This is a genomic window from Vibrio sp. 03-59-1, assembly GCF_013114135.1.
In the GTDB taxonomy this organism is placed as follows: domain Bacteria; phylum Pseudomonadota; class Gammaproteobacteria; order Enterobacterales; family Vibrionaceae; genus Vibrio; species Vibrio cortegadensis.
Map to the genome: position 1 here is coordinate 403699 of NZ_VTYA01000001.1, position 57671 is coordinate 461369.

Below are 57671 nucleotides of genomic sequence, written 5' to 3' on the forward strand. Positions count from 1 at the left end.
GCTGACGCACTTGGCAGTATCACCATTGATGAATCTGGCAACTGGGATTACACCGTCGACAATGCCAAAGTGCAGTATCTAGGAGAAGGTGAAACCAAATCCGAACTGTTCACCGTTGTATCTTTAGACGGTACCGAACACACCATTACCGTGACTATTACAGGCGTGAATGATGCCGCAGTCATCTCGGGAGTGGATACCGGCGCAGTGATTGAAGATGCCGCTAATCCAACGCTCAGTGATTCTGGCAAGCTAGAGATCACCGACGTCGATGGCGCTGACGAAGCCAAGTTTGATACCAATAGTGTGACAGCCGCTGCTGACGCTCTGGGTAGTGTCACTATTGATGAATCGGGCAACTGGGATTACACCGTCGACAATGCCAAAGTGCAGTATCTAGGAGAAGGTGAAACCAAATCCGAAGTGTTCACCGTAGAGTCGCTAGACGGCACTGAGCACACCATTACCGTTACCATCACCGGTGTGAATGATGCCGCTGTCATTACGGGTTTTGATACAGGTGCAGTGATTGAAGATGCCGCCAATCCAACGCTCAGTGATTCCGGTAAGTTGGAAATCACTGACGTCGATGGCGCTGACGAAGCGAAGTTTGATATTAGCAGTGTCACACCTGCCGCTGACGCACTTGGCAGTATCACCATTGATGAACTAGGTCATTGGGATTACACCGTAGACAATGCCAAAGTGCAGTATCTAGGAGAAGGTGAAACAAAACCCGAAGTGTTCACCGTCGAATCGTTGGACGGCACCGAACACACCATCACAGTGACCATTACTGGCGTGAATGATGATGCTCAATTCTCAAATATCAGTAGCCGAGATTTAGTTGAAACCGATGCCGTTTTATCAACATCGGGAGATTTAGATGTCGTTGATGTGGACGGTGATAATACAATTCAACCTATTGTTAATCAGGCTGGAAACTATGGCATCTTCAATATCAATAGTGCTGGAGTGTGGACCTTTGTCGCGAAGGAAACCTTCGATTATCTAAATGTTGATGACGCACCTTTGGTGGATATTTTCACCGTGAAATCAGCGGACGGAACCGAAACGAATATAACCGTAACCATCAGTGGAACCAATGATGCCCCTGTTGCGATGGCCGATGTTTCGTCACTTGGAGAAGATAGTCCGTCTGTTGTTGTGGATGTGCTTTCAAATGATACCGATGTAGATAACTCAAATCTCACCATTACTTCTGCAACCATTACTTTACTTGATGGCAGTGGTTCCGATCTAAAAGGTCGAGTTGAAATTATCGATAATAAGCTGACATTTTTCACCGATGGTCAGTTTGATTACCTCAACGATAACCAAACCGCTGACGTTCAAATTCAATATGTGATCAGTGATGGTAAAGGCGGAACGGATACTGAAACGTTAACGATTACAGTCAATGGCTCTAACGATGCGGCTGTGATCGACGGTGATTTGGTTAAAGTTTTACAAGAAACCGACGCTGCACTTTCGACTAGTGGCGATTTGACTAACCTTGATGTTGATAATGCCAATGAATTTAAGGCCCAAACCAATGCAGGGCAATACGGAACATTCAGTATCGATGCGTCTGGCCATTGGACTTTTGAAGCTCACAGCGCTTATGACAGCTTAAATACCACAAGCGCACCTCTTGTTAGTGAATTCACAGTGACTGCCGTGGATGGAACGACTCAAATTGTTAAGGTCACGATTGAAGGCACCAATGACGGTCCCGTGGCTTATGATTCAACAGAAAGCACAACAGAGAATCTAATATTATCATCTCAAGTAACTGATGCTTTTGATGTTGATGGCACGATCGCCAATTATCAATTGGTGTCTAGTGTTGGCAAAGGGCATTTAGACTTTAATGCGAATGGTAGTTTTGATTTTGATCCGCAGAATGCTTTTGATCACCTCAAAGTTGGTGTTCAAGAGACGGTCACCTTCACTTATACCGCCACCGACAATAGTGGTACCGCGAGTGAGATCCAAACCGTAACGATAACAGTTACAGGCCAGAATGATGCACCACATGCCGTTGTGGGTTCCCTTGCTGAAACCGTGCAAGAAGATAACATCTACTCGGCAACTGGCACTCTAATAGCACAAGATGTTGATGATGGCGCAACTCATGCGTGGCGCATGGTCGGTCTCACCGATAGTGAATTTGGAGAAATCTCGATTACAACCGCTGGTGTGTGGACCTATACCTTAGATAACGTTGCCGCTCAAAAATTAGCAGAAGGTGAGACGCGGACTGAAACCTTTGCGGTTGAGGTGGATGACGGTCTAGGCGGAACTCGCCAGGAAAATATTGTAATCAGCATCAAAGGAACCAATGATCTGCCCGAAATTTCAGGGCCAGATGCCGGTTCGGTTACCGAGGATATTGCAAGCGATAATCAAGCTTCAGGCCAGTTGATGGTTTCAGATGATGATGTGCTTGATGGACATACTTGGAACCTTGAAGGTAGCCCTGCCACTAATGCTTCCCCTGCTAGCTATCAAGGTTTGTATGGAACCATCACGCTCACGGCTTCCGGGCTTTGGGAATATACATTAGATGACACCAAAGTTGATTTCCTCGCGGCGAACGAGACTCGCAAAGAAACATTTGATGTGTTGGTTGATGACGGCCATTCCGGACAAGATTCTACTCAGATTGTAATTACAATTAACGGCACCAATGATGCCCCCAATATTTCGGGGGATACCAGTTTACTCATCAAAGAAGACCAAAATTCAGGATCGATTTCTGGTGATTTAAATACAGGTGATGTGGATCTTACCGATGATCATGTCTGGGGTTTAGCTGCAAACGAGGATGGTGCTGGTCGATATGGTACGTTTAGTATCGATCCTGATAGTGGTTCTTGGACTTATGTTATTGATAATGATAAAGCTCAAGAGCTACAGAAAAACAGAGTCTATAAAGAAAAATTCACCGTTCAAGTCGATGATGATAATGGTGGTATTGATACACAAGTTATCACCGTTAAAGTGAAAGGCACCAACGATGCGCCAGTGATTGATGGGGCGCATAACGATACAGGTCTAGTGATTGAGGATCGTGTTTTTACGGCTCAAGGCGATCTTGATGTCAGTGATGTCGATGTTTACCCCACTTCTGATAATCACCAGTGGAGAGTGGTTGGCGGTACTCAAGGTCTGTATGGCTCGATTTCCGTTGATAATAATGGCGTTTGGACTTACACCTTAGACCCTGCAAAATCGAACTTCATGGAAGAGGGAGTCACTTATCAAGAGCAAGCCTTTAGAATTAGAGTGACTGATGGTAGAGGCGGGCGAGATTTCCACGAAGTTAATGTCGAAGTTATTGGGCATAACGATAAACCTGACATTAATGGTGTCTCGAATGGGTTATTAACCGAAGATGTGACCACTCAAGCGACAGGCCAACTCCTATCAGGCGATCCTGATGAAAATGAAACCCACGTGTGGTCGATTGTGGGGGGGCAGGAAGGCACCTATGGCTCAATCTCTATCGACCAAAATGGGCAGTGGACTTATGATCTCGAAAGTACTCTGCTTCAAGGCACAAATACACAAGCTTTAGCGGAAGGCGAAAGGGTACAAGAAACGTTCACGATTCAAGTGATTGATAAACACAATCAAGTCGACACTCAGGAAGTGACTCTAGACATTGTGGGTACGAATGATCAACCTGTCATTTCAGGAACTTTCACCAATGCCGTGACAGAAGATGACTTCCCAGCGAATGATATTAATGCCGATATCACTACATCGGGCACATTGAATCATGGGGACGTTGATACAACCGATGATCACTCTTGGTCACTTAAAACGGGCAAAGGTCATTTTGGTTCGATTTCGATTGACGATGATGGTAAATGGACTTATGTACTGGATAATACTAACTCTTCGGTTCAAGAGCTTTTGTCGACCGAGTCGTTGACCGAAACGTTTTATGTCACGGTCAAAGATGACAGCGGCACCTCAAACAGTACCTCGAATCAAGAAACCATCACCGTTACGATTCATGGTTCGAACGATAAACCAACGCTAACGGGCACGACTTCTGGCAGTGTGATTGAAGATTCAGGTAGTAAAGAAGTGGCTTCAGGTCAGTTGGTAGTAAGCGACATTGATGTTAACGATACACATACGTGGAAAGTGTTATCGGAAGATATTAATGGCGTTGCTAATGGCACGTACGGAACGTTAGAAGTCGATTCAAATGGTCTGTGGACCTATCATTTAGATAGCGATCGATACGCGACGCGAGAGATCCCGCCTGGAATTAATGAAACCGATAGCTTCCAAGTTGAAGTAACCGATCTTGATGGCGCAAAGACCTTAATCACCGTTAACATTGATGTCGCGGGAACAAATACAACCCCTGATATTAATCTGGATGCGAGTTACAGCATTGTTGAAGACTCCATACCTAATCTGATTTCAGGGACGTTCGATTCAGGTGATCCTGACAGAGACGATGTGCTGGATTGGGAAATTATTGGTTCAACGGGGCAGTATGGCACCCTGATGCTTAACCCTAATGGTTCTTGGTCATACAGCTTAGATAACGGCAATAATGCAGTGAACCAATTAGACCAAGGTGATGTGGGTGAGCTGCATGATTCGATTCAAATCCGCGTGACTGATAAGTTTGGTGAAACCTCAGTTAAGACGGTCGTGATCGATATTGACGGGGCTAACGATGCGCCAAATATCAAGGGTGCGCTTAGTAAAACCATTAGTGAAGATGTCTCAACGATTAGCGGTCAACTCCAAGATGGCGACCCTGATGCTGACGATAATAACCATATATGGTCACCTTCGAGCTTGGTAGGTAGCCACGGAAACTTCATCATGTCTTCTACTGGTGCGTGGACGTACCTTTTAAATAAAGACACTGATGCGGTGCAAAACCTGAATCCTAATCAGCATCTTACCGAGACGTTTGACGTAACGGTTGAAGATGAGCACGGCGCGACTTCGACAAAAACCGTCACGGTGACCATCCAAGGCAGCAACGACTTACCTACGATTTCTGGCGATGTCAGCGATACCTTCACCGAAAACCAAACTCCGGATCACCTGTCAGGCAAACTTGATTTAGACGATATTGATAATTTAGATACTCCCCAATTTACACCTGTGCCAGAGAGTGCGCCTTATCAAGGGAATTACGGTACTTTCAGTATTGACGCTGATGGTCATTGGAAATTTACTCCAAATGCCGCGTTGATCGAATCGCTCGCGGAAGGTGATAGTAAAACCGAAACCTTTAATGTCGTCGCGACAGATGACTTCGGTGGTGTCGTCACACAAGACATAGAGATCACAATAAAGGGAACCAATGACATTCCGTTGATTAGCGGAGCCTCTTCTGGTTCTGTGGTTGAAGATAGTGCCGATCTTGCGGATAACTCGTTGCTACAAGCTTCGGGGCAATTGGTCTCTACGGACGTGGATAATAACAGTTCATTGGTCAGTTGGGCGATTGAGGATGCGAGTGCAGATGGCGGTGCAGATTTTGGTGTGGGTAAATTTGGTACGCTAACACTGGGTAATAATGGTGAGTGGCTGTATGTGCTGGATAATACCGATCCTGATACACAAGCACTGAACCCTGGAGACGTGGCAACAGAAACATTTTACGTATCAGGAACCGATAATGATGGCGGGAAATCGGCGAATCACACCATCACTATTGAGGTTCACGGTTGGGACAATGATAGTGGTTCCGGCTCTGGTGGTACACCGATTGAGATCTTGAAAGCAGAAGTGACTGAAGATGGCACACTAGTACAAACCGCATTGACTGATCCTGGTGGTTTGCCGTTGAACGTTGTAGGAACTGCTGAGCCTGTCGATGGTGGTTCATTTGGATCTTTAGTTAAAAATGCCACGTCAGGAGAGTGGGAGTATCAATTGGCCAACGATTCTGCCTTAGTTCAAGGGCTTAAAACGGGGCAAGTGATCAATGAAACTTGGCGCATTAATACGGGAAGTGGTTTTTACACTGTAAATATTGCGATTAATGGTACTGATGACAAACCTGAAATTACTTTTGCGACAGACACTCCAGCCACGCAAGATGACCTCGTTGTTGTCGGTGAAACCATAGAAGATATAACGACCAACATCAGTGGTGTGTTGGGTGTTGATGATCCTGACTTTGGTGATTCACATACTTGGAGCATTGAAACAAATGCTGTAGGCATCTATGGTTCGTTAACCTTGAATAGCGTGACGGGCGAGTGGGAATATCAGTTAGATAATGGTTCAGTTGTAAACGGATTGGATGCGGGGGAAGTTCAGTACGATAACTTCACCATAAAAGTCGTCGACTCTGATGGATTGATTGATACGAGAGAGATCCAAATTAAAGTGGTTGGTTCCGCTGAGGATATATCTTTAGGTGATGTCGAAATTCTACGGTTGAATGCTCAAGAAGATATTGATGATCAAGATGGTGCAGTCGATGGCGTTATTACACAAGATGGAACACTACAGCTCCCCGCAGATTCAGGTCTAGGGGTTAATCCGACATGGACACTGGTGGATGGTGCAGGTACATACGGTAACATAACTGTCGATGCGAATGGTCACTGGGTCTTCACTCTTGATAATAATAGTACTGCGGTTCAAGGGCTACAAGATGGTGATTCTGTACAAGATGTTTTCGCGGTTTACGTGGTGGATGAGAATGGAAAAACCGTGGTTGATGAGCATGGAGATCCGGAATTATTAGAGATTGTAGTTGATGTTACAGGGACTAATGATATCCCGAGCATTGGCGGTAAAATTACAGGCTCAGTTGATGCCGATAACAGTGGCTCGATTTCTGGTCAGTTAACCACGGGTGATGTGGATAATACCGATACACATACATGGATTGATAACAGTATTGCAGGCACTTATGGTTTGTTCTCGTTGGGGGCAAATGGTAAGTGGACCTATGATGTTGATGAAACTAACCCTACGGTTATTGCTCTTAACGGTAGAACGCCAGCAGACACATTAACTGAAACCTTCAACGTTCAGTTGACAGATCATGCTTCTAATCTGGGCGACCCATCGACATTTGATACGCAAGACATCATTGTCACGATCCACGGAACCAATGAAGCGCCAACCATCGCGGGGGTTGATAGTGCCGTTCTCAGTGAAGATAACGTTGTCAGTGTCACTCGCAACTTAACCGCGGATGATGTTGACTCCGGTGATACGGTTAAATTCGTACCAAAAACCATTGCTGATGGCACATCGCTAAAAGGGACTTATGGCGAGTTCACCATTGATGAAGATGGAGAGTGGAGCTATAGCATTTATAACTCAGCCGCTCATGTTCAAGCATTAGCCGAAGGTGAGTCGGCAAGTGAAACCTTTATAGTGACAGCAAAAGATGATTTGGGTGCATCAGTGACACGGACGGTAACCGTCAACATAGAAGGAAGTAATGATCTGCCCACACTTTCGGGTGATGATTCAGGGTCGGTTTCTGCGGTAGATGGTAGTACGGCGACGGGTAAGTTAGCGGCAAGTGATGTCGATGTGGGTGATACCACCACCTACCATGTCAAAACCGATGGCACACTCGGGGCTATCAGTATTGATGCTAATGGCCATTGGACCTATGAAATTGACGAAACGAACCCTGCGGTTATTCGCTTGGCTCAAGGAGAGTCAACGACAGATACAGTGCAGATCATAGCTAAAGATAACCACAGTGGTGAATCCGTTCCAATGGATATCGTTGTGACGATCAACGGTACTAATGACGTGCCAGATATCGTCGCGATTGCCACACAGCAAATGAGTGAAGATACCTTAACCTCGCTGTCTGGAGTCTTCGATAGTGGCGATCCAGATTTAACCGACACTCACAATTGGCAAGTGGTTAGCGGAGATTCTCGCGGCACGTTAGTGGTCAATTCAACAACAGGGGCGTGGGATTTCGATTTCAATAATACACTTGATGAGTTCCAAGAGCTCGCTGTTGGCGAATCAATCACCCTTCAATATATGGTAAAAGTCACCGATGAACATGGTTTATCTGACACTCAACTTGTCGAGTTTGAGGTCAACGGAACCAATGATTTACCTTCAGTGGAACTTGCAAATAGCGAGGTGAGTGGACGAGTTGAAGAAGAAGGCGTATCTGTAGATAGTGGCTCTTTAGTAATCTTAGATAAAGATACTACTGATGTGCATTCGTTTAAATTTGACGATAATTCACAAGACAAAGAGGGAAGTTACGGAGACCTGCATATTGATCGTGTGACGGGTGATTGGACTTATACTATAGATCCAGCGAAAGCCAACTTGTTAGTCGATGAAACGGTTCAGGATACGTTTACCATCCATGTTGATGATGGAAACGGTGGAATGACTTCACAGGTGGTGACTGTGGATGTCGTAGGAACCAATGATAAGCCAACTATCGCAGATACAAGCGTGACTTTAGGCAGTGTTACTGAAGAGGTTCAGACGCTGGCTACAGGCTCTATCCTTGGTCAAGATCCTGAAAATCAAGATGTCAGTTACGCATTCACATCTGGGCAATCCAGTTATGGTTTTTTTGCTATCAACAGCAGTACAGGTGTTTGGACTTACACACTCGATGCGGTGCTCTCTCAAGCGCTGTCTACTACCCCTATTACCGAAACGTTTACAGTCAATGTGATCGATGAAGGTGGGGCAAGTACACCACAGATTGTTAGCGTTACATTAGTTGGTGATAACGATAAACCCGTGATCGCAGGTTCAAGCTCAGGAGATGTGCAAGAGGATTATATCGAACAAATCTCAGGGCAGGTGACGGCAACGGATATTGATTCTGCCCCAACAGATTTGAGCTGGTCTTTAACTTCCAGTGCGACCGGTACCTATGGTTCTCTCTCTTTCAATACCGCGACAGGTGATTGGATATATGACATCACCGCGGGCAGCACTGTTAATATTGCGCAAGGAGACACTAAGCAAGATACTTTCACTGTCGAGATATCAGATGGTGTGAATAGTGTTGAGCAGGTGATAACGATTAATGTGTTGGGTAATCATATTCAGCAAGGTGTTGTCGGTGACGATATTTTAACGGGGTCTACAAATAATGAGTTGCTTTGGGGAGGGCCGCAAGATGGAAGTGATGCTGGTCAAGCCGATACCTTTAAATGGTTAAGTAGCTCTATGGGCAGTGTGGCTTTACCTGGCAATGATATCGTCAAAGACTTCGACATCAATATTGATACGATTGATTTGCATGACGTTGTGAATATTGATGATGTTTGGAGTTCCGCTGAGCTTGCGGAGAGAATTGAGATCACAGAGGTGGATAACGAAGCTCTGATTACGATTAACAATGAACTCGGTGAGCCATTACAGACGATTACTTTGCAGGGCGTTGATCTAGACTCGTTATATGGTGAAGACGCGAGTTTGCTATCGGGTGCCGAGAGAGTGAGTAAATTGGTTGAATCTAACCAGTTGAACTTATCCGATACGAAAGGGCATGAAGGTGATGATGAACTTCATGGCACTATCGCTAATGATATTCTGTCAGGTGGTGCAGGGCATGATAGCTTTGTCTTTGATGAGCAGCATTCAGGAACCATTGCTATGCCATCTGTTGACACCGTGAGTGATTTCTCTATTGACCATGACGTTGTCGATATCTCTGATTTATTGCCGCCATCACCATCGGTTGATGACCTACTCTCACGTATTGAAATTACGGTAAATGATGATATTTCCTTGCTTGATGATGAGGTGAGCACCGTCATTTCAGTATTAGATAATCAGGGTGGGCAGACTGATATTGTGCTGGATGGAGTCGGTTGGGAGCAATTGAATCCTAATAACGTTCCGGATATCGCAGACATTTCCTCTGCTGACTTGTTGAGTATTATGCAAGATGATCTGCATATTCTGAAGGTGGATGGGTAAGTTATAAGATGTAACTGAATCACTCAGCAAGACGTATGGATTATGCTGAGTGATGACGCTTATTGTGCTGAGCTTTTTGTAGGTAGCCTTTTTGTCGGAAACTTTAGTAAGCCTTGATTCCAAATTTGCGCAATGCTGGTGGAAGTACCGTATCTAGGTTTGGAATATCTTCAGCGAAGAGTTCAATCAAATTGAAGTCGTGTTTTTGGTATATAGCCAAAGTCGCGGCTTTTTTTTGTGCGCGAGCACCACTACTGCCTGTACTTGTTTCTGAGCCCCAGTACTGCAAATAGACTTTTCCAGCAGGAATATAAAAATCACTGATGACATCTTCATTGATTGGAAGTTGTCTCTCATAGGCATGAACAACACCAGCCATATACAGCCAGTTATCAATAATTAGCTCGTCGGTAGAGCGAACATAGTGCCCATCAAGAGTACGGTGCTTGGCTTCAAACTTCTGTCTAAAACTGGATATTGATTTATCCGTCGCGTGAGTCTCAGCATCTTGTCCAAGGAACTCAATAACAGACTGCTTTAGTCGCTTATTACGTAAAATGGAATCGTGCCATAAAGCAAATAGGCTTTCAGATGCTTTATCTTCTCTTTGCTCCCCACCCACTCGAAATCCGGAACTTGTGATTTCCCAACCTTGATCTGTTTTTTTAATCCAGCCTAATTCACTTAAAAGTTGGTTAATTTTTTTTGCATTGAGTTTAAATCGCTCCCCAAGTTGGGTGGCACTTTGAAGTTGACCAGTAGTGGCGTCCATATCAATGAGGAGGTTGCTAGGCCAGATGATAAAAGGCCCAAATTTGGGGTGATCAAGAAACTCTCCGCCGAACTTTTCGCCTTGTTCAGTAAGGATCCACTTATCTTCTACTCGTACAATATAGCCTGCTTTTTTTAAGTCAGAAAATAGTTGCTTGGGTTCGATATCTCGCAGTCTAGCAAGCGCAGAAGTTGAGATTTTTTCAGACATATAGAGACTCCAAGGTTAAGACGTCTTTATCATATCAGCATTCCGCAATCATGAGTATTTTGGACATAGAGGCCAAAGCTTATTGGAACCTACGCTATTCATAAACAAAACGACTCAAAATCAAAGCTAAAGTTTTTAAACCCTAGACCCTAAAACTTAGAATCTAGGATCAACAGCCCATAGGCTAAGCTTTTTGAGCGGAAGAAGTCGCTAAGTCATGGGCGAAAACAGGAGGCAATTTATGTGTTTTTGCATAGTACATGGCGACATCTGCATCGTGTAAAATATCGCTAATCGCGACGCCATTAGAGGCATGATAGTGGCTAATGCCCACACTAGCAGAGAGGGAGAGTAGGTGTCCTTTATGGTGGATCACGCCCTCAATAGATTTTACTAATGAGTTTGCGATCTCTTGAAGGCGTTCTTCTGAGTGAAGCTTGGTGAGACAAACGATGAACTCATCACCACCTAATCGGTAGACGGAACCTAATGACGCAACATCGGCCGCTAAACGCAAGGCGATCGTTTTTAGAAGAGCATCTCCCGCGAGGTGACCATAAGTATCATTGATGGCTTTAAAACCATTTAAATCAAGCATCATAAGTGTAAAGCTATCGTGGAACCCATCTTCTACTTGCTCAACAAATGCGTTAAAGCTAACTCGATTTGGAACCCCAGTAAGAGCATCTGTCTTTAGTTGTAATTCTGCCAGTTGCTTTGCTTCGATAAGCTCACTAATGTCTAGAGCTGAGCACTCAATTTCATCTTGAATTCGTTCAGAGTGGTTTACCTGAAAGTACTTCGTAGAGTTGGCAATAGTCAGTGAATACTCGAATCCATTATTGTTTTCACGTAGCATAAGTAAGCGGATGAATTGAGCCAGCAGCATGCCATCATCTGCATTATTGATGGCTTTAATACTCCCAAATATCTGCATGAATTTACGATTCGCCCTGACTATTTTCCCCGTCTTAACGCTGATAACAAATAGACACACTTGAGTTAAATTGTAGGTTCTTGAGTAGCGTTCCTCACTCCGTCTTAGTTGTTTCATAGAGCCCAATAGACGAATACGCATGGTTTCTAAAGATGAAAAAAGAGCATCAATCTCGACAAAGCGGTTGTGCTTCGGAGGCGGGGTTTCAAATTCGCCATTGGCAACCAATAAGGTGAAATTTTGCACATCGCTGAATGGTTTTTTCAATGTAGCGAGTATTTGACGGCTAAAAAGGTAAGAGATCGAGGCAACCAGTAAAATGAATAGCACTACTTTAGGTAGCATGGAGTAATAAATAGCGTTACTAAATGCGTCGTTATCTTTGTAGATCACTAAGCTCCCTAAGCTATTGCCTTTCACGCCATATACAGGGTAAGAGAACTCAATTAGATCAGTTGCTTGAGTGGTATCATTGACGACTTCTGCTAGTGTCATCGCATAAATTTCAGACTCTAATCTTACGGATGTGATGTAATCGAGGCGCGAAAGGTCGTTAACCACTAACTCTGCTAGAGGGAGATCGAAGCGGCTTAGTGATTTCTGAGCATTAATGAGCTGTTGAGAAAGGACTTTTTCGTATAAGTTTCTCTGCTCATTTTGTTCAGAAATTAATGTTTTTGTTACCCCAAACCCTCCGATAACCAGCATCGGAACTAAGGTTAGTATGGTATATAAAATAATAATGTAGGAAGAGAGTTTCTTCATTTTTATATCTGACATAGGGTTGAAATTTCACGCGTAACTGAATTGTTTTTGCCTTTCAGTTTTACGAGAACATCATTGATCTGCTCTTTTTCATCATCGGATAAATTGGAATTATTCTGGTTGATGATAATGTTAATAATGCCTTGTTTTATCCCAAAACGTTTCTCATTACTGTTCCATATATCATTTTTTAGTAACATTAGAGCCGCAAAAATAGCACGGTCAGCTCGCTTCTCTAATGAGGCTACAACCGTGTTTGGATACTTACTACTGTAGTCATAGTCGATTCCGAAACTGAATCCACCTTCTGTATTTTTCATGGTCTCCATGACGGCTTGGCTAGCAAAGCCTGCGACAGGAAATATAACGTCAACATCATTGCTGGTCATCGTTTCTGCCAGTCGTTTCGCCGTTGCAGAGTCATCCCACGAAAACGCGCCTGTATTAATGTAATCAGTAGAAAGCGTGGCTGTTGGGTTGGCTTTTTTTAGCCCTAATTCATACCCACAGCGGAAATTTTCAATGACAGGAATATCTAACCCGCCGATAAACCCAACTTTGTTTGTTGTCGTTTTTAGCCCTGCAGCGTACCCAATCACATAGGCACCTTCTGCATGGTTAAAGGTAAGGCCCAATATGTTAGGGACATCGAACGCGACATCTAGAGAGATGAATCGAGTCGATGGGTAGTTGTTGGCCACCTGATCAAAGTGTTCGAGTGAATTAGCATCTTGAACAATGATAGGGCTGTAGCCTTGCTCTGCATTTTTTCTTAACTCACTGAGGTAGGCTTCGTTATCACGTTCAAGCCGTTTACGAGTCACGGGAATTAAAGAGACCTCCTCAAAGCGAGTGATGCCCCGATCAATCATGTGTAGATAAGTTCCTTCATCTAACTTTCCCTGAAATAAGACTAAGGGTTTTAACTCGTCATGAGCAGCAAGAGCGTGGGAGGTGAGTAGTGCTGCGATAAGCCCTAATATTTTTTTAGCCACTGAATTGTCTCAATTATTATTTTATTATGTATGACGCATAGGTGTTAAGTTTTATATATATTATGTTGGCCAGCACTTTGCTTTGGATTGACCATAATTTGAACACCTAAATGACGCAATTGCTGATTATAACGGTATTAAAATAAACAAAATGCCAACTGGATTATAGTTTTAGATATTTGTTAAAAGCAATTGAGTGCGTATTGGAAAGTATACGACTTGTACTTGTCAATATTACAAATGTAACGAAATGCAACCATTTGATTTATGAGGGAATATACGGTTAAGCGAGGATTTTCTATTATTCAGTTAATTAAAGCTAGTAAGCGATACTTAAACTCTAAATGGCATATTAAGAAGGGGAAAACGCAAGCACTCATGTTCAGGCTAGAGCACCTGCGTTTTAATTGTTGTTATTCAGTTGCTGCTGTTTAGCCGATGACGATCTGTCCTAGAACATAGCCTAAGCAGCAGGCACCAATGACGCCGATTAAACCGACAGACATGAAGGAGTGGTTGAAGTACCACTTGCCAATTTTAGTGGTTCCTGAGCTATCAAAGTTCACGGTTGCAATGTCTGATGGGTAGTTCGGAATAAAGAAGTAACCATATACTGCAGGCATCAAGCCGATCAGTAAAGCTGGGTCAAGTCCTAACCCTAAGCCGACAGGAAGCATCATCCGAGCCGTCGCTGCTTGTGAGTTAACCACAACTGATACAATGAATAGCGCTAAAGCGAAGGTCCAAGGGTAGTTCGTTACCATTTCAACAATACCGGATCTAAATTGTGGCATTGCATATTTGAAGTAGGTGTCGGACATCCATGCGATACCGAAGATAGCGATAGCCGCAACCATTCCTGATTTGAACACCACGCCGTTAGGTACGTCTCTAGGATCGGTTTTTGTGGCGAGAAGAATTACACCACCAAACGCGAGCATCATCATTTGAATGATAACCGACATTTTAATGGGTTTATCACCCTCAACGATGGTGCGGATCTCTGGAACCATGGCAATGAAGACAATGGCAGCAATCGCCGCTAAGAAGATTAATACTGAATTACGAGCAGAGGTTGGTAGCTCTTCATCTAAAGATGTCGCGGTAGTATTAAGGATTTTTTCGCGCCAAATAGGATCTTCCAAACGTGCTTGATACTCTTCATCATCGTCTAATTCTTTACCGCGTTTTAGGCTATAAAGAGACATTAATAGCGTACCAAATAACGTTGCTGGAACGGTAACCAGCAAGATAGAAAGCAGCGTGATATCAGCTTGGATATCTGTCAATTGCGCGAGGTAATAGACAACAGCAGCAGAGATTGGCGAAGCAGTAATGGCAATTTGGGATGCAACAGAAGAGGCTGCCATTGGTCGTTCAGGTCGAATACCATTTTTCAATGCGACATCGCCAATAATTGGCATGATTGAGTAAACCGCATGACCAGTGCCCAGAAGGAAAGTCATTGAATAGGTAACAAATGGAGCAATTAATGTCACGCGCTTCGGATTTTTTCTTAGTAATTTTTCAGCGACTTGAAGCATGTACTTCAATCCACCTGCGGCTTCAAGAATTGAAGCACAAGTGACAACCGCTAAAATGATAAGCATCACAGTCACTGGCGGAGACGTTGGTGGCATTTTGAAAACAAAAACCTCAACGACAAGCCCGATTCCTGACACGACTCCAAGTCCGATACCGCCGTAGCGAGAACCGATATAGAGCATTAAGAGCAAAAATAGAAACTCTAAATACAGCATAGATATATCCCTTTAATTAGTATTGTTGGATATATTTTCCGCTCAAATGGGTTTAATTTATGAAATGCAGCTCACACAATAATAACGAGTAAAAATGGAATATTAATACTTAAGGGTTAGTCACGCTATAGCTGATAAAAGTAAATAAATAACGGAAATTCTGTAGGTAAAACGTTATGTTAATTGTCCTCCTGAGTTAATTTATTATTCTTTTTATTAATATGCATATTGAGGATATAAGAAGACCCCGCAACAACGCTGTTATTGCGGGGCCCAATGATTGTGAAATCCTCTTCGGTGATGACGTTGGGCTAAATCAATGTCATCACCGGTTTAAACAAAGAGTCTATTAATGGAAGAAATCAACTTGCTGTTTTAGTGAACTCGCCTCATGCTGAAGCTGCTGAGCGCTAGCGGATGTTTTCTCACTGACACTACGACTTTGAGTGTTAAGGTCATTAATCTCGGTCGCACTGGTTGCCACTTCTTGTGATACTTGCGCTTGCTGTTCAGATGTTGCGGCAATGGTATCCGCTTGAGAGGCGATTGAGCGGACTTGTTCTGCGATTGACTCTAGCGCGCCGCCTGCTTGTTGTGCTTTGTTCAATACATGGTTTGCATTGTCTTGACTCTGTGTCATTAACTTCACTGCATTGCTTGTCGAGCTTTTTAGCTGATCAATAATCGTCACCACATCTTTAACCGATGTTTGTGTGCGATGTGCAAGTGTGCGAACTTCATCAGCAACAACCGCAAACCCACGGCCTTGTTCACCCGCACGAGCCGCTTCGATAGCCGCATTAAGAGCGAGTAAATTGGTTTGTTCTGCTATTTCATCAATCATTCTTGTGACCGATTGAATGCTTTCACTATCTTTATTAACCGTTTCAATTGCTTCAGCAGACTGGTCTAGCTGGTCATTCAACTGCGCGACATCAATGCAGACGCTTTCCACAACTTCAAGCCCTGCTTGGCTATCTGTGTCTGCTTGGCGTACATTCTCTGCAATCGCTTCAACCTGTTCAGCAACGGATTGTGCAGACGTTGCCATCTCTTCGATTGCTGCGACGACTTGTTCAACCTGCTGCTGTTGCGCATCTGCTTGAGTTAAGCTTTGATTAGCATTACCAGCAACATCATTAGATTGAGCGCTTACGCTATCACTGGTGGTTCGGATTTGAGCAACCAATTCATCGAGCTGGCTCGCCATGGATGAAACCCCATTGTTGAGGTTTACGATCTCATTCGATGAATTCTCACTGCCCATTGGGATTTTGATGCTGACTTCGCCTTTACCAAGCTTGGTCATATAACCACTAAGCAAAGTCAATGGACTTAGTGTTCGATTCAAAAAGATGGTCAATACAACAAATGTTGCAGCGCCAACGAGTACAGAAATGAGCGCGATTAATTTTAGTAATTCATCGCTGCCTTTTGTTACTTCTTTAATAAATGTGCCACCTAACAGTTTCCAGTTCCAGCCAGGAACTTCGGTGAACACTAAGTATTTTTCACCGACCGTTCCATTGTATTCATATGGATATGTAATGGTTCCTGAAGCTTGTTCGAAGATTTGTAAGTAAGGTTTGTTACCTGCGTAATCTGTTGTCTCAGTGATCGGCGGATCGTTTTCATCGTTTTTAGGGTGGAGTAGGTAGCGGCCTTGACGTCCTTGAGCATTATCGACAAGAATGGTGTAGCCCGTATCTCCCCAATGTACTGAGTTTAGAGATTTAAACAGCTCTTGCGTCGCTTCTTCTACAGGTAAACCAATGAATGAGATCCCCATAGATCGACCGTCAGAGGTCAAAATTGGTGAGTAATAAGTGATGTAATTTGTGCCAAACAGTTTTACTTGTGAAAAGTAAGGTTGGCCACTTTTCAGTTTTTGATAACCAGGATGGTTGGTTCCAAGGGTCGTCCCGACGACTCGGTTACCTGCTGGGTTCTTTAAAGATGTAGATACGCGAACCCAATCATTTCCGGATGGAACAAAGAGTGTTGCGACTGCGCCAGTATCACGGGTGAAGCTGTCAACAAGCTTAGTATCGTTGATCAAGCTTTCACCATATTGAGTGACGTTAAAAATTTCTTTCCCTTGAAAATCAACGGTGTAATCTTCTAAGTAGACACCTGCTAGATAGCCATTTCGAAAAGTGGACTCTAAAGTTTTTGCGCTATGCAGGTAGGCATCGAATTGACCTGAAATTGTTTTAGCCATCGCTTCCACTTTAGACTGATGTTCAGTCAATGTGGTTTCGAGTAGCGTTTTTGATGCAGTTCGATATGCTAATGTTGCGATTGAAGTGAACGCAATGAGTAAGCACAGGCTAATGACCAGTTTGAGTTGAAACCCAACACTTCGGTTTTTGTAACTATTTATCATTTTTGGCCCTTGTTTAGGTGACATACATATCAATATTAGATGAATGATTTCATTGTTCAGTTTTACCGCATACTACAAAATTATCAATAGTGGATATTGATATACATTAAGCTTTTATTTCTATTGTGAATATGACCTAAGATGGGAGGCAAAACTTTCAGCAAATCTATTCTTGTTTAAAAACAAGGCAATATGTCAGTATGAGAATGTAAGGTTAATGTATTTTATATATTGATTTAATAACTCATCCGTCTGACATAGAGAGTTTCTAATGGTTTATTTTTAGTAGATAATCGACTTTATTTTGTATCCACTGCTCCGGAATTAGACAGTATAAAATGAGTGCACATGCCATAGAGCCAACAAGATCGATTGGCCTATGCATTCCTAACCAAAGCCGGCTGTACGCAACACCAATCCCCCAAGTAAGAATGATGCTAAATAACATATAACGCTTATGTTGAATAAGAATCCCTCCAAAAAACAGAATACAGACCGATACAAAAATCGTGTGTCCGGAAGGGAATGAGTAATCCATTTCCCCGAGCCAATGACTGGTTCTCCAAGGGCTCACCGTGTTTGAGACCGATTCAATGACTGCATTTTTACTCTCAACGTCTAATTGATAAAACGTTTCCGCACTCTTTACCGCATCGATATGTTGCAGAAAGTTGGCATAAGGTCTTGGAACTGCGGTGACCTGTTTAAGTAAGGTTTTTGCCCCAAAACTCAGCACCAACAAAATGCCAAGTTGTGCACCAAGCTTAAGCATCGTGGACTTAGGAAGCTTTAGATAGATTGGTATGAGGCATAGTGCGATGGTAGAAAATAGGAAACCGTGGCTCCCTGCGGAATCAGTCAACCACTGAAGTAGAGATCCAGTGGAATCGCTAACTGTTGAGGAGAGGTCGATGCTCGGAATAATGAATACCATCGCAATGACCAACAACATGTACATGGCGAGTGCGATACAACCGGAGCGTTTGGTTTGAAAGAAATGAGTCACAGTAATTCATTGTTTAAAAAATTTGCATAATCATACGTGACTGGATGTGGAAAAAGCATCAACGCTGTGTCAGTTTTAGTTGAAGGGAAGATGAGTCTCAGTTGAACAAGACTCATCGTTGATTGATTATAAGGTTAGGTTTTGCTCTGTTTCGGCATCAAACACATGGCAGAAGGCGGAATCAAAATTGAATCTTATCTCGTTGCCAATATAAGAGGTGGTGATATGTTGATCGTTAACCCTTGCGACAATTTCATTATCGCCAATGCGGAAGTGAAGATATTTCTCATTCCCTAGATTCTCTACTACAGTGAGCTTTCCTGGATGGACATTAATGAATTCGTCGTCTTGCGCTAGGCTAATATGCTCAGGTCGAATCCCCAGACAAACCGGTTTATCAATATAGTGGGTCAGCTTTTCTTGCTTGTCGGTCGGGATCATAATTCGAGCACCATCAACTAGCTCAACATAGATATTATCCCCTTCCTTTCTCAGTACAGTATTGACCAAATTCATCGATGGCGAGCCTATAAAGCCCGCCACAAATTTATTTGCTGGGTAGTTGTATAGGTTCGCTGGAGTATCAACTTGCATGATTTTACCTTGGTTCAGTACACAGATCCGATCGCCCAGCGTTAGCGCTTCGGTTTGATCGTGTGTGACATACACCATGGTGGCAGGGTTACCTTCTTCTTTTAGTGATTGATGAAGCTGAGCGATTTTTACACGCATGGATACACGTAGTTTGGCATCTAAATTTGATAACGGTTCATCAAATAGAAATACGTCAGGTTTGCGTACGATAGCTCGGCCTACAGCAACGCGCTGTCTTTGTCCGCCAGACATTTCCTTTGGTTTACGGTCGAGTAAATCCGTTATTTCAAGTTTTTCTGCCGCTTCTTCAACACGTTGCTTGATCTCTTCTTTGGATTTTTTCTGCATTTTTAACCCAAAAGCCATATTGTCAAAAACGGTTTTATGGGGATACAACGCGTAGTTTTGAAACACCATGGCAATGCCGCGATCCTTTGGAGGAAGATCGTTAACCACCTTGTCTCCAATTTGGATTTCACCACCAGAAATGCTTTCTAACCCAGCGATCATTCGTAAAGTGGTGGATTTTGCACAGCCTGATGGCCCAACAAAAACCATGAATTCACCCTCTTGTATGTCGAGATCGATACCGTGTACGGCTTTAAAACCATTGTCATACTCTTTTTCTACTTTACGCAGGCTAACTGTTGCCATTTGATACTCCGTATACGGGTTAAAACTGAAGATTTAAATTGTTGTCCATTCAGATAATGACTCGTGTGGGACAGTCATTATTTGGATGAACAACTGCGCTTCGAGAAAGCAGTGAAGCGCAGGTTGAGATTAGTTACATTTTTTGATCAGTGCTCTTACTGGTTTTTTCTCTTCGGTCACTTCGATACTCCACAGGTATTTGCCATCTTCTGGAATATTGACCACTGTGTTTTTAGCAAAGCCACCGCGTTTGAGTTCTTTTACGTAGCCAGCCGTCATTGCTTTGCCATCTGCCGTAAATTGAGGATTCCAGCTCATGGTGGCAAACTGAAGGCTAACGTTACCCGCAGTTTCTTCGCTGACGACTTGATAGATTCCGTTGCCTTTGTATTGCATTTGGCGATTATCCATATGCATCCACTGCCCATCAGGGAAAGTACCAACAACAAATAGAGAAGGGCGAATTGGGCCACGTTCTTCTACTGTTGGGAGGTTACAGTCGGCAAAAGGCCCTGTGGCTAAAGCTTGCTTTGGTGCGGCTGGTTCTGATGTACTCGCACAACCCATTAATGCAGTAGACAAGATAGCGGCAAGCAGAATTTTGTGTTTCATCGTTAATTTCCTTATTGTTCTTTGACTAATATTTATATAGTGATATTGGAGTGTGTTTCTAGATCGAAAATATGACTGAAATAAGTATCAAAATTGAATCTGAAATATTCACCAATATTTTTACTGGTGACCATCCGTCCTCGAACTTTCGAAGTGATGAGGCTGTTGGCTAATTCAAAGCTAATATGCTGAACATTATCTTTGCAGTGAAGCTCTGTTATTTTTCCTTGGATGGTATTAAGTTGCTCGTTGTGTTTTGCAAGCGTAATGAAGTCGGGGCGAATACCAAATTCAACGGGTTGATCAATATACATTTTAAGCTTGTCTTGTTGATGCTCAGGAATATGCAACCAAGATTGATTTCCAAGTTCTACATATATCTTGCTATTACAAGCTCGGATGGTAGCTTCAATGATATTGATGGGTTCGTCCATGTGATTCTTCACTACTTATAAAATGGCTAAAAATTAAAGATCTTGGCGAAAAAGCTTCTCTCTTTTCCGATCTCTTTTGGTTGTTGATTCGATTTTGAACTTTTGGTTAATTTATTGAGAGCGGCTAAGTTCTTGTAATAGGCTCTTGCGTCTTTCGCGGGATAACCAAATAAGTCACTATTTGCTGGGAACGAGTGGCTGACGCCTGATTTTGCTTTGATCACAGAATTCTTGCCGATGGTTAAATGCCCAGCGGTTCCTGCTTGGCCATGAACGATGACGTTATCTTCTAGAGTTGTATGTCCAGCAAATCCTGTTTGAGACACCAGTAAGCAGTGTTTTCCTATGTGGCAGTCGTGGCCGATCTGAACCAAGTTATCAATTTTGGTGCCTTGTCCGATAATAGTATCCCCAAGGGTTCCTCTATCGATGGTGTTATTGCAGCCAATCTCGACATCACTTTCAATAATGACTCTGCCAACACTTTCGACACGTTCGTAACGGCTTTTTTTGCCTGTCATATATTCGAAGCTGTAATTGCCGATTGAGTTATTGGAATCGATGGTGACATTATCTCCTATAACGGTCCCTTCCTTGATGACGGTATTGGCATGAATTGCGACGTTGTGACCAATGGTGACGCCATTCATTATTTTTACGCCCGGCATGAAGTGACAGCCCTGACCTATTTGGCAATATTTACCAATGTAAACATCAGGGTTTTCAGATGTGTTACCTTGATCAAATAGCTTATATTTACTGGCTTTGTAATATCGCATTAAGTGGTTTAGTTTTTCAGCATCCACCGAGTCGATGACAATTTTTGTTTTAGCAGGGCAAGACAAAATACTTGATGGCCCAATAATCACATCAGCCGAGGTTTCAGATATTGCCTTGAGATCTTTCTTCGAGAAAACAATCGCGAGACCACCTTGTTCATCACTGTGAACGGGACGTATGCGATTAATTTCCATCGATTCGTCGCCTTCAATGTTACCGCCAACGATTTGAGCTATCTCTGAAACGTTTATCATAATATTTTGTCTGCCATTGTCTGATAGTTAGAAACGGTATAGAGCTTGTAAGAATAGAGTGTTCTGTTCAACTACTTTTTCATCGCCAGCGTACTGATCCATATTTGATGTCTCGGTATCTTTCGCCCACTCGTATTCCGCTTTAACTAACCAGTCGTCACCTACAGCTTGCTCATAACCAATGGTTGCTTTACGGATGTCTTTGAAATAGTCATCATTGCTATTGATACCATTGGTTTCATTTTCACCGATGCGAGCGCGTACATACATGGTGCCTGCGTCATCAAAGCTGTATTGAACGATTGGTTCGAAGTATTTCTCTGTAAAATCACTGACTTTAGAGCCATTGGCATCGTTCTCTTTGATTTGGTAGAAGAACTCAACGCCTAGCTCCCAATTATCGAATCGTTTATATGGCTTGAACAACAAGCTATAGCCTTCTTCTTTTACGGTTCCCCACGCACTTTTATCTTCATCGTTATACAGATACTCAAGGTTGGAGTAGAAGCCAGCGTTATATTCATTGCTCCAATAAGTTAAGTAAGGTCGAAAGCTATGCTCTGTTTTCGTTTTTCTTAATCCTGATGTACCAGCCGTGCTGTATAGCTGACTTCTTGTGTACTCAATATCGTAGACGGCACCTGTCGCCCAACCCCCGCCAATATTGAAGCCTTTATCAAGAGATAAGAGATGTTTATATCCATCTTCAGTCTCACTGTATCCCGTTTGCTCTTTTTTACGGTCTTCTAGTTTGAACGCGTATAGAGCCGATAAATTCCATTTCGCATTTCTGTAGAACAGGCTTACCACTTCGTGGGTTCTTGTTTGCTCTGTTGATTTGACTCCGCCCCATTTGGCCCAGTCAGTTGTGTTTTTGTATTCATACTCAATTGATGATCCAACGTGCCCACCAAATTGCATAGCGTCATCAAAAAAAGTGTCTTGAGGGGCAAATCCTCGATCATCTGAAGCGAATGCGGTGGTACTAAGGACAAGCGTATTTGCGATTAGTACGGACAGTAGTGTTTTTTTCACAGTATTTCCTTATCAATCCAGCGGTATATTTTTATTGAATAGTTCAATGCAATGAATATTTAGTAGTTCACGTTGAACGCCTAATTATTGTTCTGCATTTAATTTCTTTTTTCTCCCTGGATTTATAACAAATGAGAGATTGGTCACTTTTAGTAGTGGTAATTGTTGATCTTCATCACAAATGCTCGCTTGTTAGCCAATATTCAATAGAGTTTTAGTGGCAGAGACACGATAAACCCATATGCTCTCTGCTGTCTCATTGAATATAGGAAGACAGATTGTTATGGCTTTTAGTTGATCGTTATCACAAATATGCTTGTTGTTTATTCAATTTGTGTTGACTTATTTCTGTTCAAATCTAACCTAGTCGTATCTTATGGACTACTACAATGTTTCACGGAGTAGATATGAAAAAAAATATCCTAACAACCGCTTTGATGACTTCCGCTTTGATCGCAGGATCTGTCACCGCCGAAGAAATTAAGCCAGAAAGCGATGCTGAACTATTAATTTGGACGGATCGTACAACAGTTGAATACATGGAGTTTGCAGCGGAGTCATTTAATGAGAGCTTTGGTTATGATATTGATTTCTCATTCCGTGGATTAGCTCCAATTGATTCGGCCTCTCGCCTTATTCAAGATGGAGGTTCGGCGCGCGTTGCGGATGTGGCTGAAATTGAACATGACCTTCTAGGGCGCTTGGTGGTTGCGGGTGGCGCAATGGAGAACTTGGTGTCGGCTGAGCGTATTAATTCTACTTTTATGCAAAATGCAATCAGTGCTTCTAAAGCTGAAGGGGTCGATTATGGCTTTCCGGTCAGTTTTGCGACAACCGCGTTGTTCTATAACAAAGATCTGCTTCCAAAGGCTCCTGAATCGTTTGAAGAGTTGATTGAATTTTCAAAACAGTTCAACAACAAGAAAGAACATAAGTACGCTTTGCTGTGGGATATTCAAAACTATTATGAAACGCGAATGTTCGTGACGCTATATGGTGCTTATGAATTCGGTAACAATGGTACGGATGCGAAAGATATCGGCATCAATTCAGAGAAAGCGCAGCAAGGTTTGGCTGCAATGAAGCAACTTCAAACGGCAAATAATTCGAATCCAATTGATATGCGCAACCCTCAAGTTCGACGTGGGCTGTTTAGCGAAGGTAAAGTGGCGGCAATTATTGATGGACCTTGGGCAATTCAGGGTTACCAAAACTCCGGTGTTAATTTTGGGGTGGTGCCAATGCCGAAGTTAAATGGCTTGCAACCGAGAACATTCTCGACAGTGCGTCTAGCGGTTGTCTCCTCATACACCGAATACCCAAGAGCGGCTCAGTTGTTTGCCGATTATCTATCATCTGAAAAAATGCTTAAAAAGCGTTACGAAATGACGGAATCTATCCCGCCTATCCAGTCGGTAATGGAAGATATTATTGTCGATGCAGATGAAGCTACGTATGCCATTATTACTCAAGGGTTCTATTCAGATGCAATGCCGTCTGTACCTGAAATGGGCTTTATTTGGTCTCCAATGGCAAGTGCAATTACTGATTTTTGGATGAACGATAAAACGCCAAAACAGGTGCTAGATAAAGCAATGAATATCATTAAAGAGCAGATTGAATTGCAGGAATAGAAGGTCATTTATGTTGTTAACAGAGACTAAGCCGGCATCGAAGGTGCCCGCTTCTATCCTTATCATGGGGAGTTCTCAATTACGGAAAGGGCATTGGGTTAAAGGAGGGGTGTTTTTAGCAATGCAAGTCATGACATTGCTGATGTTACCTGATCTTATTCTCGCTCTGAAAGGGTTGATATCTCTTGGTGATGTGGCACAAGTTCGCAAAGGGTTTAAAGTATTTCAAGGTGACAACTCCATCTACCTATTAGTGGAGGGGGTTATCGCTCTATTGTTTAGTTTTCTTATTACTTGTTTGTATATTTCAAACGTGAAAGACGCGCAACAATGTGGGCAATGTCGTTTGTCGGTAATGGGGCAGTTGAAAGATATTTACGATAAAAAGTTTGCTTTTATCATGTTATCGCCTGCTTTTATCGCTTGTATCACCTTTATTATTTTGCCAATTTTGATCACGGTACTGGTGTCATTTACTAACTATTCAGCACCGAATCATATCCCTCCCCGTAACTTAGTGGATTGGGTTGGTTTTAAAAATTTCTTCTCTCTATTTGAGTTGAAAATTTGGTCAAGCACCTTTTTCGGTGTGGCGTCATGGACGGTGATCTGGGCATTCTGTGCCACGATATGTACCTGTGGTTTTGGTTTTCTTCTTGCCCTTGCGCTAGAGAATAAAAAGATTAAAGCGAAGAAAGCGTGGCGATTTATTTTCATTCTTCCTTATGCGATCCCTGCGTTTGTCACTCTATTAATGTTCCGTTTACTGCTGAATGGTATCGGGCCAGTTAACGCGACTTTAAATACGTGGGGCTTTGATTCGGTCGCCTTTTTATCTGACCCTATCATGGCTAAGTTCACAGTCATTGCGATCAGTGTATGGGTTGGAGCGCCTTACTTCATGCTGTTGATTGCGGGTGCGCTAACTAATATCCCAGCCGATCTTTATGAAGCAAGCGAAGTCGATGGAGCGAGTAAGCTTCAGCAGTTTTGGGAAATTACGCTACCTATGGTTCTTCACCAAGTTGCCCCATCTCTAGTGATGACCTTTGCACATAATTTCAATAACTTTGGCGCAATATTCTTGCTGACCGAAGGTGGGCCGATTAATCCTGAATACCGTTTTGCAGGCCATACGGACATTCTTATCACTTGGATCTACAAACTGACGTTGGATTTCCAGCAATATCAAATCGCTTCGGTAATCTCTATTGTCATTTTCTTGTTCTTATCTGGTATTGCGATCTGGCAATTTAGTCGAATGAAATCGTTTAAAGATGATGTAGGAATGTAAGATGGAAAAGTTAATTGGAAAGCTAGGAACCGCGATTGTTTACCTATTCCTGACGTTAAATGCATTGCTTGTGCTTGCCCCTGTTATTTGGACGGTTTTAGCGTCATTTAAGCCCGGTAATAACTTATTTAGCTCAAGTTTTACGGATATAGGTTTCACGCTTGATCACTATCGTGCGCTTTTTACCGATACTCCATATTTAGATTGGTATCTGAATACCTTTATGCTGGCCACGGCAAACATGTTGATTTCACTTGTCGTAGTGACGATTTCAGCCTTTGTATTTTCTCGTTACCGCTTCAAAGGTAAACGCAACGTCATGATGAGCATTTTAGTACTGCAAATGTTTCCTGCGTTCTTATCAATGACCGCAATCTATATTTTGTTGTCGAAATTGAACTTTATCGATACCTACGCAGGTTTATTGTTTGTCTATGTCACGGGCTCACTGCCATTTATGGTGTGGCTGGTGAAAGGGTACTTCGATGCGATTCCAACCTCATTGGATGAAGCGGCGAAAATCGATGGTGCAGGGCACATGACCATCTTCATAGAGATAATATTACCTTTGGCAAAACCTATCTTAGTTTTTGTGGGATTAGTGTCGTTCACAGGTCCTTGGATGGACTTCATTCTGCCGACTCTCATACTACGTAGCGAAGAAAAAATGACTCTCGCTATTGGTATCTTCAGTTGGATCTCTTCTAACTCGGCTGAGAACTTTACGCTCTTTGCAGCAGGTTCACTGTTAGTTGCCGTTCCAATTACGTTGCTGTTTGTTGCAACGCAGAAACACATCACCACCGGCCTCGTCAGCGGTGCAGTAAAAGAATAAAAATCAGGAATACACACATGATTACAAAAAGCTCGCTAACACACTCGGCAAAGAGTGCGGACAGTTACGCCTATGATAATGAAACGCTTCACTTAAGATTACGCAGTGCAAAAGGCGAAATTGAACGTGTGGCGCTATGGATAGGTGACCCTTATCACTGGGCTGAAGGTGGACTCGATGGTGGTAATCTCGGCGGAAGTGATGCTCATGGCTGGGTAGGTGGAAATGAAGTTCCTATGATCCATGAAGGAGAGACGGAACACCATGACCATTGGTTCGCCGAATTTAAGCCGCCGAAACGTCGTAGTCGCTATGGATTTATTCTGTATGGCAAAGACGGAGAAAAAATTCTATTTGGTGAAAAACGTTGTGCAGATCTGTCGGATCCGAATGAAGCCGAAGCCGAGTTAAGTAACTTAAGTAATTTTTATTGCTTCCCTTATATCAATCCACGTGATGTTTTGAAAACACCGAGTTGGGTTCCTGACACTATTTGGTATCAGATATTTCCTGAACGCTTTGCTAATGGTCGACCTGAAATTTCACCAGCAGAAGTACAGCCATGGGGAACTCGGCCTGTGTCTACTAACTTCATGGGAGGCGATCTTTGGGGAGTCATTGAGAAGTTAGACTACTTACAAGATCTTGGGATCAATGGTTTGTACCTTTGCCCTATCTTTACAGCCAACGCTAACCATAAATACGACACGGTCGATTACTATAACGTTGACCCGCATTTTGGCGGTAATGAAGCCTTTAAAGCATTAGTTAAAGAGGCGCATGCGCGTGGAATGAAAATCATGCTCGATGCAGTATTCAACCATATTGGTGATAAGTCACCGTTGTGGCTCGATGTGGTAGAAAAAGGTGCAGATTCTAAATACGCCGATTGGTTTTGGATCAATAAGTTCCCGGTTTATCCCGATACACCAAAAGATGAATGGGATTTTTGGAACTTTAACTACGAGACTTTTGGTAACGTACTTGAGATGCCAAAACTCAATACAGAAAATGAAGAGTGCCGAGCATACCTTCTTGATGTTGCGCGTTACTGGGTGGAAGAGTTTGATATCGATGGTTGGCGTTTAGATGTGGCCAACGAAGTGGATCACTCTTTCTGGCGCGATTTCCGCACCGTAGTAAAAGGCATTAAGCCAGATTGCTACATCTTAGGTGAGATTTGGCATGAGGGAATGCCGTGGCTACGAGGCGATCAGTATGACTCGCTGATGAACTACCCATTAACTCAAGCAATCACAGACTATTTTGCATTGGCAGCATTTGATAAAGAGAGCTTCATGCACGCGGTAAGCACTTCATATTTGGCTTACCCTCATAACGTCAATGAAGCGATGTTTAATTTGCTCGATAGCCACGATACTACTCGTATTCTGACTCTATGCGGTAATGACAAACGCAAAGCGAAACTCGCATATCTATTTATGTTCACGCAAGTGGGTGCTCCTTGTATCTATTATGGTGGCGAAATAGGCATGGACGGCGGGCGAGGCATGGGAAGTGAAGATAACCGCAAATGCATGATTTGGGATGAATCTGAGCAAGACCATGACTTTAAAAACTTTATCAAAGAACTGGTTGCACTAAGGCAGTCGCATCCTGAGTTTAATCAGCCACAAATCGAGTGGTTAACGGTAAATGATGACGAATGTATTGCGTATCAACGTGGAAAAGTGACGTTTGTACTCAATAATTCGGCTGCTCAAAAGAGCGTTCAAGTTAATGGCGACGACATTGAGTTAAATGCTTATGGGTATCGTATTCTCAATGAAGTAAAGATGGGTCAGAAGTAACGGATGTCGAACTCGTTGGTGTTAGGAATATCCATAGATAATCAATGGATCCGTACAGTGGTGGCCACAACGTCTTGGCAAGATGAAGTATATCGAACCTCGCAGAAGACGCCTCAAACGTTACCTGAGTTGCTTCAAGCGGTTGAAGTCTTAGTCAGGAATATTGAGTGGGGCTATGGGCGACCTAACGCCATCGGCTTAAGTGTGTCCGACGAGTTCTACCAGAGAGATGGCAACAACGTTCTTATATCGGACACTATTGCGAATGATGTAAATCAGAAGACAGGTATTGAATGTAATGTGATTCAATCTGCTTACGCGGCTCTGCTAGTTAAGCGGCAAATGATGCCGACAACGTCAAATGAAAGCGTGCTCAGTACGGTGATTGATGCTCATTGCAGTATCGTATTAGTTGATGATGAACATGCGGCACGGAAAAACCGACTTTTCGAATGGGCGCATAGCCGTTTACCGGAATATCACTGGCTTATTGATGGGCTATCTCCCGTTTGTCATTGTGGAAAAGAAGCCTGCTTAGATCAGTTTCTTACGGTGCAAGGTATTGAAAGGCAGTATCATCAAGTTGTGTTGAAAGATTGTACGCTTGCAGAAATATACCAGCTGGTTGAAGCAAGTGATCACCATGCAACTCGTATATATCGTGCTTTTGTTGACCAATTGGCACGAGCACTGATTGCTCCTATCCAATCGCTCATGCCTGCAACTTTGCAGTTATTTGGGGCGGCCAGCCGCTATCGCTTTTTAGGGGAAGATCTGAAAGTGGCGCTCTCTCGTTATTGCGAGCCTAGTATCATCCCAGAAATCAAACACGATATAGATAATACATCTTTGTCTGATGAGTTTGTTTTTGCGCTAGGCGCCACGTTATTGCCTTGCCTAATACGATCTGGAGCATTGAGTTAGAACGTCACCTTACCGATTCTTAATATATTTAAAAAAAATCACATTAATCATTTACGCTCATAGTTTTAGGAGTGGTAGTCTTAGAGAGAAGATGTTTTGAATAGTTTTAGAGGACAACCCGTGTCAGAGCTAGTAACCAAATTAATGGATTTTGGTTTTACCAAAACAGATGCCCTTGTTTATATTAATTTGCTGAAAAACGGCCGAGCAAGTGGTTATAAAATTGCCAAAGAGATCTCTTTGTCTCGTTCTTCCGTGTACTCCTCAATCGATAATCTGTACAAGAATGGCTACATTTTTATGTCGGAAGGGGAGACAAAAGAGTATGAAGCGAAGTCTCCAGAGTTGATTTTCAGTCAGATCGAAAAGAAGACCGTTGAGAATATCAATGTGCTTAAAACTGAACTGTCGAAAATGATGCTCCAAGAAGAGAAAGAGTTTGTCTATAACGTGTCTGGATTTGAAAATCTAATCCAGAAGGCGAAAGAGATGATCAATCAAGCGCACCTTGAGATTTATCTGAATACTGATTTTCATCTCTCATTGTTTGAGAAAGAGTTGTGCGATGCTGTTGAGCGTGGCGTGCGAATCATTGTTTTTTCGTTCAACCGCATTCAAGCGCCTCATGAAAAAATCGAGCTATATTCTCGTTCTCAGAATGATGAATTAGAGTACCCTTCACATCGTTTCATGTGTGTCGTGGATATGAAGCTAGCGATAATGTTCTCTCATCGTGAAGAGACATTGGGTTTATACGCCAATAATCGTTTGATGGTAAAAATGATCGCTGAGCACATTCACAGTGATATCTACCTCATGGCTTATGAAGGGCTAGAACCAGAGAAACGAGTGCGTGTGAATACGATTCATGAGCAACAAAACTCAATGGCACTGGCGGATACAGACAAGCCTAGCGCTTAATCTCATAAAATAAATAGAATAAATAGAATAAAAAAAGCTGATATTTTCATATCAGCTTTTTTTGTGTGCCATTTAAAAATGAGGTTTACACGATGGTTTGTCTAAGCACCTTCGCCAGTCGCTTGACCGCTTCCACTAACTCTTGTGGGTTGGCATTGGTAAAATTAAGTCTAACGGCAGCCGGTGTATTCTCTGGTTGTGGATAGAATACAGGGCTAGGAACGACAGCAACACCATTAGCAAGTAAGGTTTTAGCCAATTCAAACGTGTCGCAATCTGGCAGGGATAACCATACGAACATGCCGCCATCGACTGGTTTCAGTACACAAATTGTCGGTAACTGTTGTTGTAATTCAGAGAACAGAACTTCGTAGCGCTGCTTGTACAATGCCTGGATCTTTGCCATATGCTGTTCAAAGTCAGGGTGTTTGAGCAGTCCTAATAATAGGGCTTGCATCGGAACACTAGAGTGTAAATCGGCCCCCTGTTTTACCTTGATCAGCGGCTCTAAATAGCTTTTTTTGCCCGTTACCGCGCCAATTCTTAGCCCTGGAGAGGCAATCTTAGAAAATGAACGCAACACAATGGAGTGTTGTGGGCAGAACTCTGACACCATAGGCAGAGCATCGTTGATAAATCTCAACTCTCTGTAAGGGGCATCTTCAATAAAGGCTACGTTATATTGAATGCATAATTCAGCAACCTGTTTACGGACTTCGAGTGACCAACAAACGCCTGTCGGGTTATGAAAATCAGGTACAGCGTAGAACATCTTAGGTGCTTGTTGGATAAAGCACTGCTTAAGTTCTTCGATATTCGGCCCAAATTCCGTTTGAGATACGGTTACGATATTGGCTTGAACTAACCCAAAAACTTGCATCGCCCCCAAGTAGCTCGGCGCTTCCATTACCACTGTATCATTGGGATCAACATACGCACGAGCAATCAAATCTAGCCCCTGCTGAGAGCCTGTACAAATCATTGGCATATGGCTGTCAGGAAGTTGATATACATCGGTCAGGTGTTCTAATAAGGGGGCATAACCTGCAGTTGATCCATACTGGAACACTTCAGGCATATCGGACAGTTGCTCAAGCGTTTCTCGCATTAAGTCAATGGGGAACGTTTTCTCATCAGGAAGACCACCTGCAAGAGAGATGACATTTTTGTCAGAAGCGGCGGCGAGTATTTCTCGAATATAAGATGACTGTATCTGTTGCAGTGATTGTGCGATTTCCATGTGCGTTCCTGTCTTTTTGCTTTTATTTATTGTTTTATTCTTCTCTCATTGATACTACAGAGCATTGCGAGTTTCGGTTTGTCCGTTTATGCTTATAAATATGTCCATTTATGCTATTTGAGATCATGAGCCAACAACATACATCCCGAATTAATGATGTTCTGTTCTATATTCATCAAGATATAAGCCAAGAACTGGCAGCAAAAGAGCTTGCGGATGTGGCGGCGTACTCTGAGCAGCATTTTCACCGTATTTTTAAACAGGTGGTGGGAGAGTCGATCCATCAATACATTCGACGCACTCGAATGGAATATGCCGCTAATCAGTTGATGTTCGACACCAAATCAACGGTTTTAGATATTGCGAATAATTGTGGGTTCAACTCTCTTTCTTCTTTTAGTCGAGCATTTAAATCGACATTTCATATGTCACCAGGCGAGTGGCGAAAGCATGATTTACAAGTGTCAGATAAACCCTATTTGAAAGATGTTGAAGTAGCAGAGGGCTACCGACGAGTGGCAAATAGAGCGTTGCCTCAACCGAAAATCATAGAAGCAGAGGATCGCCTCGCTGCGTATGTGAGACATGAAGGTTATAACCGCTCAATTCGTAATGCTTGGTTAGTGCTTAAGGCGTGGGCGAGTTCGGAGAATCGAGACTTTTCGGAGCAATTTGGGCTGCATCACTCAAACCCTGCTTGGGTCGATTTAGATAAGTGTCGCTATGTCGCTTGTATCTCGATTGATAAGCCATTGAAATACAGAGGAGTGGTTAATCAAATGGTGATCCCGGGAGGGTTGCACGCGGTATTCCGATTACATGGTATATATGGTGAATTGCTTCCGCAGATAAGTACCGTTTTAGAGCAATGGCTACCCGCTTCTGGGTTTAAATTGAGGTCAACACCTGCATTTGTTCACTATCATAAAAACCATTTTTTGAATGAAAATGAAGAGTTTGAATTAGATTTTTATTTACCTATCAGCTTCTATTAAATGACAATATATCCATATTTACATTGTAAATTTCTTGTCTTTCACATAACGATGGCGAAGCGCTTGTGAGACTTTTGACGCGGGTGGCTTATTTAAATGATCGCAGATTATCCACCCTGCTTTAGCGACATCGAGTGAGTTAACCCCCGTTTCGATGCCTAAACCATCACAAAGGTAAAGTACATCTTCAGTCGCGACATTACCGCTGGCTCCAACGGCATATGGGCAGCCCCCTAAACCCGCGACACTGCTATCAATGACGGAAACGCCCATGGTTAGAGCTTGATATATATTGGTGAGAGCTTGCCCCCAAGTATCGTGAAAGTGCACTGCTATTTGGTTGAGTGGCACCTGCTTGTGTACGGCTTCTAACATAGTTGCAATACGCAGTGGCGTTCCTGTTCCTATGGTGTCACCAAGAGATATTTCATAACAGCCTAATTCAAGTAGTTCTCGGGCGACAGTCGCGACTTGTTGTGGAGGTGTTGTTCCATCGTATGGGCAATCTGCGACACAAGATAAATAGCCTCTTACAGGAATATTGAGTTTTCGAGCTTCATCCACCAGAGGAAGAAAACGCTGGATGCTTTCAGAAATAGAGCAGTTGATATTGTGTTGGCAAAAAAGCTCGGATGCTGATGTGAAAATGGCGACTTGGTTCGCGCCAGATTGAATCGCTTGTTCAAAACCTTGTAGGTTCGGGGTGAGTGCAGAATAGGTAACATTGGGCTGGCGAAAAATTTTGTCCATCACTAAGGCTGAATCTGCCATTTGAGGCACCCATTTCGGAGAGACGAAAGAACCAGATTCAATGTGCCTCAGCCCGGTTAGAGAGAGTTGGTTAATCAGATCGATTTTTGCTTCGGTACTGACAGAGACTTCATTCTGCAAGCCATCACGAGGGCCCATTTCGGCGATTAACACTGCTGTAGGAAGAGTCACGCTTATCTCCTATGACTTTTTCGGTTGAGCACTCCATGAAGGAGCTCGTTTTTCGAAAAATGCATTTAAACCTTCTTGCCCCTGTTCTGAAACACGAATGTCGGCGATTAACTGACTGGTATGCTCAATCAAACCTGAATCAATAGGCTGTGTGGCGCAGCGCTGGCAAAGTGCTTTAGCTTGCTGCAATGCGGCAGGGCTATTAGCTAAGAAATATTGGGTAAATTGTTTGATCTTTTGCTCAGTATTTCGGCGGTTACAGGCAAGTTTATGTACTAATCCAATGTGCTGTGCTGTTTTGGCATTGATGCTTTCAGCGGTCAGCATATAACGTCTCGCCAAGCGGGTTCCAATTGCACGGCAGAGATAGGGAGCAATGGTTGCTGGAATGAGGCCGAGTTTGACTTCGCTTAAACAGAATTGAGAATCATCTTGAGCGATGGCAATGTCACAGCAACAAATCAGGCCAAGCGCCCCACCAAAGGCAGAACCTTGTATAACCGCAATCGTTGGGTGAGGAAAATTGTCGAGCGCGGACATAAGATGCGCCAGTTGGGTGGCATCTTGCTTATTTTCAGCCGCGGTTTTTTTTGCCATTGACCGCATCCAGTTGAGATCGGCACCCGCAGAGAAATGTTTTCCATTGGCTCTAAGCAGTAAAACTCGCACTGAAGGGTGAGTGGCAAGCTCATGCAATTTGGCGAGTAAATGGTCGATCAGCCGATCATCAAACGCATTGTGTTTATCGACACGGTTTAGCGTTAATGTGGCGACTCCACACGCATCAATATCACACAGTAAATCGCTAAATGGGGGCGGTTGGTTACTCGTCATCCATAACACCTCTTCTTCATCTTTGAATGTTTCTTGTAGTGATTCTTATGTCATTATTCTCATGTCATCTGGCTACTTTCAATTTTCAGATGGGCAGGGCTACATCCGGAAAATGCCAAACTGACTCTCAACAATCGGTGCACGTAGTGATGCCGCCAAAGCTTGCCCGACGATGTCACGGGTATCTTTCGGGTCAATAATGCCATCGTCCCACAACCTTGCGCTGGCAAAGTATGGGTGGCCCTGAGCCTCATACTGATCGATGATCGGTTGTTTGAATTCCTCCTCTTGTTCGGCTGACCATTCTTGATTGGTTCGCTGCTTAATATCACGTTGTACTTGTGCCATTACCCCTGCGGCTTGTTCGCCTCCCATAACGGAAATTCGGGCATTAGGCCACATCCACATCATGGTTGGATCATAGGCTCGGCCACACATTCCATAGTTTCCTGCACCATAAGAACCGCCAATAATAACGGTAAATTTGGGCACATCAGCGCACGCTACGGCCATAACAAGCTTAGCGCCATCTTTGGCTATCCCCTCGGCTTCGTATTTTTTCCCTACCATAAAACCAGTAATGTTTTGCAGAAACAGCAGTGGGATTTTTCGTTTGGCACAAAGCTCAATAAAGTGCGCCCCTTTTTGAGCAGATTGGGAAAATAGAATGCCGTTATTGGCGACGATGCCGATTGGATGACCGTGTAAATGGGCGAATCCGCAGACCAAGGTTTGTCCATATAACGCTTTAAATTCATCAAAGTCAGAATCATCGACAATACGAGCGATCACTTCTCTTACATCAAATAGGTGACGCAAATCTGCATTGACGATGCCATACAGATCCGTAGCGTCGTAACGAGGAGGCAGGATAGGGTTGGGGTTAGCAATAGGCCAAGTGTTGGATGCTTGATTGGTGCTGGATATTGCTTGTCGGGCAAGGTTAAGTGCGTGCTGCTCATCTTGAGCGTAATAATCCGCTACCCCCGATTTTTTGCAGTGAACATCCGCGCCTCCCAGCTCTTCAGCGGTCACTATTTCGCCTGTCGCAGCTTGAACAAGAGGTGGGCCTGCTAGGAAAATAGTTCCCTGTTTTTTGACAATAATCGAGACATCAGCCATGGCAGGAACATAAGCGCCCCCAGCGGTACATAATCCAAGTACCACCGCAATTTGTGGAACTCCTTTGGCTGACATGCGTGCTTGATTGAAGAAAATACGGCCAAAATGCTCTTTATCGGGAAAGACATCCGCTTGTTGCGGTAAATTTGCCCCACCAGAGTCCACGAGATAAACACAGGGGAGATGGCAACGCTGAGCAATCTCTTGAGATCGAAGGTGTTTTTTGACGCTTAATGGGTAATAGGTTCCACCTTTAACGGATGGATCATTGGCGATCACCATGCATTTGATTCCGTCAATTTCGCCTATTCCAGCCACGAGACCAGCGCACGGAATCGGCTGTTCATAAACTCGCCATGCGGCAAATTGACCGATCTCTAGAAAAGGCGTCTCGGGGTCTAATAAGGTGGCAATGCGCTCTCGTACAGGAAGTTTTCCTTTTTGACGCTGACGCTCTAACGCCGCCTCACCTCCGCCTTGTTTGATGATTTCAAGGTTAGAGTTAAGGTTATCAAGCAGCCGAAGCATCACTCGCTTGTTAGTGAGAAAAAGCGGATCCTTTGGTTTGGCTTTAGTTTTAATGATGGCCATGGATCTTTCCTTTCAATGAGTCACTTATTTGGAGTTAAGTGACGGTTTGTTGAGAGCTTATCAACGGGATTCTTCAAACAGTTCGCGTCCAATCAACATGCGTCTTATTTCAGATGTACCAGCGCCAATCTCGTATAGCTTGGCATCTCGAAGTAGCCGCCCTGCAGGAAATTCGTTGATATACCCATTGCCGCCAAGCAGTTGAATGGCGTCTAGCGCGAGTTTTGTGGCAAGTTCAGCAGCGTATAAAATCACGCCTGCAGAATCTTTACGTGTGGTTTCACCGCGATCACACGCAGAAGCGACCGCATAAATATAAGCGCGCGCTGCATTCATTTGGGTATACATATCGGCCACTTTGGCTTGAACCAACTGGAACTCTCCAATTGAGCGTCCGAACTGTTTTCGGTCATGGACATAGGGGATCACTAAATCAAGGCATGCCTGCATTATCCCCAGTGGACCTGCGGCCAGCACCACACGCTCGTAATCTAAGCCACTCATTAACACTTCCACACCGTGGTTGAGTTGGCCTAAGATATTCTCTTTTGGGACTTGGCAGTTTTCGAAGACTAATTCACAAGTGTTTGAGCCTCGCATTCCAAGCTTGTCGAGTTTTTGTGCGTGGCTGAACCCGACAAAGTCGCGCTCAATGACAAATGCACTGATGCCATGAGAGGTTTCATTGGGATCGGTTTTGGCATAAACCACTATGATATCGGCATCGGGGCCATTGGTGATCCACATTTTAGAACCATTGAGAAGATAGTGATTACCTACTAACTCCGCTTTGAGTTGCATGCTAACCACGTCAGATCCTGCGTTTGCTTCACTCATCGCGAGTGCGCCAATGTGGCTACCATCAATCAGTTTTGGCAAATACTTTTCACGTTGCTGTTGCGTCCCATTGCGAAAGATCTGATTGACGCAAAGGTTGGAGTGAGCGCCATAACTTAGCGCAACAGAAGCGGAGGCTCGGCTGATCTCTTCCATAGTGATGACATGAGCAAGGTATCCCATATTTGCCCCGCCATACTCTTCACCGATCGTCACACCAAGTAACCCCATGTCACCAAACAGTGCCCAGAGATGGTTTGGAAATTGGTTGTCTCTATCTATTTCAGCGGCAATCGGCGCGATGTGCTGAGTCGCGAAACCATTTACTTGTTCTCGAAGCATATCGAGAGTGTCGCCAAGGCCAAAGTTAAGTGAGCGGTAGTCGCTATTCATACTATCTCCTAAACTCTCGATTATCTCCAAACTTCAGAGCCTCTCCAGAATGTTATTGACCAATGAAAGCACGGTGATTATGTTGCTGAATCATGGTCTGCATGGTCTTGTTGGCTTGGGGCATTGAGTGCTTGTTGACAGCGTGCTCGGGCGGTATTGAGTTCATGCATCACGACATTGATATCGTTCAGTTGACATTGTAACGCCTGTTGTTTCTCGTCAATAAGGAGCAACATTTTCTTTAACTGAGTGTCACTCTGATTGGTATCGTAGAGCTCAAATAGTTCTCTGATTTCTGCTAACGATAATCCCAAACGTTTCCCACGAAGTATCAACTTCATGCGGACTTTATCGCGATGCCGGTAGATTCGAATACCACTTTGGCGAATGGGGTGAATTAGGCCCATGTCTTCATAAAATCGGATGCTTCGAGTCGTGATATTAAACTCATTCGCCAGTTCGCTAATTTTGAAACTTTCCATTTAATGGTCGCCTCCAACTACGTCATGCCGAGAAAAACCGTTAACTGACCTTCGACTGCCCCCTAAAAGGTGGGTGCGCCCCTAAGTGTGTTGAAATTTTGTTTCTTGACGTTTACGTAAATGTTAGTGCTATGCTTACGTAAACGTCAAGCAAGGGCAGTGCAAAAAGTAACCGCTTTTTTTTGAGGCTAGCTCTGAAGGCGTTATGCAGAAAACATTGATCAGAACTCAATCGATGGGGACAGATAAATGGAAAAGTCGATATGGATTGTCGCCGCAAAACGCACACCCCAAGGCAGCTTTCAAGGTATGTTGAAGGCATATTCTGCGCCAAAATTAGGCTCGTTTGCCATCCGTTCGACGCTTGAGTCGATTCCTATCTCTGTTGATTCAATTGATGAAGTATTCATGGGCTGTGTTCTACCTGCTGGATGTGGGCAAGCCCCTGCACGACAAGCCGCTCTCGGAGCGCAATTGCCTTATTCTGTCGGTTGTACCACCATCAACAAAGTTTGTGGCTCTGGTATGAAGTCGGTTGCGCTGGCCTATAATTTGATTTTATCAGGCTCCATTCAATGTGCGATTGCTGGTGGTATGGAAAGCATGACCAACGCCCCTTATCTGCTTAAAGAAGCTCGAAGTGGTATGCGTTTAGGGCACAAAAGTACGGATGACCATCTATTTTTAGATGGCTTGCAAGATGCCTACGACGGAGAGCTGATGGGCGTCTATGCACAGCATACTGCTGATAAATTGCATTTTACGCGCGAGCAGATGGATCGGTGGGCGACCATGTCGGTGACCCGAGCGTTAGAGGCGCAGCAACAGCAGTTATTTGCTGATGAAATCGCACCAATTAAGGAGACATCAACGGCAAAGACGTCTACCAACACAGCACAAAAACCGTCACAGAAAATTATCGATTTTGATGAGCACCCAACGGAAATTAGTCTCGATAAAATCCCCCGTTTACGTCCCGCCTTTTCCACGATTGGTTCGGTGACAGCCGCTAATTCCAGTGCCATTTCGGATGGAGCCGCAGCGTTAATTGTTATGGATTCTAATTTGGCAAGGCAGCAAGGGTTAACATCATTGGCGGTGATTAAAGGCCATGCTACTCATGCTCGAAAACCTTCTGAATTTACCCTTGCACCTGTGTATGCCATGGAGCAACTGCTCTCTCAGCTAGATTGGTCTGTGGATGAAGTGGATTTATGGGAAATTAACGAAGCTTTTGCCGTAGTCACTCAAATTGCCGTTCAACATTTTGGTCTAGATACCAACAAGGTCAATATCAAAGGTGGAGCATGTGCGCTTGGACACCCTATTGGTGCAAGTGGGGCTCGTATTTTGGTGACTTTAGTCCATAGCTTAAGGCAGTTAAAAAAGCTTCAATCTTCGGTTTCAAATCAACCTCACGATAGAGTGATGCGGGGTATTGCTTCCTTGTGTATTGGCGGTGGAGAAGCGATTGCTGTGGGGATTGAAGTCTAGGACGAGACATAGGAAGCGAGGTTGCGAATAAACCGAGAAGGAGCGATGTATGGATTTTGAACTCAATCAAGATCAACAACTGTTTTCTGGTACCGCTCATCAATTTGCGATGGATAAATTGAGTCCAATGGCGGCTGAATGGGATGAAAAACACCACTTTCCTAAAGATGTCTTGAAAGAGGCAGGGGAGCTAGGATTTTTGAGCCTTTACACGCCGGAAGAGAGTGGTGGACTAGGTTTGAGCAGGCTCGATTCGTCGATTATTTTTGAGCAGTTGGCGATGGGGTGCACCTCAACCACCGCGTTCATGACGATTCACAATATGGTGACATGGATGATCGCGAGCTTCGCAACTTCAGACGTGAAAGATGAGTTCTGTCCTCAACTGATCTCGGGAGATTGGCTAGGATCGTACTGCTTAACTGAGCCAAATGCAGGATCGGATGCTGCGTCATTGGTCACCAGAGCCCAAAAAGTGGATGGGCAGTACATCATCAATGGCGGCAAGAGCTTTATTTCGGGGGCTGGTGAAACTGACGTTTTAGTGGTGATGGCTCGTACAGAAGCTGATGACAGTAAAACGGAAAATCAGGCTTGCAAGGGGGCAAAGGGTATTTCTGCTTTTGTGGTTCCGGCGAATGCCGCAGGGATCAGTTACGGGCGAAAAGAACCCAAAATGGGGTGGAATAGCCAACCAACACGCTCGGTTACTTTTGAAAATGTGTCTATTCCTGCATGTCACTTACTGGGAGAAGAAGGGCTGGGTTTTACATTCGCGATGAAAGGTCTTGATGGTGGGCGAATTAACATCGCGACCTGTTCTATAGGTACGGCGCAGCAAGCGTTGAATCAAGCGACTCAGTACATGAAAGAGCGTAAGCAGTTCGGCAGAAGTTTGGATCAATTCCAAGGGCTGCAATTTAAGCTCGCGGATATGGCGACAGAGTTAGTGGCTGCAAGGCAGTTAGTCCGATATGCGGCCAGTAAATTGGATCGTCAAGATCCTGAAGCAACGGCTTACTGTGCGATGGCTAAACGATTTGCCACCGACGTCGGATTTAGAGTGTGTGATCAAGCGCTACAACTGTATGGCGGCTATGGTTACATCAAAGAGTATCCACTTGAACGTTACTTCAGAGATGTTCGAGTGCATCAGATATTAGAAGGTACGAACGAAATCATGCGTTTAATTATCGCAAGACGACTGTTAGCTGATGGGGCTGAAATTCTGTAAATAAAGGAGGCGATATGACAGGTAAGGTCAGCTTTACTGAATGGCAATGTGACGATGAAAAGCACAGCGTTGGGATTGCGACTCTGGAAAATGAAACTTCTCTGAATGCATTAACTTTCGATATGTTAGTGCAGTTAAAAGATCAGTTAGATCTGTGGAAATACGATCCCAAAATTGTCTGCATTTTATTACAGGGGGCGGGTGAGAAAGCTTTTTGTGCTGGAGGGGATGTCCGCACAATGCATAACGTGATGCGTGATGAATCTAAAGCAGATGCACAAGCATTTTGTATTCAATATTTTACGGTTGAGTATCAATGTGATTATCTGATCCATACCTATCCCAAACCTATTGTCGTGTGGGGGGAAGGCATAGTGATGGGTGGTGGAATGGGGCTATTTATGGGAGGGAGCCACAAAGTAGTGACGCCTAAATCCCGTTTAGCCATGCCAGAAATAAACATCGGTTTGTATCCTGATGTGGGTGGAACCTGGTTTCTAAATCGATTAGAACCGGGTATTGGTTTGTTTCTAGGTCTTACCGGAGCGTTAGTGAATGCAACGGATGCGGTGGATATTCATCTTGCGGATCATTTGCTTCTTCCTGAGACTAAAGATCACCTGCTTGCACAGTTACAAGCCACTTCTTGGCAAGAACATAACGATCATCATTCCATCCTCACGACGTTGCTTAACTCGCTAGCCAAGCAGGCCATAGACCACAAGCCAGAAAATCAATTGATGCACTATTTTTCTGAGATCCAGCAAGCCTGCGATTCAACAGATTTAGAGACGATTCGACGCAACATATTAGCGATCTCCCCCGATTCGGAATCGACACATAAGTGGCTCGATTCTGCCAAACACGCCTTGAAAGGAGGCAGCCCTATCACCGCGCACATCTGTTTTCGACAAATGACTCAACACCATCATTTATCCTTAGCCGATTGCTTTCGACTGGAACTCGGCTTGTCCGCTCATTGCGGGATTTTAGGCGAATTTCAAGAGGGTGTTCGAGCGCGGTTAATTGATAAAAGTGGTGAACCTCAATGGTTATTTAGCAGCATTGGTGATGTGGATACTGATCTGATCGAGGCACTATTCACTTCGTTGTGGAGCAAAGAACAGCACCCACTCGCGCAATTAGGCCATTGAGTTTACCTCGCCGTAGCAACCATTATTGCTATTACTAAAGCGGTATCGGTAAGGAGATTTATCTATGAACTTGAAACAGAGTGTCGTTGCCATTACGGGGGCAGGACAAGGGTTGGGGCAGACGATGGCGATAACCTTAGCGCAATCTGGAGCTGAACTTGCCCTACTTGATATCAATGAGCAAGCGTTACAAGAGACACAACAGCAGTGTTTGGCGCTTGGCGTCACTTCTCGTACCTATGCTGTTGATGTGACTAGTGAGCCTCAAGTCGAAGCGGTGTTCAATCGAATTGTTGAGGACTTCGGACAACTTGATGGCTTGATCAATAATGCAGGAGTGCTGAGAGATGGCTTGTTAGTCAAGGTGAAAGAAGGCGAAATACATAAGATGTCTTTGGAGCAGTTTAATGCGGTGATCAACGTCAATTTGGTCGGTACATTCCTGTGTGGGAGAGAGGCCGCCGCCAAAATGATCGAAACGAAACGTAAGGGTGTCATTATCAATATTTCGAGTGTTGCTCGTTCAGGGAATATTGGTCAATCGAATTATTCTGCATCTAAAGCAGCCGTTGCAAGTATGGCGACATGTTGGGCGAAAGAGCTGGCTCGTTATAGCATTCGCGCTGCTGCTATTGCTCCGGGAGTCGTGGATACTGCGATGGCAAGACAGCTGAAACCGGAAGCGGTAGATCGCTTGAAAGCAATGATACCCGTGGGGCGAATAGGTGATTCTGCTGAGATTGCCCATGCGGCCAAATATATATTTGAAAATGAGTACTTTACCGGAAGAGTGCTCGAAATCGATGGAGGAATGCGAATGTAGCGACATGTCAAAAAAATGTGAAACAGCATTCATTATTCATCACAAAATAAGACCAAAGTCATCACGATAAATTACAAGTTCTGCCACAATATAAAAACAAAAATAAAACAACAATTGACGTTGGGTAGGCTTGGTATGAAATTAAGTAATTTATCGGTGAAAAATAAACTATTAGCAATAGTAATGGCAGCAGTGACGATGATCATTGCGACCTGTTTGTATAACTTAAATGAGCAACGGAGTTCCTCTTACCTAGAAAGAGAAGGCAAATTGTCATCTCAAGTGGAAACGGTCGTGAAGTTGGTGGACTATTTTTACCAGCAGCGCAGTGAACTTGGAGAAGAGGTTGCGAAATCGATGGCACTAGACGCCATTAAGCAAATTCGTTTCGATGAGACAAACTACTTTTGGGTTACCAATCCAGCGTTAAATGTCTTAATGCATCCGATTAAACCAGAGTTGATTGGACAAAATGCTCAGGGGTTCAAAGATGGTGCAGGGAAGTATCATTGGCAAGAGATGGCTACAATAGCCAAAACGACTCAACATGGCTTTTTAGACTATCAATGGAGAAGCTCAACCGGTGAGTTGAAGGATAAAATTTCTTATGTGATCTATTTTTCTCAATGGGATTGGATTGTTGGCTCTGGGATTTTAGTTGCCGATATACAAGAAACCTTTTTTGCGAATGCGATACAAGGGTTGATTGTTGCGGTGATCCTTGCCGTAGTATTACTCGCAATGGGGTTTGTGATCTCGACAAATATAGTTAACCCACTGCATAACCTGATTGGTAAAACCCACCGTATTGCTGATGGTGACTTAACCGTAAGGCTTAACTTTAAAAGAAAAGATGAGCTTGGAGAGGTTGGAGGCGAGATCGATCGCATGCTGGCTAAACTGCAACAAACGCTTCAATCGGCGAATGAATCTGCTGTTCTCTCTTCCAGTATGGCGCAAAGTATCGCTTCCGCTAGTGAAGAAGCCGCAACCAGTGTCTATTCTCAGTATACGCAGCTTGAACAGCTTTCAGCTGCAATGACAGAGATGAGCACGACCATCTCAGACGTTGCTCATAATGCAGAGACAACCGCGCTTTCAACGGCGACTGCGACCTCTCATGCAGAGGTGAGTGGCGGCAATATGCGTGCGACGACGGATACGATTGCCGAAGTGTCAGATAATATCGCGGTCGCAGATAATCTTGTGACTCAGTTAAAAAGTGGTGTGGATGAAATTAGCTCGGTAGTAAACGTGATTTCTGACGTTTCAGATCAAACCAACTTGCTAGCATTAAATGCCGCGATTGAGGCTGCAAGGGCTGGGGAGCAAGGTCGAGGTTTCGCAGTGGTTGCCGATGAAGTTCGAAACCTAGCCAGTCGTACCCATAACTCAACCTCAGAAGTGCAAGAAACCATTGATGCATTAATCGAGAGAACCACCAATACTGCCAATACTATGCAAAGCAGCCACAGTAAAGTGGAAGCGAGTGTGGCTAAAGCGAAGGAGACACAAGCTCAGCTCGCGTTAATGGTTGAAGAGCTGGTGGTTTCTAATGATATGGTCGCTCAAATTGCAGCGGCATCAGAGCAACAAGGTTTGGTTGCTCAAGAGATGAATCAAAATGTAAGTAGCATTCATCTATCGGCGAATGAAGTCAAACAAGCTTCTCAATTACTGGCTCAAGAGAGTCAATCTATGGCCGAAGCATCTGAAGTGCTAAAAGATCAATTACGCTATTTCAAAGTGTAACGTCGCGCTAAAACGCCTGAACATAAGGCGAGGATCTGCCTAATCAAAGCCACATCATTATGTGGCTTTTTTTGTCTCTGAGGTCTCTGACGCTAATATTCATTAGTGATTAGTGATTAGTGATTGGTTATTAGAGATCAGAGAAAGGTGAATAGTGAGCAGTGTTCTACTATTTTTAGGTTTAGTTCCGAAAATGGCTATTCAAGGCGATGGTTCGCGATACACTTAATATGTCTCTAAAGGAACTTGGATAGCGCAAGATGGAAGTAGAAAGTAGGCTGAGTATTGAAGAGTGTCAAAAAGCGAGAAAAGCGCGAGATCCTCGTTTCGATGGACAGTTTTATATTGCTGTCAAAACGACGGGCATTTTTTGTCGCCCAATCTGTCCTGCGGTGATGCCCAAAGAAGAGAATGTTGAATATTATCACCATGCAATAAAGGCGTTGCAGTCAGGGTATCGACCATGTCTACGTTGCCGACCTGATAGCGCCCCACATTCATGGGCGTGGAAAGGGACAGAGACGACATTTCAGCGTGCAATTACGATGATTGAGCGTGGTGAATTACAAACACAATCTTTGGCTGAATTGGCGAAGCGACTAGGGATCTCAGATCGTTATTTGAGGCAACTGTTTGATAAACACTTAGGCATGTCGCCAAAGCAGTATGCTCAGTATCATCAACTTATGTTTGCTAAGCAGTTGCTTCATACCAGTTCGATGAGCATTGGAGACGTCAGCTTTGCCTGTGGGTTTAACAGCATTCGCCGTTTCAATGATGCCTTCAAAAAATACCTTAAATTGACACCGAGTCAAATGAGAAAAAATACCAGCATGAAACAATCAACTCACCAATTGAGCTTGGCTTTCCGTGCCCCATTTAACTGGCAGCATATGCTGAACTTTTACCGACTCAGAGCAATATCCAGCATTGAAATAGTGGATGAAAATAGCTATCAACGTCACTTTATCATTAATGGGGTAAAAGGTTGGTTCAAAGCCTCGTTAGGAAAAAGCGACGTTTTGGATATTAGCTTTGAGCTAGATGATATGACTCAGTTACAAAATCTTGTGAGCCAACTGCGCAGAATGTTTGATTTGGATATTGATATTCACAGCATCGAAGAACAGTTAGAGCAGAGTGCGCCTGGCTTGATAAAAGAGCATGGCTTGCGAATTCCCGGTGTATGGAATGCATGGGAGGCCGGCGTTAGAGCTATTCTAGGGCAGCAAGTATCAGTGAAAGCCGCGATTGGGCAACTGAATTTGTTAGTGGATACTTTAGGTGAACAGACAGAGTCTGCCATGTACTTTCCCACTCCGGAAAAAGTGGCGTCGAGCGATGTCAGTTTTTTGCGTATGCCAAATAGTCGCAAGGAAACTTTAAGTAGATTCGCACGCTATATGTGCGAGAGTTTTGATGAACACCCATCTGAGTGGTTATCATTAAAAGGGATTGGCCCGTGGACGATTAATTACGCTTTGTTGCGTGGGCTATCTCAATCAGATTGTTTTTTAGATACAGATTTAGTGGTTAAAAAAGCCATGGCCGAATATACCAATTTAAACCCAAAATCCGTCGCCCCGTGGGGTAGTTACGCGACTTTTCACTGCTGGAATTTATAGAGATGAACGTATTTACGCACTATCAAAGCCCGATGGGCACAATGACAATACAAGCGTGTGATGATGGGGTACTTGGCGTTTGGTTTGAAACGCAAACTACGCAACCTGATGACATAGGATTGAAGGACGATCATCATCCGGTTTTGGTCTGTGCAATGAAGCAGTTAGGCGAATATTTTTCAGGAGAAAGGACCCATTTCGAATTGCCAATTGCGGCTAAGGGAACCTTATTTCAGCAACGGGTTTGGGATGCGTTGATGAAAATTCCATATGGAGAAACATGGAGTTACCAAGATATTGCCAATGAGATTGATAACCCTAAAGCGGTGAGGGCTGTGGGGTTAGCTAATGGAAAAAATCCAATTTCGATTATTGTTCCATGCCATCGAGTGATTGGTAAAAATGGTAAGTTAACGGGCTATGCGGGTGGTATCGAAATCAAAGAAAAATTGTTACAATTAGAAGGTGTTTTATAGTGATTGATATGGAGTGTTATGAATATAAAACCGAGTTTGTCCTTATCTCTTCTTAGTTTAGCGGCTTTATTGCTTTCAGGGTGTTCAGAAGAGAAGATTGAGCGATTGGAAAACGCTCAAACCTATGCATTTAAAGGTATGTATAGCAACCAAGAGAACTCAAATACCATCCATTTTAAAGATGGCGTGATGCGATATACCATGGCTGGAGAGGTCATGGAGAAGCCATACACGGTAGAAGATAAAAGCGTCTATATAAAATTGAGAAACAGCTCGAAAGAGAAGCGGAATGATCTTGTGATGTCGATTCATTTGAGTGGTGCAAGGCTGACCTGTAACTCTTGTGCCATGTATAACATGAGCAGTTTATGGTTAAGGGCTGATTAATCGTAATTTTAGCTGTTCTCTATTCTCACTAGTTGAATCACTCGATAGGCTATCGCCATAAGCCATAAGCCCCGACATATAATAAGTCATCGCGGGACAACCGAACAAATAGCATTGATAGAGCCTTAATAAAGGCTCTTATCTTAACTGAAACCTGCGTATCATCTATTGGTGAAACAGATGGCTGTTCAGCATTAAATGCACAGCAATACTGGACGCGTAACCAAGCATGATCACTGGAGCCCACTTTAAGTGGCCGAAGAAGGTGTATTTTCCATGCGCAGCTCCCATTAAAGCCACTCCAGCCGCAGAACCGATAGAGAGCAAACTTCCTCCAACCCCTGCGGTGAGCGTGACTAATAACCAGTTCCCCATCGACATTACAGGTTCCATAGTCAGAACGGCAAACATCACGGGAATGTTATCGACAATGGCAGACAGTATGCCAACCATTACATTGGCCCAAACGGGATCCCACTGGGTGTACATCACCTCTGAAACTAACCCTAAATACCCCAATAAACTTAGTCCACCGACACACATCACCACGCCGTAGAAAAATAATAAAGTGTCCCATTCGGCATGCGAAACACGCCTAAATACATCGAAAGGAACGACAGAGCCTATTCTTTTTAAAGCCGCTTCATCATTATTGGCGATGGCTATCGCTTTCTTCTTCGCTAACGACATGGGTAGGGTCTGTCTTAAGAAGTAGCCGAAAAATTGTAAATAAGCGAGGCCCATCATCATTCCAATCACAGGAGGGAAATGTAGCACTGCATGGAAAGCCACCGCGGTAGCAATGGTGAGAATGAATAATGCAACAATTCGTCTTGCCCCACGTTTTAGCTCAACTTCTTGATGGATGGTATCTGGCTTCGTTCTCGGAATGAAGAAGGACATGATCAGTGCTGGTACAAGATAGTTGATCACTGAAGGTAAAAAGAGCGGAAGAAATTGAGCGAAATTCACATGGCCCGCTTGCCACACCATTAGAGTGGTAATATCACCAAAAGGACTGAATGCGCCCCCCGCATTGGCGGCAATCACAATATTGATACAGGCGATATTAACGAAGCGTACGTTACTCCCCGCCACTTTTAGAACAACAGCACACATTAAAAGAGCGGTGGTTAAGTTATCGGCAATAGGGGAAATAAAAAATGAGAGAAAGCCGGTAAGCCAAAACAAGGATCTAAAATCAAACCCTTTGCCAACCATCCAAGCTTGAAGCGCATCGAAAAGACGACGCTCTTCCATCGCACTAATGTAGGTCATGGCCACGAGTAAGAAGAGCAGTAATTCCGCGTATTCCAGTAAATTATGTTCAATCGCCTGTTGTGCGACGTCGATATTGCCATGCTGCTGGTAGACATAGCCGATCATGATCCAGATTAACCCCGCAGCAAGCAGAACGGGCTTGGACTTTCTCAGCTTTAGCACCTCTTCAAGCATTACTAAGGTATAAGCCACCACAAAAATCCCAATCGCGGCATAACCGATTGTGGACTGCGTTAAATCAAGAGGAGAATTGAGTCCTGAACTTGTAGAGGAAGCAAGCACCGATGGAGACATCAACATGAGTAAACTTGTGGCGAAAATAGTAATGATAGAAGGAAGACTAAAAGGTGATTTCTGAACATGCATATCTACTGACTCCGGATAAAGGCAACAAATAAATATTAGTAGTAAATCAAGAGCCTAAGTGTGAAGTGAATCCAATTAATGCGGTTAGTTTAATCAAAAAAGTATCAGTAATAACATTACGCCAATCTAGGTAGCAGCATAAAAAATTCTCAACTGAGCAAATATAACCCTATTTAGAATCAATATCTGTTAGAGTGCGCGGCTACTTACTTGCAGTGCAGCCTTTTGTTAGCCGTATTATTGTTCGCTAGCCATTAATAATGAGGGTGCTGCCTTTTACATTAGGACTATCCGTGACTAATAACGACATTTTACGCCGTATTCGCTACACTTTTGATTTTAAAGATGCTCAGATGATTAAGATTTTTGCTCAAGCAGATCTTGAAGTAACACGTGAGCAGGTAAGCAACTGGTTAAAAAAAGAAGATGATTCTGATTACGTAAAATGCCGCGATCGTGAATTGGCGATCTTCTTGAATGGTCTCATTAATTTAAAACGTGGTAAGCGAGAAGGTGCACAGCCTGAGCCAGAAAATCGTCTAACCAATAACATGGTTTTCATGAAACTGCGTATCGCCCTTAATATGAAAACAGAAGACATTTTAAATGTAATGGAACTGGTTGACTTCGACATGAGCAAGCATGAGCTAGGCGCATTCTTCCGTAAGCCAAATCATAAAAATTATCGTGAGTGTAAAGACCAGATTTTACGTAACTTCTTAATGGGTGTGCAATTCCAACTTCGTCCTGATTCTGAAGACTATGTAGATTAATCTTGTAGGCTTAATTAGCATACATACCGCAAAAGCGAGCATTCAACAAGTGCTCGCTTTTTTGTTGCCTGAACAAAACTCTTCTCTTTATTCGTTGCAAACCACTTCATCATTTAATTTTCTCATTGAGTTTGTCGCACAAATTCAGTGAATTATCGGGCATCAATTCACTTTAATGTTTGAGAGATCGAGCTAATGTTTGAGAGATCGAGCTAATGTTTGAGAGATCGAGCTAATGTTTGAGAGATCGAGCCAATAGAAAGGGGTGTGATACACGTAAAGCTTGCACTACATATATGTAGGTATTTTGCATAACATTCGTGATCAATGTTGCATATATGCACTCTATGTTTAAGTTTTTGTTACAAATTGATTTCCATCAAAAAAATGTGGTTTTTATATGCTACTTTGCGCGCAAATTAATAAAAACAACTATTTAGCCCTACAAAGGAAATTATAATGAAAAAAACAATGTTTAGTCTTGCCGTCCTCGCTGCGTTAGCTTCCACGAATGTCGCTGCCCATAAAGAGGGGGATTTTATTGTTCGTGCAGGGCTTGCTGGAGTCGTTCCAAACGATAGTAGTTCAGGTATTCTGGGTTCGAATGAAGAGCTTGAAGTCGACTCAAATATGCAGCTAGGTTTAACTCTTGGTTATATGTTTACGGATAATATTAGCTTTGAAGTTCTTGCCGCGACCCCTTTTAGCCATAACATTTCTACTGATTTAGCTGGATTGGGTGATATTGCGGATGTTGATCACCTGCCGCCTACTCTTATGCTGCAATACTATTTTGGAACCCGTGAAAGTACTTTCCGTCCCTATGTTGGTGCTGGTATCAATTACACGACTTTTTTCAGTGAAGGGTTTAATAGTAAAGCTAAATCAGCAGGGTTGAGTGATCTATCTTTAGATGACTCTTGGGGGCTTGCGGTCAATGCGGGTGCCGATTACATGTTAAATGAAGATTGGTTTTTGAATGCGTCAATCTGGTATGCAGATATTGAAACCGATGCACATTATAAATTTAATGGGGCAAAACAAACGACAAAAGTTAAAATAGACCCTTGGGTATTTATGATTGGTGGTGGTTACAAGTTTTAAGCTGAAGTCGCCCTATATAAAGATATAAAGATCTAAAGATATAAAGATCTAAAGGCAGTCAAGGCTGCCTTTATTCTCTTCTACGTCATAGAACGACGCTCCCATGTGATTAGGAACGGTGTTTTATAATATATCGATAGTGATCTCATCAAATTGATACAGCTTTCCACCAAACTTTTTGCTAAAGGCTAGAGCATCTTCTTTGGTACTAAAGCTTGCCAGTGTTTGTCCCATCGCCCCCGTTTGACTTGAACCGATCACAAACCACGCTTCTTTTGCATCGATGAAATATTGATCTTCAGGTTTTTGCCATGGCGTTTTACTCATGTCATGAACAAATACTTGTCGAACTTGGCGTTGGTTTTCTGGTTGAAGCAAGTAGCTAAAAAGATCACGGGTTGAGCAAAATTTCATGATATCATCATGGCCCTTTTGAAATGCTTCGCCTTTCGGCCCCGGGAAATTAGCAATGATCATTCCGCACAAATGGCATTCATCACTATTTTCAATTGCCACTGCTTGTTTGAGCATTTTTTCTTGAGGATCCTCGCCACAACCCATAAGCAACAAAGAGAGGGCTAGGCTGGTGACTATTTTCCATTGCGTGGATATTTTTTGTGACATGTATAATCTCGCTTATAACGTTTTTTTTCTGAAAATGAGTAAAGCCACTGATAGCGGTAGAAGGATCCAAGCCAGCATCACAAGCAAAAGCGTGCTGGTGGAGTAACTGCTGTTGATCGCCACGGCTAATACGCCATTAACATCGGTGCTGTTCAATGACGATAAGTTTATTAATCGGAATAAATCGGCTGGGTTGAACATCATCACCTGAACTAACGCGTGCTGAGTCAGTAGCTCACTTCCTCCTACGAGCACGCCAAGCAGTACTAAGTCAAAAATAAGCACGAAAAACAACCATAGGATGAGGGAAATACCTGCCGCTTTTGATTTTTCTGAAACCAACAGACTGGTTAAGTAAGCCAAGGTAATGAAGCACAAACCAAGCAGAGTGGAAGTGAGAATAAAGAGCCCAAATGATGACGCAACTTCAGCGGTATCAAGGGTAAAGGCGAGTAGGACTCCTGCACTACCAAAGCCTAAAACAGTGGCAAGCGTGATGATGAAACCTTGGCCGAGAAACTTGCCAAATAGCAATTGTCCATGGCTGATCGGATAGGTCATCAGCAGCAATAGAGTGCCAGACTCTTGTTCTCCGACGAAGCTGTCGTAGCAAAGTAGTAGGGCAATCAACGGGATGATGAATACCGACAAGCTCGATAAACTTGCGATAGTGGATGAGAGTGACGGCGGACCAATATGTCCAGACGCAACACTGCCATAATAGCTTAGTCCAACCGACAACAGCGCGAAAATAAAGGTAATCGAGACAAACCAGCGATTACGTAAACCATCTTGGAACTCTTTTAATGCGACCGCAATGATAGGGTTCATATTATTGATCCTCCTTGCTGCGTGAGTGATCGTGTTCTACAGCGTCAGAGGTTGTGCTTAAAAAGTGCTGGTAGATCTGTTCTAAGTTGGCCGGTTCCACATGAATATCACTGAGAGTGTCGTAACGCATCAACTCTTTGATTGCCGATATTTTATGTTTCTCTGGAATATGGAGTTGATTATCCGTCACCATAAATCCGGTTAATTGCTCATTGCTGGCAAGTGCCCCGTTAATGCCATGCGTTTTGATGACCACTGGGAGATTGGCTTGAAGCCGTAATTCGGCCAGTGTGCCTTCTGCGATACACTGCCCACGAGCTAAGATCATCGCTCTATCAATGTGTTGTTCAACGCCGGGCAGCACATGCGAACACAAGATAATACTGGCACCACTTTTTTTGAGTTGATCGACGCTGGTATAAAACTCTTGGGTTGCAATTGGATCAAGTCCTACGGTTGGTTCATCAAGCAACAGCAGTTTAGGTTCACCTAAAAAAGCTTGCGCGAGTCCGAGGCGCTGCCGCATCCCTTTTGAGTAGGTTTTCACTTGGCGGTGCATAGCATCACTTAAACCGACCTTTTTTAGCAAGGGTTGGATCTGGTCGGAAGACGCAGATTTCAAGCGAGAAAAATAGGTGAGCACTTCCAGCCCGGTCAATTGGTCATAAAAGCTGACATTTTCAGGCAAATAGCCGATATGTTTACGACTATGCCAAGCTTGGTTACTTTTAGGATCAACCCCAAAGACTGAAAGCTTACCTTGGGTTAACGTAATAACACCGAGAATGAGCTTCATCATGGTGGTTTTTCCCGCACCATTGTGCCCAAATAGCCCCAATACTTCACCGCGTTCTAAGGTCAAATTAATGCCATTGAGAGCATGCAGTTGTTTGTACTGCTTGGTTACTTGTTCGAGTTGTACAACCGGTCCGTTCATGAATGATTTCCTATTCCGTCGATGAGAGGAGAAGTTACGTTGACGGGATTGTTGAGTCGTTGTGTCGAGTTTTCTGATTGAGGTTCTTGCTCTGAATCTGGAGACATAAGCGGGTGCGAATCTTTAACACCTGCGGGCTTTAATACTGGGAATTGCTTTTGGATCCAACGCAGCATGAGTACGGCGGGGCTGTCTAGCAGTACTTTTGATTCAGGGTATTTCCAAACCATTTTGTCGATACCATCATTTGGCTCAAAAGGCGTATCACCGATGTTGTTATTATCAAGATCCCAACCAAGATAGTTACTCCAGTAGTTGCCAATACCATTTTGACTCCATTCTTGCTCTTGGTTGGATACGTACTTCACTTGAACGGGATTGTTGATAAATTGGTTGCCAAAAATTTTGCCATTTTCCGACCCCGCAGTGAGGTGGATGCCTATCTCTGCGGTATCGATGGTGTTATAGCTAATGGTGTTATAGGCAGAGTTATAAACAAACAACCCTTTGCCTTCGCGCCCAATGACTTTATTTTCAGGTCGAGTCCAAACATTCTTTATTTGGTTGTGGCTAATTGTGGATGAGGTGATGAAGTTCATTAACATGCCGTAGTCTTCACTGTCTCGGCTGGTGTTATTTTCCACGGTCAACAAGCGAGAACTCATTAGCGCATAGCCTGCTCGTGTGTTGTAAGCGGTGTTGTTCAATACTCGATTATTATGTGAATACATATAGTGAACGCCATAACGAAGATCGTGCATGGTGTTTCCACGTAACTCGCTCTCTTGGCTTGAAATGATGTAGAGCCCATCTCGGGTATTGCTGATGTCATTACCGATCACGAGCGCTGTTTTTACGGCTGAGAGTTGAATACCATTTCCGCGATCCGCAGAGCGCAAAGCAGGGTTGCCTACTACGGTATTTTTTTCGATAAGCAGATCATTGGCGCGTTGTAGCCAAAGCCCAAATCCATCGCCTGTTAATTGATTATTTCGGATGACGATGTTGTTCGCTTGATCTAAATAGATCCCTGCGTTTTGTTCGGTTAAATCATCTCCCCAATTAATGATGGTCAGGTTCTCAACCGTTGTATTTGAAGTATTGAGTGTTAAGGCATTTCCCACTCCATTAGCGTCAATTATCGCACCTTGCTCGCCACGAATATTAATGCCATTGCGGACATTGAAATTACCAGAATAGGTGCCAGGCTGGATTAAAACGGTATCGCCATCTTGGGTATTATCCAATGCGAATTGAAGGCTTTCACCTTGATTGACGGTGAATACCGCAGCAAAAAGTGCGGAGTGGAAAAGACTAAAAATGACAGCAATAAGCCCGCTTTTAATATTCAATCGCCACCTTCTTCTTTGATTGATAGGGTTTTCTTTTATTAAGATTGATACATTCTTGCGTCATGACTTCACTCATTAGCATCGCCTGTTCGTGAACATGGCTGATAAGGTTCCTTCACATTATCTGAAGGAACCTATCTAGACGATGGGATATGTCACTCAGTTTTGGGTGTTAAACCCTGTCGTCGTGTCGCACGTAAACCGCCTATAATTGTGTCTATGCTTCAACGAGCATACGACCACGCATCTCCATATGTAGAGCGTGACAGAACCAGTTACAGTAGTACCACTGAACGCCGGGTTTATTGGCTGTAAAGGTGATCGAAGCGGTCGCTTGTGGACCAATTTCCATCTGTACGCCATGGTTCGTCATACAGAAACCGTGGGTAACATCTTCCACCATATCGAGGTTGGTTACGATAACGGTTACCTCATCACCAAGCTTCACTCTGAATTCATTCATACCGAAAGTCGGTGCGATTGAGGTCATGTAAACGCGCACTTTATTACCATCACGGATGACTTTATTTTGGGTCATCACATCAACCCCATCTTTCTTCGCGATAGCAAGTGTCTCGGCAAAGATAGAATCATCACGCGTCCACAGTTTATTTGGTTTCACTTTACTGCGGTGAACGATCATACAGTCGTGTGGTTCCGCAAAAGTAGGACCATCGTGAATGAGCTTCATTTCATCGCCTGAAATATCAATTAACTGATCGTTTTCTGGACGCAATGGGCCTACTGGTAAGAATCTATCTTTAGAGAACTTACATAGCGAGATTAACCATTTGCCATCCGCATCACGAGTTTCACCTTGTGAAGTATGGTTGTGACCGGGTTGGTAGTGGACATCCAGTTTCTGGCGAATATAGTTAACCTTGTCACCGTTGTAAGCTTTGATTGCGTCTTCAACACTCCATTTTGCAATTTGGCTATCTAGGAAAAGAGTGGTGTAGGCAAAACCTTTGTTATCAAACGCAGTATGAAGTGGACCTAAACCAAGTTCCGGCTCTGCCACAATGGTGTCACGCGGCTTGATAGAGTTTGAGAATAGGCTATCGAGTTTAGCGATAGAAATGACCGATACCGTTGGAGATAGTTTCCCGTTAGCAACAAAGTATTCGCCGCTTGGAGAAGTATTAAGGCCATGCGGTGATTTTGGAACAGGGATATAGCGCGTCAGATCAGAGCCTTTACGGCCATCTAAAACAGGAACGTCGTTACCGTTGTATGTTTTAAAGTTGCCTGCTTTCAGTGCTGCTTCACAACGTTCAAGGCTGAATACCACAACATGGTCACGTTCAGCCGTGATCATCTCCCCAAGGTTCATGCCCATTTCAGAGTTGTAACAGGTAGAAGCGAAGTATTTACCGTCATAATCGGCATCGGTGTTATCTAAGTTACCGTCAACCATGACTTGGAAAGCGACTTCCATTTTCTCAGCATCAATGACATTAAAGAGTGAACGATAGGTGCTGATGTCATCAAGCGTTGTTTTGCCATCGTTATTCATTGGTATTTCAAATTCACCATTACAAATAACGTATTTAGTCTGTGGTACTTTTTGAACACGTAATCCGTGAATCGCTTGAACATTCGGAATGGTGAGCATTTTGTCACATTTCATCACGTCACAGCGAATACGAGCAACACGTGAATTGGCTTTATCGTTAATGAAGACATATTTACCGTTATAACGACCATCCGTCATACTCATATGGGGGTGATGGGAGTCGCCCGCTAGAATGTGTGCGCTGTCGCCTTTAATACGCTTACTTTCATCTGTTAAGCCCCAACCTGTTGCACTATCAACGTTGAATACTGGAATTCGCATAAGTTCGCGCATTGATGGCAAGCCCAGAATACGAACTTCACCTGAGTGACCACCACTCCAGAAGCCGTAATACTCATCAAGGTCTCCAGGGTGAACGACTGCGCTGTTGCTGATTTCAGATGCTTGAGCTTTTGCCATTGATGCAAACATGGCTGCCGTCATTGGCGCAGCGGCAACGCCTAAACCTATTGCGGCACTTTTACCGAAAAACTTACGACGTTCGCTGTTTTCGGGGTGATTGTCTTGATCGATATTGGTCTTGTCATCACTCATGGTGGATCTCCATATTATGGTTGTAGGTCGCTAATTGTTTAGGCAGTCACATGAATTAGCTGCATGTCATTAGATGATTGACTGTTATAGTTGAGTTACTGGAATATCATTTTTGCTGGCTTTTCTTTTCTTGTAGGCCAGTTTTTTCAATGGAGGACATTTTTCCTCATTTGAATAGGTGATTTGGCAATCTAAACAGTAGTGGCATTCACGCATGTTGATCACCCCATCCGGTTGTATGGCTTGAATTTCACACTCTTTTGCACAAGTTTTGCACGGTGAGCCACACTCTGGACGGCGCTTGAGCCAATCAAATAGGCGAATACTATTTGATACCGATAGTGCAGCTCCGAGAGGGCATAAATAGCGACAGAACGTTTTACGATTAAATAAGTTGACGGTTAAGAGCAGTACTGCCCATAGAATAAAAGGCCATTCGCGATCGAACTTAAGTAAGAATGTGGTTTTAAATGGCTCAATTTCGGCAAACTGTTCAGCAAGAGCGAGTGAGTCTAGTGAGAGACCAAACAGACCAAGTAAAATGAGGTACTTGATTGCCCATAGTCGTTCATGGACGGCCCAAGGAAGTTCATATTGAGGGATTTTCACGTACCGTGCGAACTGATTGATAAGCTCTTGAAGTGCGCCAAACGGACATAACCAACCGCAGTAAACCGCGCGTCCCCACAATAATATTGTGACGGCTGCGGCACACCAAAGAATAAAGATCACAGGGTCGAGTAAGAACAGATCCCATGAGAAGTCTTTGACTAGTGCTTGTAAGAAGGTGAACACATTCACGACGGAGAGTTGTCCTCCCCACACCCAACCAATGAATACGACGGTGATGACTAAAAAGCCATGACGTAGTTGATGCATGAAGGTTGGGTGGCGAACTAAAATATCTTGAAAGAATAAGATCAGTACCAGTACTGTGATCAGTGCGAGTAGCACGATGACTTCTAGTTGCTTCTCTTGCCATACTTGTTGCGCTAGTGTCAGTTCAGGCTCTGGGGTGATGGCGTCTGGAGTATCGACATACTGTTCTAAAACATCGTATGTGGCTTTAAAGCTACTAAACACACTGTCGATTGGGCCTGTTTGTCTGCGGACGAGTAGTTCTAGTTCCCAACTCGCTCCTGGGTCAAACTCATGATGAGCCTGAATTTTAAAAACAGACATCTCTTTAAAATGAGGGTGTCCTACCGCAAATAGGTCGGTGATCCGAGTGTGTTCTAAATCTCGGAAAGAGATGTCATTATCCGCTTGCTGGACTTGTATTCGATCGAATATCCCACCCCGCACATACCCTGATCCTTTGTATGAATATCCATTGCCGAAGATAGCCACTAAATGT

42 protein-coding genes (2 of these 42 only partly in view) are annotated in these 57671 nt (G+C 43.6%); 18 read left to right on the plus strand and 24 right to left on the minus strand.

The window, feature by feature from the left end; genetic code table 11:
• Positions 1 to 9942, plus strand: partial view of a VCBS domain-containing protein gene (locus F0249_RS01660; protein WP_171755625.1) — the 3' portion only. It extends 3768 nt beyond the left edge of the window; 9942 of the gene's 13710 nt are visible here — the last part of the coding sequence; the start codon falls outside the window, past its left edge; the stop codon is at positions 9940 to 9942.
• A gap of 103 nt (positions 9943 to 10045) precedes the next feature.
• On the opposite strand, the gene F0249_RS01665 is transcribed toward F0249_RS01660, so the two are convergent.
• The 11 genes from F0249_RS01665 to F0249_RS01715 form a co-directional block, all read right to left on the minus strand.
• Positions 10046 to 10924, minus strand: coding sequence for a glycerol kinase (locus F0249_RS01665; RefSeq protein ID WP_171755626.1), 879 nt, complete (start codon positions 10922 to 10924; stop codon positions 10046 to 10048).
• Positions 10925 to 11108: 184 nt separating this feature from the next.
• Positions 11109 to 12626 carry a GGDEF domain-containing protein gene (locus F0249_RS01670; protein ID WP_253825260.1) on the minus strand — a complete coding sequence of 506 codons (1518 nt, stop codon included), beginning with the start codon at positions 12624 to 12626 and terminating at the stop codon, positions 11109 to 11111.
• A gap of 2 nt (positions 12627 to 12628) precedes the next feature.
• Positions 12629 to 13621: a BMP family ABC transporter substrate-binding protein gene (locus F0249_RS01675; RefSeq protein ID WP_136995031.1), complete on the minus strand. Its 993-nt coding sequence runs from the start codon at positions 13619 to 13621 to the stop codon at positions 12629 to 12631.
• Between the two features lie 431 nt (positions 13622 to 14052).
• The gene (locus tag F0249_RS01680) at positions 14053 to 15381 is read right to left on the minus strand and encodes an anaerobic C4-dicarboxylate transporter (protein ID WP_017052442.1); all 1329 of its coding nucleotides are present in this window, start codon (positions 15379 to 15381) and stop codon (positions 14053 to 14055) included.
• A 349-nt stretch (positions 15382 to 15730) separates the two neighbouring features.
• Positions 15731 to 17767: a methyl-accepting chemotaxis protein gene (locus tag F0249_RS01685; protein WP_171755628.1), complete on the minus strand. Its 2037-nt coding sequence runs from the start codon at positions 17765 to 17767 to the stop codon at positions 15731 to 15733.
• Positions 17768 to 18035: 268 nt separating this feature from the next.
• Positions 18036 to 18773 carry a phosphatase PAP2 family protein gene (locus F0249_RS01690; RefSeq protein ID WP_367613430.1) on the minus strand — a complete coding sequence of 246 codons (738 nt, stop codon included), beginning with the start codon at positions 18771 to 18773 and terminating at the stop codon, positions 18036 to 18038.
• A gap of 126 nt (positions 18774 to 18899) precedes the next feature.
• Positions 18900 to 20021 carry an ABC transporter ATP-binding protein gene (locus F0249_RS01695; protein ID WP_171755629.1) on the minus strand — a complete coding sequence of 374 codons (1122 nt, stop codon included), beginning with the start codon at positions 20019 to 20021 and terminating at the stop codon, positions 18900 to 18902.
• A 129-nt stretch (positions 20022 to 20150) separates the two neighbouring features.
• Positions 20151 to 20633 carry a glycosidase gene (locus tag F0249_RS01700; RefSeq protein WP_017052438.1) on the minus strand — a complete coding sequence of 161 codons (483 nt, stop codon included), beginning with the start codon at positions 20631 to 20633 and terminating at the stop codon, positions 20151 to 20153.
• A gap of 32 nt (positions 20634 to 20665) precedes the next feature.
• A complete protein-coding gene (locus F0249_RS01705) occupies positions 20666 to 21067 on the minus strand; it encodes a hypothetical protein (protein ID WP_017052437.1) in 402 nt (133 codons plus the stop codon).
• 26 nt (positions 21068 to 21093) lie between these two features.
• Positions 21094 to 22101 carry a UDP-3-O-(3-hydroxymyristoyl)glucosamine N-acyltransferase gene (gene lpxD / locus F0249_RS01710; protein ID WP_171755630.1) on the minus strand — a complete coding sequence of 336 codons (1008 nt, stop codon included), beginning with the start codon at positions 22099 to 22101 and terminating at the stop codon, positions 21094 to 21096.
• A gap of 27 nt (positions 22102 to 22128) precedes the next feature.
• A complete protein-coding gene (locus F0249_RS01715) occupies positions 22129 to 23136 on the minus strand; it encodes a hypothetical protein (protein ID WP_017052435.1) in 1008 nt (335 codons plus the stop codon).
• Positions 23137 to 23543: 407 nt separating this feature from the next.
• Between F0249_RS01715 and F0249_RS01720 the strand changes: the two genes are divergently transcribed.
• From F0249_RS01720 to F0249_RS01745, 6 genes are all read left to right on the plus strand, one after another.
• A complete protein-coding gene (locus F0249_RS01720) occupies positions 23544 to 24770 on the plus strand; it encodes a maltose ABC transporter substrate-binding protein (RefSeq protein WP_171755631.1) in 1227 nt (408 codons plus the stop codon).
• 10 nt (positions 24771 to 24780) lie between these two features.
• Positions 24781 to 26064: a carbohydrate ABC transporter permease gene (locus F0249_RS01725; protein ID WP_017052433.1), complete on the plus strand. Its 1284-nt coding sequence runs from the start codon at positions 24781 to 24783 to the stop codon at positions 26062 to 26064.
• Between the two features lies 1 nt (position 26065).
• A complete protein-coding gene (locus tag F0249_RS01730; protein WP_171755632.1) occupies positions 26066 to 26899 on the plus strand; it encodes a sugar ABC transporter permease in 834 nt (277 codons plus the stop codon).
• 17 nt (positions 26900 to 26916) lie between these two features.
• Complete coding sequence (locus F0249_RS01735) at positions 26917 to 28710, plus strand: glycoside hydrolase family 13 protein (protein WP_017052431.1); 1794 nt, start codon at positions 26917 to 26919, stop codon at positions 28708 to 28710.
• Between the two features lie 3 nt (positions 28711 to 28713).
• Complete coding sequence (locus tag F0249_RS01740) at positions 28714 to 29634, plus strand: ROK family protein (RefSeq protein ID WP_171755633.1); 921 nt, start codon at positions 28714 to 28716, stop codon at positions 29632 to 29634.
• Positions 29635 to 29754: 120 nt separating this feature from the next.
• Positions 29755 to 30555, plus strand: coding sequence for a TrmB family transcriptional regulator (locus tag F0249_RS01745; RefSeq protein ID WP_171755634.1), 801 nt, complete (start codon positions 29755 to 29757; stop codon positions 30553 to 30555).
• A gap of 85 nt (positions 30556 to 30640) precedes the next feature.
• On the opposite strand, the gene F0249_RS01750 is transcribed toward F0249_RS01745, so the two are convergent.
• A complete protein-coding gene (locus F0249_RS01750) occupies positions 30641 to 31795 on the minus strand; it encodes a PLP-dependent aminotransferase family protein (RefSeq protein WP_171755635.1) in 1155 nt (384 codons plus the stop codon).
• 125 nt (positions 31796 to 31920) lie between these two features.
• On the opposite strand from F0249_RS01750, the gene F0249_RS01755 reads away from it, so the two are divergent.
• Positions 31921 to 32790, plus strand: coding sequence for a GyrI-like domain-containing protein (locus tag F0249_RS01755; protein ID WP_113798788.1), 870 nt, complete (start codon positions 31921 to 31923; stop codon positions 32788 to 32790).
• 18 nt (positions 32791 to 32808) lie between these two features.
• Here F0249_RS01755 and F0249_RS01760 read toward each other — a convergent pair whose 3' ends face one another.
• From F0249_RS01760 to F0249_RS01780, 5 genes are all read right to left on the minus strand, one after another.
• Positions 32809 to 33732, minus strand: coding sequence for a hydroxymethylglutaryl-CoA lyase (locus F0249_RS01760; protein WP_171755636.1), 924 nt, complete (start codon positions 33730 to 33732; stop codon positions 32809 to 32811).
• A 9-nt stretch (positions 33733 to 33741) separates the two neighbouring features.
• The gene (locus tag F0249_RS01765; RefSeq protein WP_171755637.1) at positions 33742 to 34566 is read right to left on the minus strand and encodes an enoyl-CoA hydratase-related protein; all 825 of its coding nucleotides are present in this window, start codon (positions 34564 to 34566) and stop codon (positions 33742 to 33744) included.
• A 99-nt stretch (positions 34567 to 34665) separates the two neighbouring features.
• The gene (locus F0249_RS01770) at positions 34666 to 36279 is read right to left on the minus strand and encodes a carboxyl transferase domain-containing protein (protein ID WP_171755638.1); all 1614 of its coding nucleotides are present in this window, start codon (positions 36277 to 36279) and stop codon (positions 34666 to 34668) included.
• Between the two features lie 60 nt (positions 36280 to 36339).
• A complete protein-coding gene (locus F0249_RS01775; protein WP_136994958.1) occupies positions 36340 to 37509 on the minus strand; it encodes an isovaleryl-CoA dehydrogenase in 1170 nt (389 codons plus the stop codon).
• A gap of 77 nt (positions 37510 to 37586) precedes the next feature.
• On the minus strand, positions 37587 to 37991 hold the full coding sequence (locus tag F0249_RS01780; RefSeq protein WP_171755639.1) for a MerR family DNA-binding transcriptional regulator: 405 nt from the start codon (positions 37989 to 37991) through the stop codon (positions 37587 to 37589).
• 249 nt (positions 37992 to 38240) lie between these two features.
• Between F0249_RS01780 and F0249_RS01785 the strand changes: the two genes are divergently transcribed.
• The 8 genes from F0249_RS01785 (at position 38241) to F0249_RS01820 (ending at position 46936) form a co-directional block, all read left to right on the plus strand.
• Positions 38241 to 39485, plus strand: coding sequence for a thiolase family protein (locus F0249_RS01785; protein WP_171755640.1), 1245 nt, complete (start codon positions 38241 to 38243; stop codon positions 39483 to 39485).
• A 49-nt stretch (positions 39486 to 39534) separates the two neighbouring features.
• The gene (locus tag F0249_RS01790; protein WP_171755641.1) at positions 39535 to 40719 is read left to right on the plus strand and encodes an acyl-CoA dehydrogenase family protein; all 1185 of its coding nucleotides are present in this window, start codon (positions 39535 to 39537) and stop codon (positions 40717 to 40719) included.
• 14 nt (positions 40720 to 40733) lie between these two features.
• Positions 40734 to 41873, plus strand: coding sequence for an enoyl-CoA hydratase/isomerase family protein (locus tag F0249_RS01795; protein WP_171755642.1), 1140 nt, complete (start codon positions 40734 to 40736; stop codon positions 41871 to 41873).
• 64 nt (positions 41874 to 41937) lie between these two features.
• Positions 41938 to 42696, plus strand: coding sequence for an SDR family oxidoreductase (locus F0249_RS01800; RefSeq protein ID WP_171755643.1), 759 nt, complete (start codon positions 41938 to 41940; stop codon positions 42694 to 42696).
• A gap of 135 nt (positions 42697 to 42831) precedes the next feature.
• The gene (locus F0249_RS01805) at positions 42832 to 44448 is read left to right on the plus strand and encodes a methyl-accepting chemotaxis protein (protein WP_017052778.1); all 1617 of its coding nucleotides are present in this window, start codon (positions 42832 to 42834) and stop codon (positions 44446 to 44448) included.
• 260 nt (positions 44449 to 44708) lie between these two features.
• A complete protein-coding gene (locus F0249_RS01810) occupies positions 44709 to 46073 on the plus strand; it encodes a DNA-3-methyladenine glycosylase 2 family protein (protein WP_171755644.1) in 1365 nt (454 codons plus the stop codon).
• Between the two features lie 2 nt (positions 46074 to 46075).
• Positions 46076 to 46549, plus strand: coding sequence for a methylated-DNA--[protein]-cysteine S-methyltransferase (locus tag F0249_RS01815; protein WP_171755645.1), 474 nt, complete (start codon positions 46076 to 46078; stop codon positions 46547 to 46549).
• Positions 46550 to 46567: 18 nt separating this feature from the next.
• Positions 46568 to 46936, plus strand: a complete 369-nt coding sequence (locus F0249_RS01820) for a hypothetical protein (RefSeq protein ID WP_017052775.1) — start codon at positions 46568 to 46570, stop codon at positions 46934 to 46936.
• Positions 46937 to 47101: 165 nt separating this feature from the next.
• Here F0249_RS01820 and nhaD read toward each other — a convergent pair whose 3' ends face one another.
• Positions 47102 to 48547 carry a sodium:proton antiporter NhaD gene (nhaD, locus tag F0249_RS01825; RefSeq protein WP_171755674.1) on the minus strand — a complete coding sequence of 482 codons (1446 nt, stop codon included), beginning with the start codon at positions 48545 to 48547 and terminating at the stop codon, positions 47102 to 47104.
• Between the two features lie 329 nt (positions 48548 to 48876).
• Here nhaD and F0249_RS01830 point away from each other — a divergent pair, with 329 nt between their 5' ends.
• Positions 48877 to 49356 (plus strand): DUF1456 family protein, encoded by a 480-nt coding sequence (locus tag F0249_RS01830; protein ID WP_017052773.1) that lies wholly within the window; start codon positions 48877 to 48879, stop codon positions 49354 to 49356.
• A 459-nt stretch (positions 49357 to 49815) separates the two neighbouring features.
• The gene (gene ompW, locus F0249_RS01835) at positions 49816 to 50460 is read left to right on the plus strand and encodes an outer membrane protein OmpW (protein ID WP_171755646.1); all 645 of its coding nucleotides are present in this window, start codon (positions 49816 to 49818) and stop codon (positions 50458 to 50460) included.
• Positions 50461 to 50583: 123 nt separating this feature from the next.
• On the opposite strand, the gene F0249_RS01840 is transcribed toward ompW, so the two are convergent.
• From F0249_RS01840 to nosR, 6 genes are all read right to left on the minus strand, one after another.
• Positions 50584 to 51084, minus strand: coding sequence for a nitrous oxide reductase accessory protein NosL (locus F0249_RS01840; RefSeq protein ID WP_171755647.1), 501 nt, complete (start codon positions 51082 to 51084; stop codon positions 50584 to 50586).
• 12 nt (positions 51085 to 51096) lie between these two features.
• Positions 51097 to 51915: an ABC transporter permease gene (locus tag F0249_RS01845; RefSeq protein WP_171755648.1), complete on the minus strand. Its 819-nt coding sequence runs from the start codon at positions 51913 to 51915 to the stop codon at positions 51097 to 51099.
• Between the two features lies 1 nt (position 51916).
• A complete protein-coding gene (locus F0249_RS01850; protein WP_171755649.1) occupies positions 51917 to 52852 on the minus strand; it encodes an ABC transporter ATP-binding protein in 936 nt (311 codons plus the stop codon).
• Positions 52849 to 54204 carry a nitrous oxide reductase family maturation protein NosD gene (locus tag F0249_RS01855; RefSeq protein ID WP_171755650.1) on the minus strand — a complete coding sequence of 452 codons (1356 nt, stop codon included), beginning with the start codon at positions 54202 to 54204 and terminating at the stop codon, positions 52849 to 52851. The genes F0249_RS01850 and F0249_RS01855 overlap by 4 nt, the downstream gene beginning before the upstream one ends.
• Before the next feature lie 217 nt (positions 54205 to 54421).
• Positions 54422 to 56314: a TAT-dependent nitrous-oxide reductase gene (gene nosZ / locus F0249_RS01860; protein WP_171755651.1), complete on the minus strand. Its 1893-nt coding sequence runs from the start codon at positions 56312 to 56314 to the stop codon at positions 54422 to 54424.
• An 84-nt stretch (positions 56315 to 56398) separates the two neighbouring features.
• Positions 56399 to 57671, minus strand: partial view of a transcriptional regulator NosR gene (gene nosR / locus F0249_RS01865; protein WP_171755652.1) — the 3' portion only. 854 nt of this gene lie beyond the right edge of the window; the window shows 1273 of its 2127 coding nt (coding positions 855–2127); its start codon lies off the right edge, out of view; its stop codon occupies positions 56399 to 56401.

Excerpts from the sequence above, each read along its gene's own strand:
- F0249_RS01665 (WP_171755626.1), bottom strand. The coding sequence starts at position 10,924 with ATGTCTGAAAAAATCTCAACTTCTGCGCTTGCTAGACTGCGAGATATC.
- F0249_RS01670 (WP_253825260.1), bottom strand. The coding sequence starts at position 12,626 with ATGAAGAAACTCTCTTCCTACATTATTATTTTATATACCATACTAACC.
- F0249_RS01680 (WP_017052442.1), bottom strand. The coding sequence starts at position 15,381 with ATGCTGTATTTAGAGTTTCTATTTTTGCTCTTAATGCTCTATATCGGT.
- F0249_RS01685 (WP_171755628.1), bottom strand. The coding sequence starts at position 17,767 with ATGATAAATAGTTACAAAAACCGAAGTGTTGGGTTTCAACTCAAACTG.
- F0249_RS01695 (WP_171755629.1), bottom strand. The coding sequence starts at position 20,021 with ATGGCAACAGTTAGCCTGCGTAAAGTAGAAAAAGAGTATGACAATGGT.
- F0249_RS01700 (WP_017052438.1), bottom strand. The coding sequence starts at position 20,633 with ATGAAACACAAAATTCTGCTTGCCGCTATCTTGTCTACTGCATTAATG.
- F0249_RS01705 (WP_017052437.1), bottom strand. The coding sequence starts at position 21,067 with ATGGACGAACCCATCAATATCATTGAAGCTACCATCCGAGCTTGTAAT.
- lpxD (WP_171755630.1), bottom strand. The coding sequence starts at position 22,101 with ATGATAAACGTTTCAGAGATAGCTCAAATCGTTGGCGGTAACATTGAA.
- F0249_RS01720 (WP_171755631.1), top strand. The coding sequence starts at position 23,544 with ATGAAAAAAAATATCCTAACAACCGCTTTGATGACTTCCGCTTTGATC.
- F0249_RS01725 (WP_017052433.1), top strand. The coding sequence starts at position 24,781 with ATGTTGTTAACAGAGACTAAGCCGGCATCGAAGGTGCCCGCTTCTATC.
- F0249_RS01730 (WP_171755632.1), top strand. The coding sequence starts at position 26,066 with ATGGAAAAGTTAATTGGAAAGCTAGGAACCGCGATTGTTTACCTATTC.
- F0249_RS01735 (WP_017052431.1), top strand. The coding sequence starts at position 26,917 with ATGATTACAAAAAGCTCGCTAACACACTCGGCAAAGAGTGCGGACAGT.
- F0249_RS01740 (WP_171755633.1), top strand. The coding sequence starts at position 28,714 with ATGTCGAACTCGTTGGTGTTAGGAATATCCATAGATAATCAATGGATC.
- F0249_RS01750 (WP_171755635.1), bottom strand. The coding sequence starts at position 31,795 with ATGGAAATCGCACAATCACTGCAACAGATACAGTCATCTTATATTCGA.
- F0249_RS01755 (WP_113798788.1), top strand. The coding sequence starts at position 31,921 with ATGAGCCAACAACATACATCCCGAATTAATGATGTTCTGTTCTATATT.
- F0249_RS01765 (WP_171755637.1), bottom strand. The coding sequence starts at position 34,566 with ATGACGAGTAACCAACCGCCCCCATTTAGCGATTTACTGTGTGATATT.
- F0249_RS01770 (WP_171755638.1), bottom strand. The coding sequence starts at position 36,279 with ATGGCCATCATTAAAACTAAAGCCAAACCAAAGGATCCGCTTTTTCTC.
- F0249_RS01775 (WP_136994958.1), bottom strand. The coding sequence starts at position 37,509 with ATGAATAGCGACTACCGCTCACTTAACTTTGGCCTTGGCGACACTCTC.
- F0249_RS01780 (WP_171755639.1), bottom strand. The coding sequence starts at position 37,991 with ATGGAAAGTTTCAAAATTAGCGAACTGGCGAATGAGTTTAATATCACG.
- F0249_RS01785 (WP_171755640.1), top strand. The coding sequence starts at position 38,241 with ATGGAAAAGTCGATATGGATTGTCGCCGCAAAACGCACACCCCAAGGC.
- F0249_RS01790 (WP_171755641.1), top strand. The coding sequence starts at position 39,535 with ATGGATTTTGAACTCAATCAAGATCAACAACTGTTTTCTGGTACCGCT.
- F0249_RS01795 (WP_171755642.1), top strand. The coding sequence starts at position 40,734 with ATGACAGGTAAGGTCAGCTTTACTGAATGGCAATGTGACGATGAAAAG.
- F0249_RS01800 (WP_171755643.1), top strand. The coding sequence starts at position 41,938 with ATGAACTTGAAACAGAGTGTCGTTGCCATTACGGGGGCAGGACAAGGG.
- F0249_RS01805 (WP_017052778.1), top strand. The coding sequence starts at position 42,832 with ATGAAATTAAGTAATTTATCGGTGAAAAATAAACTATTAGCAATAGTA.
- F0249_RS01810 (WP_171755644.1), top strand. The coding sequence starts at position 44,709 with ATGGAAGTAGAAAGTAGGCTGAGTATTGAAGAGTGTCAAAAAGCGAGA.
- F0249_RS01815 (WP_171755645.1), top strand. The coding sequence starts at position 46,076 with ATGAACGTATTTACGCACTATCAAAGCCCGATGGGCACAATGACAATA.
- F0249_RS01820 (WP_017052775.1), top strand. The coding sequence starts at position 46,568 with ATGAATATAAAACCGAGTTTGTCCTTATCTCTTCTTAGTTTAGCGGCT.
- ompW (WP_171755646.1), top strand. The coding sequence starts at position 49,816 with ATGAAAAAAACAATGTTTAGTCTTGCCGTCCTCGCTGCGTTAGCTTCC.
- F0249_RS01840 (WP_171755647.1), bottom strand. The coding sequence starts at position 51,084 with ATGTCACAAAAAATATCCACGCAATGGAAAATAGTCACCAGCCTAGCC.
- F0249_RS01845 (WP_171755648.1), bottom strand. The coding sequence starts at position 51,915 with ATGAACCCTATCATTGCGGTCGCATTAAAAGAGTTCCAAGATGGTTTA.
- F0249_RS01850 (WP_171755649.1), bottom strand. The coding sequence starts at position 52,852 with ATGAACGGACCGGTTGTACAACTCGAACAAGTAACCAAGCAGTACAAA.
- nosZ (WP_171755651.1), bottom strand. The coding sequence starts at position 56,314 with ATGAGTGATGACAAGACCAATATCGATCAAGACAATCACCCCGAAAAC.